Annotated in this window: 41 protein-coding genes (1 of these 41 running past the window's edge); 38 read left to right on the top strand and 3 right to left on the bottom strand. The window is 57.9% G+C overall.

Annotated elements, in window-relative coordinates; translation table 11 throughout:
- The 5 genes from atpA to ACLBWT_RS10275 form a co-directional block, all read left to right on the top strand.
- A protein-coding gene (gene atpA, locus ACLBWT_RS10295) for a F0F1 ATP synthase subunit alpha (protein WP_447662973.1) crosses the window boundary here: on the top strand, positions 1–12 show its end. It extends 1,503 nt beyond the left edge of the window; 12 of the gene's 1,515 nt are visible here — the last part of the coding sequence; its start codon lies beyond the left edge, outside the window; it ends in the stop codon at positions 10–12.
- A gap of 74 nt (positions 13–86) precedes the next feature.
- Positions 87–947, top strand: a complete 861-nt coding sequence (gene atpG, locus ACLBWT_RS10290; RefSeq protein WP_447662971.1) for an ATP synthase F1 subunit gamma — start codon at positions 87–89, stop codon at positions 945–947.
- Positions 948–1,022: 75 nt separating this feature from the next.
- On the top strand, positions 1,023–2,441 hold the full coding sequence (gene atpD / locus ACLBWT_RS10285; RefSeq protein ID WP_447662970.1) for a F0F1 ATP synthase subunit beta: 1,419 nt from the start codon (positions 1,023–1,025) through the stop codon (positions 2,439–2,441).
- Between the two features lie 24 nt (positions 2,442–2,465).
- Entirely contained in the window at positions 2,466–2,864 is a 399-nt protein-coding gene (locus tag ACLBWT_RS10280; RefSeq protein ID WP_447662969.1) for a F0F1 ATP synthase subunit epsilon, read from the top strand.
- A 398-nt stretch (positions 2,865–3,262) separates the two neighbouring features.
- A complete protein-coding gene (locus ACLBWT_RS10275; protein ID WP_447662968.1) occupies positions 3,263–4,063 on the top strand; it encodes a tyrosine-protein phosphatase in 801 nt (266 codons plus the stop codon).
- Between the two features lie 242 nt (positions 4,064–4,305).
- Here ACLBWT_RS10275 and ACLBWT_RS10270 read toward each other — a convergent pair whose 3' ends face one another.
- Together ACLBWT_RS10270 and ACLBWT_RS10265 are read right to left on the bottom strand one after the other, a co-directional pair.
- Positions 4,306–4,656, bottom strand: coding sequence for a hypothetical protein (locus ACLBWT_RS10270; protein WP_447662966.1), 351 nt, complete (start codon positions 4,654–4,656; stop codon positions 4,306–4,308).
- A gap of 215 nt (positions 4,657–4,871) precedes the next feature.
- Positions 4,872–5,666, bottom strand: a complete 795-nt coding sequence (locus ACLBWT_RS10265; protein ID WP_447662965.1) for a YheC/YheD family protein — start codon at positions 5,664–5,666, stop codon at positions 4,872–4,874.
- 209 nt (positions 5,667–5,875) lie between these two features.
- Between ACLBWT_RS10265 and ACLBWT_RS10260 the strand changes: the two genes are divergently transcribed.
- From ACLBWT_RS10260 to ACLBWT_RS10185, 16 genes are all read left to right on the top strand, one after another.
- Positions 5,876–6,349 (top strand): Dps family protein, encoded by a 474-nt coding sequence (locus ACLBWT_RS10260; RefSeq protein ID WP_447662964.1) that lies wholly within the window; start codon positions 5,876–5,878, stop codon positions 6,347–6,349.
- A 252-nt stretch (positions 6,350–6,601) separates the two neighbouring features.
- Positions 6,602–8,374, top strand: a complete 1,773-nt coding sequence (locus ACLBWT_RS10255) for a S8 family serine peptidase (RefSeq protein WP_447662963.1) — start codon at positions 6,602–6,604, stop codon at positions 8,372–8,374.
- Between the two features lie 249 nt (positions 8,375–8,623).
- Positions 8,624–8,869 (top strand): DUF1146 family protein, encoded by a 246-nt coding sequence (locus ACLBWT_RS10250; protein WP_447662962.1) that lies wholly within the window; start codon positions 8,624–8,626, stop codon positions 8,867–8,869.
- 355 nt (positions 8,870–9,224) lie between these two features.
- On the top strand, positions 9,225–10,655 hold the full coding sequence (gene murA / locus ACLBWT_RS10245) for a UDP-N-acetylglucosamine 1-carboxyvinyltransferase (RefSeq protein ID WP_447662961.1): 1,431 nt from the start codon (positions 9,225–9,227) through the stop codon (positions 10,653–10,655).
- A gap of 212 nt (positions 10,656–10,867) precedes the next feature.
- Positions 10,868–12,268 (top strand): efflux RND transporter periplasmic adaptor subunit, encoded by a 1,401-nt coding sequence (locus ACLBWT_RS10240; protein ID WP_447662960.1) that lies wholly within the window; start codon positions 10,868–10,870, stop codon positions 12,266–12,268.
- Positions 12,265–13,092 (top strand): ABC transporter ATP-binding protein, encoded by an 828-nt coding sequence (locus ACLBWT_RS10235; protein ID WP_447662959.1) that lies wholly within the window; start codon positions 12,265–12,267, stop codon positions 13,090–13,092. The genes ACLBWT_RS10240 and ACLBWT_RS10235 overlap by 4 nt, the downstream gene beginning before the upstream one ends.
- On the top strand, positions 13,043–14,227 hold the full coding sequence (locus tag ACLBWT_RS10230; protein ID WP_447662958.1) for an ABC transporter permease: 1,185 nt from the start codon (positions 13,043–13,045) through the stop codon (positions 14,225–14,227). The genes ACLBWT_RS10235 and ACLBWT_RS10230 overlap by 50 nt, the downstream gene beginning before the upstream one ends.
- A gap of 50 nt (positions 14,228–14,277) precedes the next feature.
- Entirely contained in the window at positions 14,278–14,958 is a 681-nt protein-coding gene (locus ACLBWT_RS10225; RefSeq protein WP_447662957.1) for a response regulator transcription factor, read from the top strand.
- Positions 14,955–16,484 carry an ATP-binding protein gene (locus ACLBWT_RS10220; RefSeq protein WP_447662956.1) on the top strand — a complete coding sequence of 510 codons (1,530 nt, stop codon included), beginning with the start codon at positions 14,955–14,957 and terminating at the stop codon, positions 16,482–16,484. Before ACLBWT_RS10225 ends, ACLBWT_RS10220 begins: the two co-directional genes overlap by 4 nt.
- A 363-nt stretch (positions 16,485–16,847) precedes the next feature.
- Positions 16,848–18,050 carry a stage II sporulation protein D gene (gene spoIID, locus ACLBWT_RS10215; RefSeq protein WP_447662955.1) on the top strand — a complete coding sequence of 401 codons (1,203 nt, stop codon included), beginning with the start codon at positions 16,848–16,850 and terminating at the stop codon, positions 18,048–18,050.
- 92 nt (positions 18,051–18,142) lie between these two features.
- On the top strand, positions 18,143–18,916 hold the full coding sequence (locus ACLBWT_RS10210) for a peptidoglycan DD-metalloendopeptidase family protein (RefSeq protein WP_447662953.1): 774 nt from the start codon (positions 18,143–18,145) through the stop codon (positions 18,914–18,916).
- A gap of 276 nt (positions 18,917–19,192) precedes the next feature.
- Complete coding sequence (gene spoIIID / locus ACLBWT_RS10205; RefSeq protein WP_447662951.1) at positions 19,193–19,477, top strand: sporulation transcriptional regulator SpoIIID; 285 nt, start codon at positions 19,193–19,195, stop codon at positions 19,475–19,477.
- 138 nt (positions 19,478–19,615) lie between these two features.
- Positions 19,616–20,620 (top strand): rod shape-determining protein MreB, encoded by a 1,005-nt coding sequence (gene mreB / locus ACLBWT_RS10200; protein ID WP_447662950.1) that lies wholly within the window; start codon positions 19,616–19,618, stop codon positions 20,618–20,620.
- 158 nt (positions 20,621–20,778) lie between these two features.
- Positions 20,779–21,639, top strand: coding sequence for a flagellar hook-basal body protein (locus ACLBWT_RS10195; RefSeq protein WP_447662949.1), 861 nt, complete (start codon positions 20,779–20,781; stop codon positions 21,637–21,639).
- A gap of 13 nt (positions 21,640–21,652) precedes the next feature.
- Positions 21,653–22,480 carry a flagellar hook-basal body protein gene (locus ACLBWT_RS10190; protein ID WP_447662948.1) on the top strand — a complete coding sequence of 276 codons (828 nt, stop codon included), beginning with the start codon at positions 21,653–21,655 and terminating at the stop codon, positions 22,478–22,480.
- Positions 22,481–22,561: 81 nt separating this feature from the next.
- A complete protein-coding gene (locus ACLBWT_RS10185) occupies positions 22,562–22,921 on the top strand; it encodes a DNA-directed RNA polymerase subunit beta (protein ID WP_447662947.1) in 360 nt (119 codons plus the stop codon).
- Between the two features lie 119 nt (positions 22,922–23,040).
- Here ACLBWT_RS10185 and ACLBWT_RS10180 read toward each other — a convergent pair whose 3' ends face one another.
- The gene (locus ACLBWT_RS10180) at positions 23,041–25,200 is read right to left on the bottom strand and encodes an Ig-like domain-containing protein (RefSeq protein WP_447662946.1); all 2,160 of its coding nucleotides are present in this window, start codon (positions 25,198–25,200) and stop codon (positions 23,041–23,043) included.
- Positions 25,201–25,557: 357 nt separating this feature from the next.
- Between ACLBWT_RS10180 and fabZ the strand changes: the two genes are divergently transcribed.
- From fabZ to ACLBWT_RS10095, 17 genes are all read left to right on the top strand, one after another.
- Positions 25,558–25,989 (top strand): 3-hydroxyacyl-ACP dehydratase FabZ, encoded by a 432-nt coding sequence (fabZ, locus tag ACLBWT_RS10175; RefSeq protein ID WP_048746095.1) that lies wholly within the window; start codon positions 25,558–25,560, stop codon positions 25,987–25,989.
- A gap of 140 nt (positions 25,990–26,129) precedes the next feature.
- The gene (locus tag ACLBWT_RS10170) at positions 26,130–27,839 is read left to right on the top strand and encodes a phospho-sugar mutase (RefSeq protein WP_447662945.1); all 1,710 of its coding nucleotides are present in this window, start codon (positions 26,130–26,132) and stop codon (positions 27,837–27,839) included.
- A 204-nt stretch (positions 27,840–28,043) separates the two neighbouring features.
- Entirely contained in the window at positions 28,044–30,191 is a 2,148-nt protein-coding gene (locus ACLBWT_RS10165; RefSeq protein ID WP_447662944.1) for a DUF5693 family protein, read from the top strand.
- Positions 30,184–31,344 (top strand): polysaccharide pyruvyl transferase CsaB, encoded by a 1,161-nt coding sequence (csaB, locus tag ACLBWT_RS10160; RefSeq protein ID WP_447662943.1) that lies wholly within the window; start codon positions 30,184–30,186, stop codon positions 31,342–31,344. The genes ACLBWT_RS10165 and csaB overlap by 8 nt, the downstream gene beginning before the upstream one ends.
- Positions 31,345–31,532: 188 nt before the next feature.
- Complete coding sequence (locus ACLBWT_RS10155; protein WP_447663110.1) at positions 31,533–32,234, top strand: WecB/TagA/CpsF family glycosyltransferase; 702 nt, start codon at positions 31,533–31,535, stop codon at positions 32,232–32,234.
- A 123-nt stretch (positions 32,235–32,357) separates the two neighbouring features.
- Positions 32,358–33,479 carry a glycosyltransferase family 4 protein gene (locus tag ACLBWT_RS10150; protein ID WP_048745211.1) on the top strand — a complete coding sequence of 374 codons (1,122 nt, stop codon included), beginning with the start codon at positions 32,358–32,360 and terminating at the stop codon, positions 33,477–33,479.
- 183 nt (positions 33,480–33,662) lie between these two features.
- On the top strand, positions 33,663–37,715 hold the full coding sequence (locus ACLBWT_RS10145; RefSeq protein WP_447662942.1) for an S-layer homology domain-containing protein: 4,053 nt from the start codon (positions 33,663–33,665) through the stop codon (positions 37,713–37,715).
- Between the two features lie 560 nt (positions 37,716–38,275).
- The gene (locus tag ACLBWT_RS10140; RefSeq protein WP_447662941.1) at positions 38,276–41,143 is read left to right on the top strand and encodes an S-layer homology domain-containing protein; all 2,868 of its coding nucleotides are present in this window, start codon (positions 38,276–38,278) and stop codon (positions 41,141–41,143) included.
- Between the two features lie 184 nt (positions 41,144–41,327).
- Positions 41,328–43,862 carry a hypothetical protein gene (locus tag ACLBWT_RS10135; RefSeq protein WP_447662940.1) on the top strand — a complete coding sequence of 845 codons (2,535 nt, stop codon included), beginning with the start codon at positions 41,328–41,330 and terminating at the stop codon, positions 43,860–43,862.
- Positions 43,863–44,060: 198 nt separating this feature from the next.
- Entirely contained in the window at positions 44,061–44,705 is a 645-nt protein-coding gene (locus ACLBWT_RS10130) for a hypothetical protein (RefSeq protein WP_447662939.1), read from the top strand.
- A gap of 286 nt (positions 44,706–44,991) precedes the next feature.
- Positions 44,992–45,261 (top strand): small, acid-soluble spore protein, alpha/beta type, encoded by a 270-nt coding sequence (locus tag ACLBWT_RS10125; RefSeq protein ID WP_447662938.1) that lies wholly within the window; start codon positions 44,992–44,994, stop codon positions 45,259–45,261.
- A gap of 190 nt (positions 45,262–45,451) precedes the next feature.
- On the top strand, positions 45,452–46,657 hold the full coding sequence (gene metK, locus ACLBWT_RS10120) for a methionine adenosyltransferase (RefSeq protein ID WP_447662937.1): 1,206 nt from the start codon (positions 45,452–45,454) through the stop codon (positions 46,655–46,657).
- A 222-nt stretch (positions 46,658–46,879) separates the two neighbouring features.
- Positions 46,880–51,238, top strand: a complete 4,359-nt coding sequence (locus tag ACLBWT_RS10115; RefSeq protein WP_447662936.1) for an Ig-like domain-containing protein — start codon at positions 46,880–46,882, stop codon at positions 51,236–51,238.
- Positions 51,239–51,545: 307 nt separating this feature from the next.
- Positions 51,546–54,308 (top strand): stalk domain-containing protein, encoded by a 2,763-nt coding sequence (locus tag ACLBWT_RS10110; protein WP_447662935.1) that lies wholly within the window; start codon positions 51,546–51,548, stop codon positions 54,306–54,308.
- A 195-nt stretch (positions 54,309–54,503) separates the two neighbouring features.
- Positions 54,504–55,670 carry a sensor histidine kinase gene (locus tag ACLBWT_RS10105; RefSeq protein WP_447663109.1) on the top strand — a complete coding sequence of 389 codons (1,167 nt, stop codon included), beginning with the start codon at positions 54,504–54,506 and terminating at the stop codon, positions 55,668–55,670.
- Positions 55,671–55,678: 8 nt separating this feature from the next.
- Positions 55,679–56,407, top strand: coding sequence for a response regulator (locus ACLBWT_RS10100; protein ID WP_447662934.1), 729 nt, complete (start codon positions 55,679–55,681; stop codon positions 56,405–56,407).
- Between the two features lie 536 nt (positions 56,408–56,943).
- Positions 56,944–57,669 carry a hypothetical protein gene (locus tag ACLBWT_RS10095; protein WP_447662933.1) on the top strand — a complete coding sequence of 242 codons (726 nt, stop codon included), beginning with the start codon at positions 56,944–56,946 and terminating at the stop codon, positions 57,667–57,669.
- Positions 57,670–57,671 lie beyond the last annotated feature (2 nt).

Here is a 57,671-nt window from a genome sequence, read left to right as displayed (position 1 = left end):
CGTTCGGTTTAATAGCAAGGAACGATGATGCCGGTCCCCGTGCCTGATTATGGGCATGGGGCCGATAAGTAAGGTGGTGAGTACTAATGGCAAAAGGCATGCGGGAGATCAAGCGCTCGCTCAAGAGCAAGCAGAATATGAAGCAGATCACCAAAGCGATGGAAATGGTCGCTGCGGCGAAGCTTCGCCGCGCGCAGGAGGCGGCATTGTCGGCCCGTCCTTACACGGACAAGATCCGCGAAGTCGTCTCCAGCATCGCCGCCGGTGCAGGCAGCATTCGTCATCCTATGCTGCAGTCGCGCGAGGTGAAGCGCACAGCTTACCTGATCGTGACGTCGGACCGCGGACTCGCTGGCGGTTACAACATCAACGTACTGCGCAAGCTGACCAATACGATCGCCGAGAAGCACCGGTCCAAGGACGAGTACGAAATCCTCGTTGTCGGCCGCAAGGGCAGCGCCTACTTGACGCGCCGCAGCATGAACATCGCCGAGGAAGTGACGGGAATCTCCGACTCCCCGAAATACGGCGATATCAAGCCGGTTGCCTACAAAGCCGTTCAAGGCTTCGAGGAAGGCCGTTATGACGAGGTCTATATCGTCTACAACCGCTTCATCAATGCCATTTCCCAGATTCCGACGATGAAGAAGCTGCTGCCGCTGAGCTCCGATGAGTTCACCGGTTCTGCGGCGCAGTACGAGTACGAGCCGGATGCGGAATCCGTGCTCAGCGTCCTGCTGCCCAAGTATGCCGAGACGGTCGTGTACAGCGCGATTCTCGAAGGCAAGGCGAGCGAATTCGGCGCCCGGATGACGGCAATGGGCAATGCTACGAAGAATGCGACAAAGCTCATCGGCGAGCTTACGCTCTCTTACAACCGCGCGCGTCAGGCCGCGATCACCCAAGAAATCGCGGAGATCGTCGGCGGAGCAAGCGCCCAGCAATAATCACAAGCAGAAGAGCAGGCTGCGGCCTGCTTCATAGATGCACGTGCAACTATCTTTACTACAGGAGGGACCCCCATGAGCAACGGTCGCGTTGTCCAGGTACTGGGACCGGTTGTCGACGTTGAATTCGACAACGGCCATCTGCCAGAAATCCTGAACGCAATTAAGATTGAACAAAAGGCCCAGAACTCTTCCGAAAAAGACGTGAAGCTGACTCTCGAAGTGGCCACCCACCTCGGAAACAACACAGTTCGCTGCGTCGCGATGTCCTCCACGGACGGCCTCGTGCGCGGTACGGCTGCTGTTGATACCGGCGCGCCAATCACCGTGCCGGTCGGACCGGCTACGCTCGGCCGCGTATTCAGCGTTGTCGGCGATCCGATCGACAACAACGGAGACGTAGACCGCAGCATCACGCTGCCGATCCACCGTCAAGCTCCGGTATTCGAGGATCTGTCCACGCAGCAGGAAGTTCTGGAAACCGGCATCAAGGTCATCGACCTGATGGCTCCGTACGCCAAGGGCGGCAAAGTCGGCCTGTTCGGCGGCGCCGGCGTAGGCAAAACGGTAACGATGCAGGAGCTTATCCACAACATCGCTTCCGAGCACGGCGGTATTTCCGTATTCGCCGGCGTAGGCGAGCGTACTCGTGAAGGCAACGACCTTTACCACGAGATGAGCGAATCCGGCGTTATCGAGAAAACGGCCATGGTATTCGGCCAGATGAACGAGCCTCCAGGCGCGCGCCTTCGCGTAGCCCTGACCGGTCTGACGATGGCGGAATACTTCCGCGATCAAGAAAACCGCGACGTGCTTCTGTTTGTCGACAACATCTTCCGCTTCACGCAGGCGGGCTCCGAAGTATCCGCGCTGCTCGGCCGCATGCCGTCCGCGGTAGGTTACCAGCCGACGCTGGCAACCGAGATGGGCCAGCTGCAAGAGCGCATCACTTCCACCAAGAACGGCTCGGTTACGTCGATCCAGGCGATCTACGTTCCTGCCGATGACTACACCGACCCGGCTCCTGCCACGGCGTTTGCCCACTTGGACTCCACGACCAACCTGGAGCGTAACATCGCCGCTATGGGTATTTTCCCGGCTGTCGACCCGCTGGCATCGTCCTCGCGCGTCCTGACTCCGGAAATCGTCGGCGAAGAGCACTATCAAGTGGCTCAAAGCGTGAAGAAGCTTCTTCAGCGCTACAAAGAGCTGCTCGATATCATCGCCATCCTCGGCATGGACGAACTGTCCGAGGAAGACAAGCTCGTCGTGCTTCGCGCACGCCGCGTCCAGCTGTTCCTGTCGCAGCCGCTTCACGTTGCAGCAGCGTTCAACGGCATGCCTGGCCTGTCCGTACGGATCAAGGATACGGTTCGGGGCTTCAAGGAAATTCTTGAAGGCAAGCATGATGATCTTCCGGAACCAGCATTCCATAACGTCGGAACGATTGAAGACGCCGTTGCCAAAGCGAAGAAGCTCGCTCAAGAGGTTTAATCCTCGGCGGATGGAGGTTATCGTATGAGCACCTTACTGCTTGAAATCGTTACGCCGGAGCGTACCGTATATTCCAAAGATGTGAACATGGTCATCATCCGCGGAGTAGAGGGCGAGATGGGCATCCTGCCTAATCACGTTCCTACGGTTACGCCTCTGAAGATATCCGCCGTTACGGCGAAAATCGGCAGCAATTATGAAAACATCGCGGTGAGCGGAGGCTTTGCCGAAGTTCGTCACGAGAAAGTCGTCATTCTGGCCGAAAGCGCCGAGCTTCCGGGCGAAATCGATGTGGACCGTGCAGAGCTGGCCAAGAAGCGCGCTGAAGAGCGCATTCGCAACCGCAACAAGGAAACCATCGATCATCATCGTGCGGAGCTTGCGCTTCAACGTGCGCTCAACCGTCTGAACACCAGAGGTTGATCCCGTCATCAGAAGCCCCTCCCCGTTATCTAGCGATAACGGGGAGGGGCTTTTTTGCTTGGCTGAAATGGAGTATAGCGGGACTTAAATGGAATCCGACTCCGTTCATGGCTAGATTGTTCATCCTGACCGGTATGTGGACCGGTATGTGGACCGGGATATTCAGCCTTCTTAAGAATGATGCCAATTGAGATAACAAGAGAATTGAGGATTGCCGCAAGTGATGTATGACCGAAAGTCGGATGACAATGAAGCCCAGGGTGGATGACGATCGTCTCTGTAATCAAGTATGATAATGACATAAGCAGCAGCTTTATTCCATGCACCGAGCACCAATTGCCTATATCACGAACAGCTTACATTCTTTACATCATGACAGCGGGGAGAGTGCTCAAGGAATGATTGATATCCATACCCACATCCTTCCCGGCATCGACGATGGGGCCAGGAACGAGGAGCAAGTGCTCGCCTTGGCGAGAGCTGCGCAGCTTGAAGGCATCACCGATATCGTCGCTACCCCTCATCACGCCAACGGAGCTTATTGGAATACGGCAGCCGACGTGCGAGAGCTGACGCGGCGGACCGGAGAGCTGCTGCAGCAGCATGGCATTCCGATTGCTTTGCATCCGGGCCAAGAGATCCGTGTCCATGCGGAGCTGCTCGACAATTGGGAGAAGCGGGAGCTGCTGACGCTTGCGGATACCCCCTATATGCTGCTTGAAATGCCGACCGCGGAAATTCCTTCCGGAATGGCCGAATTGGTCTATGAGCTGACGCTTCAAGGGGTGCGGCCTGTCATTGCCCATCCCGAACGCAATGAGCAGGCCATGCGCGAGCCTGCTCTTCTGGAAGAGCTCATCTCGCTGGGGGCTTGGGGACAAGTGACGACGCATTCGCTGCTGGGACTGTACGGAAGATCGATCGAGAAAGCTTCCTGGTCAATGATGCGTTCCGGTCTCATCCACCTCGTCTCCTCGGATGCGCATCATGCGGAGCGCCGCGGATTTCGCTTGGCGGCGGCCTATGCCGCCATCGCCGAACGGCTCGGGGAAGACTGGAAAGCTTATTTCATGCAAAATGCTGCCTGCCTGCTCGCAGGAGACGACCTGCTTGGGGCGGAGCAGCTGCAGGCGGCGGAGGCTTCGGGCGGAAGGCCCCGAGGATTGCTGCGAAGCTTGTTCAGCCGGCGGGGCCGCTGAATGGAAAGTTCGATTTTGCATGAAACGAACCTTAGATTCGAATAGCAGCCTGCTGGCCAAGCTGGTCGGCGTAGACGGGGTGCTTGTCGCTGCGGGCTCACTCGCCGTGTCTGTCGATCTCTCAATATGCCGTGCCTGAGAAGACAAGCCGGGCGGGCAGCGGGAATGGAAGGCAAAGCGGGCACAGCCCTTTGAATAGGCAAAAAGCTTTGGGCCGCCAGCAGCCCAAAGCTTTTTGTGGTTCAGTCGGCCGAAACGGACGGCTGGATGGAATAGGTAGCCCGCTTCGTCTGCACCCGGATTTCTCCGTCCTGTTCAATGAGGGAATCATCCGCTTGGAGTGGAATTTCATAGGAGTCGCCCGGCACGGGCTCGCGGCCCTTGTCGGTGACGATGCTGGCGGAACCGTGCAGCAGCAGGATGGTTCCCGACACATAATCATCCGGAGAAGGATTATGCAGCAGCTCCGCTCCGCTGAACGTCATGCGGACCTTATCCCAATCTCCGTCTTCCTGCTTGACGATATCGACATCCTCGCCCTTGCGGGCTTCCAGCAGCTCCAGCAGCCGGCTGACATTCATGGCATCCGACATGGACCATCTCCACCTTTCTGGTGAAATGTACGGCTGGGACATCCTGCGATCGGCTGCATGACGCGCCGCAGATCGCCGAGTCTGACAACAAGCCGCCTGATTGCGGTTTATTCGTAGAGGCTCTTCTGTTCTTTATTTACAGCAAATGCCTTGAAATGAAGCAGCCGAACGACCGTCAGGGCAGGCGCGGGCACGCGGATAGCGGACTGGCGCACTCAGTCGTCCTTGCGTCCATAGCTGCGGGCGAAGCTTTTCATCCGGTTGTAGACGGCTCGGTCGATCTTTTTGAAAGCCCCGTACTGGGGATGGTTCGTATTGACCTCCAGCACCCACAGCCTTTTGCGCCGATCGATCGCGAAATCGATTCCCATCTCGCGCATGCCGCCGTAACGGCGGGACAGCGACTTGGATATCGTCAGTGCCGACTCCTCGATGAACTCGTTTTTGGCGCGGGCACGGGCGGCTCCCATTCCTTGCATTTCCCAGAGTCTGGACAGCGAGTGAAGCTTGGCACCCTGATGGGCGTTGGTCACGATGCGATGGGGCAAGGCCACTTTGGCTATCAGAGCCGTGCAGGTCCAGGGTCCTTTGGGCTTGCGCTGCACCATGGCGCGGATATCGTAGGGCTTACCGCCGACTTGATCGAGCTGAATGCCGCGCTGGATGATCAGCTTTCCGGATTTTCGGGTTTTCCGGATATGTTCGTACACTTGGTCGAGATTCCTGAACAAGCGGGAAATCTGCTTGCGGGAAATCACCGAGGTGAGCTTATACCCTCCCCGTTTGCGGCGGAGCTTATGGATTCCGATGCCCAGAGAGCCTATATTCGGCTTGATATACAGAATTTCATAGCGCGAAGCCATTTTTTTCAGCTGCTTGCGGGAAAAGGCGGCCGTCCGGGGAACAAAGTGCGCCGTAGCCGGATCTTTGCGCAGCATCCGGCACACTCGAAGTTTTCCCCAAAGGGTACGGGAATTATAGGTTTTGACGTACTTTTTTATTGTTGGCATACTGCTTGATCACCTCTCCCCCTACCTTATGCCTGCAGGCTTGGACGGACGTGTGCGGATGACATGCTCCTGGCTCAAAAGGCGGATAAGGAACAGGCATGCTGCGCAAGCTGATTTCAGGCGGGCCTGTTTGTCCCGGCCCGGATCGGGTAATGAGAAGACATGAAGCCTGATTTTAAGGAAATGAAATTTGGAAGGGGAATGTAAAAATGGCAACTCAAACCGCCAGCCGCGGCAAAGCGGCAAAGAATACGAAGACGCAGGATGCGCTGAACCGTCAAGTAGCTTCGATGGGCGTGCTGTACATGAAGCTCCATTCCTTCCACTGGAATGTGGCCGGCCCTAATTTCTATACTCTCCACGTCAAGTTCGAGGAGTTCTATAATGCGGTCACGCTCATGTTCGACGAAGCGGCGGAGCGCCTGATCGGAATCGGCGGCAAGCCGGTATCCACAATGAAGGGCATGCTGGATTTGTCTTCGATTAAGGAGGCGACGGAAAAAGAAGATGCCGAAACGATGGTGCGGAATCTGATCGACGACTTCAATACCCTTGCCGAGGACATGAAGGTAGCTGCCGAAACGGCCGAAGAAGAAGACGATGCGGCGACGGGCGATATTCTGACCGGCATGGTGGAGCAGCTGGACCAGCACCGCTGGATGCTGGAGAAGTTTTTGGCGTAGCCGCCGCGCCGTACGGAATGCGAGCATGTGCAAGTAGGCCCTTCGGATTTCCGGAGGGCCTGTTGTTGTATCCATTTTGTGAACGATACAGGAATAACGCCTTCCGGCCCGAATTGTTGATAGAATGGATAAGCGAGTTAATTCCTTCTGCACATCATGCGCTTCGCGCTGCCCCCTCAATCAACTGCAGAAAAGCAGGGATAGATGCGCGCGGGCGTCATAGGATAGATACGAGCAAAGGATTTGAGACTTATGAAAGCAAGGATTCAAGCTCACGCCGCCCATAGCCGCGCGCTCAGATGCGGCCATGCCGCGGCTCTTCTTGCGGCCGTCACCCTGGCAGCAGCCCCGTCCCTTCCGCCCGGCAGTGCGAGCGGCATGGCGGCGAAGCTGGACGGCGAGGCCCGGATCCAGCAAGAAGGGCCGGGAGCTCCCAAGGCGAACGATCCTGGCTTGGCGAAGCAAGCTTTCCTCAATCAGATCGGAGCCAACAAGGCCTGGAAGCTGGTTACGGAGCAGACATCCATTACGATCGCGGTCGTAGACACAGGCGTTGATCTGGATCATCCCGATCTTCAGCCCAATCTGCTTCCGGGCATCAATCTGCTGAGGCCGGATGAGCCTCCGCGGGACGACAACGGCCACGGCACGAGCGTCGCGGGCGTCGTTGCGGCAGCGGGCAACAACGGCAAGGGAGTGGCGGGAGTCATCTGGAAAGCCCGCATTCTTCCGATCAAGGCTCTCGACCATAACGGCTATGGCGACGAACGCCAGCTTGGCGAAGGCATCCGCAAGGCGATCTCGGAAGGAGCCCGCATCGTCGTATTGTCCGTAGGTCTATACCATTCATCGCCATACATGAGGGATATCGCCGCCCTGGCCGAACAGAAGGGCGTGCTTCTTGTTGCAGCCGCAGGCAATGACGGCCGCCGCTTCGGCAGCCGCGCCGCCGTGAAGTATCCGGCTGCCTACCCGACTGTGCTGGCCGTAGGAGGAGTCGGTCCCGACGGGCTTCCGGACCCGCGCTCCAACCAGGGGCCGGAGCTGGACATCGCTGCTCCGTGGAAGGTGTATACGACGGCTGCGGGCGGCGGATACCATTACGTGGAGGGCACCTCCATGGCTGCTCCCCAGGCGGCCGCAGCAGCAGCGCTGCTATGGGCGAAATATCCGTCGCTCAAGCCTTATCAGATTCGTTCCATGCTGCGGCAGACGGCCAAAGACGAGGGAGGAAAGGGATTCGACTATGGAGCCGGTTACGGCCTTCTGAGAATCGATTCCGCTCTTGCTGGGCGCTATAAGGATGATCCCCATGAGCCGGACGACTCGGCCAAGGCAGCCGCGGTGCTTCCTCTGGGCAAGCAGCTGTCGGGACAGCTTTCTGGATCCGGGGATCAGGATTGGTACCGTCTGGAATGCCCGTACGACGGCATCGTCAGCCTGGACTATACCCAGCTCACATCTCCCGGCGCCAGTGCGGCCGCCGTCCGGATCGAGCTGGAGGAAGCGGGGAGCGTCAAGAAAATGCCGCTGAAGCTCCGCAACCATAGGCTTGAATGGCACGTCAGAAAAGGAACGAACCGGCTGATGCTGCGACTCAAGCCAGGAAGCGGTGCGAAGCAGGTGCCCTATTTGCTCTCGACGCGACTGCGCATGCTGCCCGACAAGGGAGAGAGCAATGATGCGGCAAGCAAAGCCTATCCTTTGGCAGACCGTTCCCTCGAGTTTCAAGGAACCTTCCATCAAGCGGCGGATGTGGACTGGTATTCAATCCGGGTAGCCAAGAAAGGCACGATGAGGCTGCAGGTGGAAGCAGGCACGATGCGGATGGATCCGGCCTTCGCCTACCGCAGGGCCGGAGGAGAAGCTCTGGCTGTGGACAGCAACGGGGAAGGCGTAGCGGAAACAAGTCCGCTCATTCCAGTCATCCCGGGCACCTACGAAATCAAGGTTTGGGATGCGGGGGAAGACGCGGCAGCGCCGGCAACGGGCTACTATACGCTCAAGGTGACGCGCGGCGGCTGAACATGCCGCTTACGGCGGCAAAAGAGGAAAGCCGCGAATACATAGACGGAAGAGCAAGGGACTTTTAATGGAGCGCTCCGTTTCCGATGGATAAAGGAGATGCATTTCCACCGAATTCCTTTCCCGAACGATCGATTAGGTCCGCTTCCGTCGCATGAAGGCGAAAAATGGCGAAAGATACATTGCAATGCCGATAGAATCGCGCCGAAGAATTTATTGTCGTTTACGGGCAAAGAAAGGGGGTTATTAATGAACAGTAATCAAGTATGGTCATCGCTTGGATGGAACGGGCTGTTCTCCATTGTCGTGACGATCGGGAGCATCTTGCTTGCATGGTACCTGCTGCAGGAGCTCAAGCTTGATACTTGGTTCAAGCAGCCGAGAAGCCCGAGAGCGCGCGTTCTTATTGCGGTTCTCGCCGTTGTGGTCGGGCACTCGTTCGCCCGCTTCATCCTGGATTACTGGTCCTGGACATCCATGCTGAAGCTGCTCTAAGCCATCCAGTCGAATAACGAATCGGACATTTGCAGACAATAACGCATAAGACGGAACCAATCCGGAGACATGCTGCGAATGATATCCTATGAGCGATCATGCACGAGGGAAGAGACCCGGGCTAAAGTCCCTTTATTTTGACGAATAATCGGGATAAAAATAACGCTTGTCGATTTCTGTAGACGAGTGTTAATATGGTCTGTGGTAATCTGGCTTATTCCTGCCTTATTCACCTTTTTTGACCTTTCACACTTTTCAAGCCATCCATGCCAGACACTCGTTGCCGTCAGATATGATCCTTACCAAATACATGATATGCGCAAATGAAATTGCAGCGTCCGGAGGGAACGGAATTATGAGTAAAATTGTCGTTCGCGGAGGCCGCAGACTGGAAGGAACCGTGCGTGTGCACGGGGCGAAAAACGCCGTTCTTCCCATTCTGGCCGCTTCGCTACTCGCAACGGAAGGAGAAAGCGTCATTAACGACGTTCCCCTCCTAGATGACGTCCTTATCATTCGCCAACTGCTGGAGACGCTCGGAGCCAAGCTGGACCTCTCCGGCGAAACCATGACGATCTCGGCGGAGAACCTGACATCCTACGAAGCTCCTTACGAATGGGTCAGCAAGATGCGGGCATCGATCCAAGTCATGGGTCCGCTGCTTGCCCGACTGGGCCGTGTACGCATTTCCCTTCCAGGAGGCTGCGCCATCGGCACCCGCCCGATCGAGCAGCATCTCAAGGGATTCGAGGCGATGGGCGCCGAGATCACGATGGGCCAAGGCTTCATCGAAGCCGTTGCCCCAGGCCGGCTCAAAGGCGCGAAGATCTATCTGGACGTCGCCAGCGTAGGCGCGACGGAGAACATCATCGCGGCCGCGGCGCTCGCCGAAGGAACGACTACCCTTGAGAACGCGGCCAAAGAGCCCGAGATCGTCGATCTCGCGAATTATCTCAACGCCATGGGCGCCCGCATCCGCGGAGCCGGTACGGGAGTCATCCGGATCGAAGGCGTCGAGAAGCTGACCGGCGCCCAGCATACGGTCATTCCCGATCGCATCGAAGCTGGCACGTTCCTGATCGCCGGCGCGATTACCGGAGGCAATGTATTCGTGGAAGGCGCCATCGGCGACCACCTCGGACCCGTAATAGCCAAGCTGCAGGAGATGGGCGTCCAAATCATCGAAGAGGACAACGGCATCCGCGTCCGTGCGGATCGTCCGCTGAAGGGCGCCGACATCAAGACGCTGCCTCACCCGGGCTTCCCGACCGACGTGCAGTCCCAGATGATGGCTCTGCTGCTTGTCACGGAAGGAACTTCTGTCGTGACCGAGACGGTGTTCGAGAACCGCTTCATGCATGTGGAGGAATTCCGCAAGATGAACGCCAGCATCAAAGTGGATGGCCGTACGGCCATCATCACTGGCGGAGTGCCGCTGTCGGGCGCCAAAGTGACGGCGACGGACCTTCGTGCCGGAGCTGCGCTGATCTGTGCCGGCCTCGTAGCCGACGGAGAGACCGAGGTCGGCGGATTGCATCATGTCGACCGCGGCTATGTGGACATCGCGGGCAAGCTCGCCGCCTTGGGCGCCGACATCTACCGGACGTCTGAGGAAGAAGCCGCCGAGGAAGTGCTGGAGCCGGTCGTGCTCGCTTCCATCCGCAAGACCGCGGAGCGCGAAGTCGAAGAGGTCCAGGTGGCAGCTGCCGCCGCATCCGAGGACGAGGACAGCTACAGCAGCAAGCGGCAGGTTCAGGTCGAGGACGTCGAGGCGACCATGGCCTGAGATTTAATCGGCAACATCGGGAGGGCTTGCCTCAGCAGCCGTCCCGAATAGAGACAGGGAGTGGAGCGCCGGCTATCGGGGCTCTTTTTTTATTTTGCCGGTCCTTGGCGGATCAGCAGCTCGGCCTTCTCCGAGAAGACGTTCATTCTGGGTTCATTCTGGAATGCTAAGATTCGGATGGAAAATGATCCGGAGGAGAGGCGAGGGGAACAATGAGGAAGTGGCTGCTCATATTGGGATTCATGGTCATTGCCGGCGGCGGAGCGGTATATTATTTCCTGCAGTCGAAGGGAGCCGTAAGCACGGCATCCGCTGCGGAAGCCCGCAGCGTGCAAGCTTCGCAGGGGAATCTGGAAGTGAAGGTGTCGGGGACGGGAACGGTAGCCGCAGCCGATACGGCGACCGTGAAAGCCGGCTATCAGGGAACGGTAAGCAAAGTGCTGGTCTCGGTCGGCGACGTCGTGAAGAAAGGACAAGTGCTGGCTCAGTTCGAGACGATCGATAATTCGTTGGAGATCCGGCAAAAGCAGCTGGACAAGCAGAAGCAGGAGCTGCAGATCCAGAACCTGAAGGAGCAGTATTGGAGCGAAAGCGACGAATCGAAGCAGGCGCAGACGAAGCTTGATCTCGACTCGGCCAGGCTGAGCCTGCAGCAGACGGAGAACGAGATCGCCGATCTCCAGAAAGCGGATGCCGAGAACCATGATATCCAGGCGCCGATCGGCGGAACCGTCACCACCGTATCGCTGACGGCAGGGGACAACACGAATGCCGGCGCAGATGCGGCTGTCATTACGGATTACTCGCAGCTGACTTTCGCGGTGAACGCCGACGAGCTGGACGTTCCGAAGCTGAAGGTCGGGCAAACCGCCGAAATTACGCTCAATGCCCTGACCGATAAAACCTTCACGGGGGAAATTACTTCCATTGCCAAAGAAGGCGTGAGCAGCAACGGAGTCGCTGCGTACCCGGTCACGCTGTCCATGACGGAGGCGGCTGGCGTGCTGGCCGGAATGTCCGGCTCGGCCGAGATCGTGACGGAATCCGCTGACAATGCCGTCTTGGTCCCGGTGGATGCGGTCGTCACCTTCGGAGGGAAATCCTATGTGCGTGTGCCTCAAGGAACGGAAGGGGCATTGGCGACAGGAGCCGGAACCGAAGGCGGCCAAGGCGCCGGGAGCGTTCCGGGCGGCCAGTCCGGGACAGGCGGAAGGAACGGCTCCGGCGGCCAATGGACGGCGGAAGGCGCCGGGCAGGGAGGCTGGTCGGGAACGGGCGCCGGAGCCCGTGCGGGAGCTGCTGCAGGAGTTGGCGTCGGAGCCGGCGCGGGTGCTGGAGCCGGTTCCGAATCCCGGATGAGCCGGATGACGCTGGGCGGCCAGCTGAAGGAAGTGGCGACCGGGCTTGCCAATGACACTTACGTGCAGATCAAGTCGGGACTGTCCGCAGGCGATACGGTGCTGATAGCGTTGCCGACCGGCACCGTCGGAGGATCCACCGGCCAGAGCAGCACGACCCGAGCCCGCGAGTTCAGCGGAATGGGAGCGGGCGGCTTCGGCGGCAATATGGGCGGAGCCGGAGCGACCCGTACCGGAGGAGGGGGAACCCGATGAAGCGGGACAAACGGAAGGCCGGAGACAGAGCCTTGGAGGAGCGGATAGGCGACGGCATCAGGGCCGAGGCCGCTTCGTCTGAACGGCATGAAGAGGCGCTCCTGTCCATCCGCGACGTCCGGAAATCCTACCGGATGGCCGGAGAGGAAGTGCAGATCTTGAATGGAGTGGATCTGCACATTCCCCGCGGAGACTTCGTCGCCATCATCGGCCCGTCCGGCTCCGGCAAGTCCACGCTCATGAACATGATCGGATGCCTCGATACGCCGACCTCCGGCAGCTACAGGCTGGACGGCATCGAGGTGAAGGGCTTGTCGGACAACCGGCTGGCGGAGGTGCGCAACCGCAAGATCGGCTTCATTTTCCAAAGCTTTCATCTCCTCCCGCGCCTCAGCGCGTTCGAGAACGTCGAGCTGCCGCTCGTATATCGCGGGCTCGCCGCGAAGGAGAGGAAGGCGGCGGCGGAGACGGCGCTGGCCAAGGTCGGCCTGCAGGACCGGATGCATCACCGGCCGAATCAGCTGTCCGGGGGCCAGATGCAGCGGGTGGCGATCGCCCGCGCGCTGGCGGGAGAGCCGCCGATCCTGCTTGCCGACGAGCCTACGGGAGCGCTGGATACGAAGACGGGCGCGGATGTGCTCGGCCTCATGGAGCAGCTCAACTCCCAGGGCCATACGATCGTCCTCATCACGCATGATCTCAATGTGGCTGCCAGGGCGAAGCGGACCGTGTTCATGAAGGACGGACTGCTGAGCGAGGAAAGGGGGGACGGACGTGAAGCTTTCGCAAGGAGTTCGCATGGCCTGGAAGAGCATACTGGCTAACAAGCTGCGCACCGTGCTGTCCATGCTCGGCATCCTGATCGGGGTCGCGACGGTCATCGCGCTCGTGGCGATGGGCCAGGGCTCGGCGAACGAGGTTAGCAGCCAGCTCAAGGGGCTCGGCACCAACATGCTGTCGGTCAACATTACCGGAAGGGGAAGCGACACGACCCTTTCCTTGCCGCAAGCCGAGACGCTCGGCGACGGCGTCAGCGGCATCGAAGGCTTGTCTCCGACCGTCAGCGGCAGCGTAACGGCCCGCTACGGCAGCAAGCAGACCGAGTCTGCGGTGACGGTCGAGGGCGTCACTCCCGATTATGAGGATGTGCAGAGCTTCCATCCCCAGAGCGGGCGCTTCATTGCCCCTATCGATCTGACGGCGTACAACAAGGTCGCCCTGCTCGGGGTCGATACCTCGGAAGAGCTGTTCGGAGCGGGAGTCAGCCCGGTCGGCGAGACGATCCTGCTGAATGGCGTGAAGTACAAGGTCGTGGGCTTGCTGGAGCCGAAGGGCACTTCCCTGACGGGCTCCAACGACGAGAAGATCATCATTCCGATTACGACGGCGCAGCGCATGTTCCAGTCTGCCGGTGTCCGCAACGTCTCCCTCAAGGTCGCCACGGTGGACCAGATGAGCGCCGTGACCGCGCAGCTGGAAACGAAGCTGACCGAGATCTTCCGCGGCAATACGAACGCCTACCGCGTGACGAATCAGGAGGATCTGAAGGAGACGGTCACCTCCGTGTCGAAGACGATGTCCACGATGATGGCGGGAGTCGCCTGCATATCACTCGTCGTCGGAGGCATCGGCATCATGAATATCATGCTCGTATCCGTCACCGAGCGGACGAGGGAGATCGGCATCCGCAAGTCCCTCGGCGCCAAGCGGCGCGACGTGCTGTTCCAGTTCCTCGTCGAAGCGGTGACCATCAGCAGCCTCGGAGGGCTGCTCGGCATCGCCTGCGCCTACGGAGCCTGCCTGATCATGACGGCCTATTTCGCTACCGCGACGCAGATCGAGCTTCAGGTCGTCCTCTACGCGTTTTTGTTCTCGGCGGCGGTCGGGGTGCTGTTCGGGCTGTTCCCGGCCAACAAAGCCGCGTCGCTGCGGCCGGTGGACGCGCTCCGGCATGATTGATTCATATTTCAACAGATAGACAGTCAGATTCCGCTCTCGGAGGTAGCCAGATGAAAATGCCTTATATCTTGATCATAGAAGACGATTCCCTGATCAGCGATCTGCTGGAGCTGTACTTGCAGCGATACGGCTTCCAGTACGCGACGGCGGGCGACGGCGCTGCCGGGCTCAGGAAGTTCTACGAGCAGATCCCCGATCTCGTCGTCCTGGATATCATGATGCCGGGCCGCGACGGCTGGAGCGTATGCGAGGAGATCCGGCAGACCAGCACGGTGCCGATCATTTTCCTGACAGGCAAAGGGGACGGCTACGACAAGCTGAAGGGCTTTTCCATGGGAGCGGACGATTACCTCGTCAAGCCGTTCGATCCGAAGGAGCTGCTGGCCCGGATCCGGGCCGTCCTGAAGCGGACGCATCCGACCTTGTACAAGGAACAGGCGGCTTTCCCGGATCTCGTCGTCGACGTGAACGAATACCGCGTGACGGTGCGCGGGCAGGATGTCGGGAGCGCTCCGAAGGAGGTCGAGCTGCTCTACTGCATGGCTTCCCGGCCGGGCAAGGTGTTCACCCGCGAGGAGCTGCTCCAGCAGATCTGGGGCATGGATTATTTCGGCGATTCCAATACGGTCGACGTGCATATCAAGCGCATCCGGGACAAGATCGGCGAGCATCGGTCCTGGCGCATCGCCACCGTGCGCGGCGTCGGCTACAAGTTCGAGGTCCAGCCATGAGCCGTCTGGCCGCTAGGCTCGGGCTCAATACGATATTCGCCAAAGTGCTGATCATCTCGCTCTCCATCCTCGGCGTGACGTTCCTCGTGTACAACCTCGTTTCGACGCAGCTGGTCCGGCGCGATATGTTCGACCGGCAGCAGGGCATGGAAGGGGCGGAGCTGCGGCGGACGGTCAAGCTGCTGGAAACGGCCGCATCCGAGAGATGGACCGAGAGCATGGTCAGCACGGCGCTCAAGGTCGTCGTGCCTCCGCAGATGAAGAGCATTCTCGTCATCGACAGCAGCGGCCGCTATATGCAGGTCGGAGACGTGCCGCTGCCCGGAAGCGAGATCAAGTCCATCATCAGCGAGGCCGATATCGGCTCCAGCGGCCAGTTCCGCTCCCAGATGATCGAGAACGAGTCCGGCAAATGGATCGTGAGCTCCCAGTACGTGCCTTCGATCGACCGCTATGTCGTCTCGCTCTCGACCGGCTTTCAGCGGGACTTCCGCCGCTGGCAGAATCTGAGCTGGCTGGCCATCGCCGTCGCGCTGGCCGTATCGGCGGTATTCTCCTGGCTGTTCTCCCGCTACATGACGACGCGGATCCGCAGCATGAGCCTCGGCGCGGAGCGCTTCGCCAAGGGAGACTTCGAGACGCCGATCCGCGATGCCTCCCCCGACGAGCTCGGCCGGTTGGCCGGCTCGCTCAACCGCATGGCGGAAGACCTCGGAGCGCTGGAACAGACCCGTCGCGACTTTCTCGCCAACGTCTCGCATGATCTCCGCTCTCCGCTGACGTCCATCCATGGTTATGTGGAGGCGATTCTGGACGGAACGATACCGGGGGAGAAGGCGGACCGCTATTTGCATATCACCCAGGAGCAGACCGTCCGGCTGATGAAGCTCGTGAACGATCTGCTCGACATGTCCAAGATCGAGTCCGGCCAATTCGACGTGCAGCCCGCGGAGTTCGATCTGGCCGAGACGGTGAGGCTGCTGCTGGCGCGGATGGAATCCACCTTCCGGCATCACGGAGTCCGGTACGAGATCAAGGGCCGGGTCGATTCCGAGTCTGGTCAGGCTGCGGAGGAATGGAGCAGGCAGGGAGTCGAGGAAGCCGGCGATGAGCTTGTCATCGGCAGCGGCAAGGTGATGGTCGTAGGCGACGCCCACCGCCTGGAGCAGGTGATGGTCAATCTGATCCAGAACGCCATGGCGTTCTCTCCGCAAGGGTCCACGGTCTATGTGACGCTTGACGCGCAGGAGGAGCAAGCCTGCCTGACGGTAAGGGATGAAGGAATCGGCATGTCGCCGGAGGAGACGGAGCGCATCTGGGAGCGGTTCTACAAGACGGATGAAGCCCGCTCCGGACGCGGCGGCACGGGCATCGGGCTGTCGATCGTCAAGCATATCCTGGATGCGCACGGATCCCGCATCGCGGTCAGCAGCGAGCAGGGTCGGGGCAGCTCCTTCTCCTTCTGCCTCCAGCGCGCGGCTGGCGGAAGGGTATATGCAGCGGCAACTACCGAGCCTAAGGATTGAAGCCTTGAGCCGGCAAGAGCAGGGCATTCCGTTATCTCTTCACCTGGAAGCCTTGATCTGCCGGCTGCATGTCAGCATGTCCAAGCGCCGTCAGGCCCGGCCCGGCAGCAGGGCTTTCCGCAGCGATGCCATCCGGCATCGCTTTTTCGTTTCTCGCGGGACGCCTCTCAAGCGGCCTATCGGCGGTTCTATTCTATGCTTCTCGGCTCATAGTCTTTAGAGACGGGTCATGAGCATTTGCCTTGGCAGGGAAATAGAGGAGGGAAACCATCAAGGATGAAGAAGCGCGCGATAGGAACGAGGAGGACGAATCTGCGAGGAAAGCCTTTCGGTAGAGGAACGGAAGGACAGGGGATGTCGGGAATGGCGCTGGCTTCGGTAAGCGTCCTTACGGCGGCGGCGATCCTGATTCCGGGACTTATCGTCGCCAAGTCGCATGATGGCCAGCCGAATGTCCGGCAGCAGGAGCAAGCATTGATTCCGGGGCCGGAAGCGGCCGGCCCGGAGCTGCCGGGCGGCAACGCTCCCGAGCAGCAGACCGGGCAGGCAGCCGCCGACGAAGCGGCTGGCGGTGCTGCGGGGTCGGCAGATGGGGGACAAGCACCCGGAATTGGCGCCGGCGGATCCGCTGGCGACGGTTCTCCGGCCCGAACGGAGCAATCGGCGCCGCAGCCTTCTTCCGGGCCGAAGAAGCTGACGGCGCTGGATCTGACCCAGGTGCGCGTCTATGTGACGAAGGAGAAGCGCATTGAGAAGGTGCCGATGGAGACGTATATCCGCGGCGTCATCGCCGGCGAGATGCCGATCTCCTTCGAGCCGGAAGCGCTCAAGGCGCAGGCGATCGCCGCCCGCACGTATATCGTCAGGCGGCTCGCTTCCGGCGATGATAGCGGCATGCCGGTGAAGGGGGCGGATGTCACGGACACGACCGCCCATCAGGTCTACGTTCCGATGAAGCAGCTGCTTGCCCGCTGGAGCGGCAAGGAGCGGGAGACGAATCTGACGAAGCTGAACGAAGCCGTCCAAGGGACGAGGGGGGAAATCGTCACCTATCAGGGAAGCCCGATTCAGGCTTTGTTCTTTTCCACCAGCAACGGTTATACCGAAAATTCAGAGGATTACTGGGATGCCAGCCTTCCCTATCTCCGCAGCGTGGCCAGCCCGTGGGACAAGTCCCTGTCTCCGGAGTACAAGGAGACGACGACGATGCCGCTGGCGTCCTTCTACCGGAAGCTCGGCCTCAGCGGCAGCACGCCGGCTCGCAGCTTGCGGGTGCTCGATACGACGGACGGCAGAAGGATCCGCGAGCTGGCAGCAGGAGACGCCACGTTCACGGGCCGCGAAGCCCGGGAGAAGCTGGGACTCGCATCCTCCCAATTCACCTGGAAGATCAGCGGCAAAAATATCGAGATCACGACTTATGGCTACGGGCATGGAGTCGGGATGAGCCAGTGGGGCGCCGACGGCATGGCGAAGAAGGGCAGCACCGCCTACCAGATTCTGTCCCACTACTATACCGGAACCGCGGTCGTGAGAGAGAACGATCTCCCCCGCATGAGCAGCTAGGAAGCGAATCTTCCTCGCTCCTCGCAAATTCTCTATCGCCCTACGTATAAACCTAGCTGATCCGGCAACAATGGCTAGTGAGGTGATAGAAAATGAATGAACAAGATCAAAAAAACCAAAAGCAAGAGCCTCCTAAACCAAATCTGGGAGGAAGAAACTCCGCTCCATCTTCAGCTTACAAGAAGACCCTGTCGCGCAAGTGGATCTCTCCGGCACTGTTCGTCGCCGCGGCAGCAATCATCGTAACCGTCATGTGGCTCTATCAGGGAGACGACAAGAAGGCTTCGACGGCCGAGACCCCCGATACGACTGCAGTGGCGCAAGGCGGAGAGCAGCAGCCGGAGCCGGTGACAGTGAAGCCGGTGCCTGGCGAGACGGCAAAATGGCCGGTAGCCAGCACGGCTGACGTCACGGTGAAGCGCGGCTACTTCGATGCCGCCGCGACTCCTGCCGAGCAGGATGCCGCGATGGTGGAGCAGGGCAACACGTTCTCCGCCAACACCGGCATCGATCTGGCCCGCAGCGATGACCAGCCGTTCGACGTGCAGGCCGTCCTGAGCGGCAAAGTGACGCTGGTGCAGGATCAGCCGACCAACGGCACGGTCGTGGAGATCACTCATTCGGGCGGATACGTCTCCGTCTACCAAAGCCTGACGGATGTGACGGTCAAGCAAGGCGACGACGTCAAGCAAAGCACGGTGATCGGCAAGGCAGGCAAGAACGAGCTGCAGAAAGATCTGGGCGTACACCTGCATTTCGCGCTCCTCAAGAACAACGAGCATGTCAATCCGAACTCGGTCCTGCCCGAGCTCGCTCCGGCAGCGAGTCAGGACAGCAGCGCCGCATCTGGCGACGATTCCGAATAAGCGGTTCCACATCCCTGAAGCCTCGGCTTCGGGGATTTTTTTGCTTGGAATAAAAAAAGACGGCTGCGACATCGTTTTTTTTCTCCGCAGCTCCTTTGTCCAGGCATTCTTCGCCATGCGGATGCCGGGGCTGTTTGCAAGGCTCGGGCTTCCCGCCGCGAGGTCATTTGCGAACAAATTGGACGGTTTTAGTACCTAGTGCTTGGCCACAAAGAATATCTACCCGCCCCTCTCATATAATGTACCAATCTTAAAACGAGTTAGGGAGGCGGGAACGTGCACGATTACATCAAAGAGCGGACCATCAAGATTGGCCGGTGCATCGTGGAGACCAGGCATACGGTGCGCACGATCGCCAAGGAGTTCGGGGTATCGAAGAGCACGGTGCACAAGGACCTCACCGAGCGGCTGCCGGAAATCAATCCCGATCTAGCCGATCAAGTGAAGCACATCCTGGAGTACCATAAGTCGATCCGCCATCTCAGGGGCGGCGAGGCGACCAAGATCAAGTACAAGAAAAGCACCAAGCGCCGCGAGGTGCTGGCCGCAGGAAAACGGTAAAAACGGCCGCATTCCGGCCTCCTCTTCCAAGGGAGGCCTTTTGGTAAAATTTTTTGACAAAATCAGAGGAAAAACGAGGTTATTAGCGAATAATGGGGGTATGAACTTCCACATTATTCGTTAGGGGACTTCGGACGTATGCTGAGCAAGGATATCGGAATCGATCTGGGCACCGCCAACGTGTCCATTCATGTAAAAGGCAGAGGCGTCGTGCTCGACGAGCCGTCCGTAGTCGCCGTTGAAACCGGCACCAAGCGGGTGCTGGCCGTCGGGGACGAGGCGTACCGGATGGTCGGCCGGACACCGGGAAATATCGTCGCCATCCGCCCGCTTCGGGATGGAGTCATCGCGGACTTCGAAATTACGGAAATGATGCTCAAGGCTTTCATTGACCGCATCGGCGGACGGAGCTGGTACAGCCGTCCGCGTATTCTCATTTGCGCTCCTACCAATATTACGTCGGTGGAGCAGAAGGCGATTCGGGAAGCGGCCGAGCGCTGCGGTGCCAAAGAAGTCTATATGGAAGAAGAACCCAAGGCGGCCGCGATCGGAGCTGGAATGGACATTTATCAGCCTAGCGGCAATATGGTCGTCGATATCGGCGGGGGCACGACGGATGTGGCCGTCCTGTCCATGGGCGATATCGTGACTTCCTCCTCGATCAAGGTAGCCGGCGATACGTTCGATTCCGATATCGCCCGCTACATCAAGGCGAAGTACAAGCTCCTGGTCGGAGAACGGACAAGCGAGAACATCAAAAAGCGCATCGGATCGGTATACGCAGGCGGACGCAGCGAGGCCATCGATATCCGGGGCCGCGATATGGTGACAGGGCTTCCGCGGACAATCTCCATCCACTCGGAGGAGGTCCGGGAAGCGCTGCACGATTCCGTCGCCTCCATCGTGGCTGCCGCCAAGTCCGTGCTGGAGCGCACGCCTCCCGAATTGTCGGCGGACATCATCGACCGCGGCGTCATTCTGACCGGCGGAGGCGCCCTGCTTGACGGGCTGGACCTGCTCATGGCGGACGAGCTCAAGGTGCCGGTGCTCGTCGCCGAAGATCCGATGCACTGCGTCGTGAAAGGCACCGGATTCATGCTGGACCATCTGGACCGGATGTCGCGCAAGAAGTCGCGCTTCTAGTGTCCGGCGACTGAAGGCCCGCCCCTCGCGAGCCGCTCCTCCCGGAGCTGCGGAGCGCGAAGGGCGGGCCGCTCTTCATGGATGGGCAGCTGCTGCCGATATAACAATAAGACTTTCATCCTTTCAATCTTTCATCATACAGGCAAGGGGAGAACCGGATGCTCAGAGGATTGTACACGGCAGCGGCAGGCATGGTAGCCCAGCAGCGCGTGCATGACACGGTAACGACGAATATCGCCAATCTCAACACGACGGGATATAAGCAGAGCAATGCGCTGAACCGTTCCTTTCCGGACATGCTGCTGTCCATGACCGGCAAGAACGATGAGCCGTCGCGCCGGATCGGACGCCTCAGCACCGGAGTGCTGGCAGAGGAAAGCATCGCGCTGCAGGTGCAGGGCGATCTCAACAAGACGGATCGGGCATCCGACTTCGCCATCGCCTCCAATATCGAGGTGGCAGGAACCGTGTTCGACGCCTCCGGCAAATCCGTTGCCGAAGACGGAACGGTGACGTACAGGCCGCAGGCCTACTTCACCGTGCAGGATGCGGACGGACAAACCCGATACACGAGAGGCGGACAATTCCACTTGGCGGCCGACGGTTCCCTGCTTACTGCGGACGGCTCGGCCGTGCTCGGCAAGAACAGCCGTCCGGTGACATTCCCGGCCGGTACTTCCATGGATTCTCTCAAGCTGAACGGCGCCTACGATTTCATGGATGCTGACGGAGCGGCTACAGGCAGATCGCTGCTGATTACGAGAGTCGACCGCGTCCAGGACCTGATCCGCGAAGGAGACGGCAAGTTCCGTCTTGACGGGCAGGGCGGCGCGGCTCCGGCGACGGCGGCGGACGGAGTGGAAGTCCGTCAGGGATATACGGAGCGGTCCAACGTCGACGCCACCCAGGCGATGGTGGATATGATGGGCGCTCTGAGGGCCTACGAGGCGAATCAGAAGGTCGTCCAGTATTACGACAAGAGCCTGGAGAAGGCCGTCAACGAAGTCGGCAAGGTGTGAGGAGGAACGGTAGATGAACGGATCGATAATCAATGCGTCGGTGACGATGAATGCTCTGCAGCAGCGGCTTGACCTGCTGGCCGAGAATATCGCCAACGTGAATACGGCAGGCTATAAACGCAAGCAAGGCACGTTCGAGGATCTGCTCACGAACGCCAAGCAGCAGCCCGAGGCGTTCCGCAAGGACGGCCGCATCGGACCGATGGGCTTCAACCAGGGCTGGGGCGCCCGTTTCCTGCAGCTTGGACCTGACATGACCCAAGGCTCGCTCAAGGAGACCGGCACCGCTACGGATCTGGCCATCGAAGGAAATGCGCTCTTCCAGGTGGAGGCGGACGGCAAAACGGCCTATACCCGCAGCGGCGCCTTCCAGTTGACGGTGAGAGGCAACGGTGATACGATACTGGCGACAGAAGCGGGGTATCCTGTTCTCGGCACTCGGGGAGGTGCAGGCCAGCCTGGACCGATCGTCGTTCCAGCCGGCGTCACGCTGCAGATCAGCGGCGAAGGCGTCGTGGAAGGCGTGCATGCAGATGGAACCCGCGAGAATCTCGGGCAGCTGAGCCTTGTATCTCCAGCTCGCCCCGAACTGCTTACCCCGGTGGAGGACAACCTATTTGTCGTCCCGGACGGACTTGCGGCAGGCGACGTGCTGACCGGCGCCGCAGCCGGTCCCGACAGCGGAATCGCTGTCCGCCAAGGGTATGTCGAGCAATCCAACGTCAACGTCGTGGATGAGATGACCGAGCTTCTTAACGTGCAGAGGGCTTATCAGCTGAGCGCCAGAGCGCTGACCTCCGCCGATTCGATGCTGGGCATGGCCAACAACATGCGCGGCTAGATTCCTGTTCCTCCATGCTGCGGCGCGGTGGGGATCTGCCGCGCAATAGATTACGGAAGGATTCTCTTCCGGAGGAATAGGATGATGACCATGGTGCAGAATGAATCCCAGACCCGAATGTCGGGAGGCGGGGCGGCGTCCCGTCCGGCAGAGAGTTCCCGTCCGAGCGGCAGCCAAGCTACGCGGGACCGGGAGACAGAACCCTCTTCGCCGGACGCTCCGGCAGCAGCCAAGACCAAATCCAAGGCAAAGCCGAAGCGGCGCAGCGGGTTCACCGCATGGTGGTTCGCCCGCAAGGTCATCGTGCTGGCGCTGTTCGTCGGCGCCTTGACAGGCGGCCTTTATCTGGGCTTCGTCGTCCTGGGCAAGGGAAGCATGGACGATGCATTCGACTTTGGCGTCTACAGGCATATTTACGACCTTATCTTCGCTGATTCCTAGATGTATCCGGCCTCCTTTCGGGGCCGGATTTTTTTATGGCCATCGATTCAAAGCCATGGCAAAAAAAGCCGGAGCAAAGGCAATTGCGTGCCTTCGCTCCGGCTTTCGTACATGCGGCTTTATTTTACGGTGACCCTTACGCTTACGGTCTTGCCTTCAAATGCGGCCTTGATCGTAGCCGTGCCTTTGGCGGTGGCGGTGACGGCTCCGCCTGTGGAAACGGTCGCCGCGGCTTCCTTGCTGGAAGTCCAGACAGCCCCCGCGGTGACTTCCGCCTGCGTGCCGTTGTCGTAGAATGCCTTGAGCTTCAGGGGCGCGGAAGCTCCGGGAGCAAGCTGCAAGGTTTTGTCCGACAGGACGAGGCTCTTCAGCTTCGGCTTGACTGCGATCGTCAAGGTGATGCTCTTGCCTTGATAGGTGCCGGTGAGCTTGGCCGTTCCGAGCTTGAGGCCTTTGATGGAACTGCCTTTGAAGCTCGCGATGTCGTCATTGTCGACGGTCCATGTCATTTTCGAGGCGAGCGAGCTCGTCGAGCCGCTTTTGAACGTGCCGGTGACTTTGACGGTCTTGCTTTTGCCGGGATTCAGCACGATCGAGGATTCCTCCGCCACGAGCTTGGTCAGCTCTTCTTCAATCACGACAGGCAGCGAGACGGTCTTGCCTTGGTACGAGGCGGTCAGCGACGTCCGCGCAGCGGTCAGTCCGCGCAGCGTCGTTCCTTTTACAAGCAAGGAGCTGCCGGTCGTTTTCCATTCAGCCTTGGCCGTGACGTCTTCTTCCGTTCCATCCGTATACGTTACGTTCAGAGACGGAATCGGAGTGTCCTTGCCGATGACGAGGCTGATCGTCTGCTGCTCCGGGAGAAGCGCCAGCGGCTTCAGGCTCACGACCATTTCCACTTCGGCCGAGAGGCCGCCGACCGCAGCCTTCAGAACGGCTTTGCCGGCTTTTTTGGCTGACCATTTGCCATCCTTGATTACAATGATATCGGAATCGCCGGATGTCCAGCTGACGAGCTTGTCGACAGCGATCGTGGAGTCGTCCAGCGTCTTTCCGGTGACCGTCGGCAACTGGCCGCTGTCGCCCGCAATGCTTGTCAGCGATTCGGAGCCGGCCTCGATCGAAAGGATCGTCGGGTAGACGGTGACGTTCAAGGTTCTGGAGAGGCCCTTGTACTCCACCTTGATGACGGAGGATCCGGCTGCCTTCGGCGTGACGAGTCCGTCAGCCACGGTAGCGGTGAAGACTTCGCTGGAGCTCCATTCGGCGGTCTTCGTCACATCGGCCGGCTCCTTGTTCGGATCGAGCGCCGACGCGGTTACTTGAAGCGGGTTGTCGGAGAGCAGCAGATTCAGCTCCGCCGAGGCGCTCAGCTTCAGCGCTTCGTGGGCTGCTCGCACGACGATTCTGACAGTGGCCGAGGATCCGTAGAGAGAAGCGGTGATCGTCGCGGTTCCGGGACCGACGGGCGTCACGACGCCTTTATCCACTTTGGCTACAGCTGCCGCCGAGGTCGTCCAGGAAGCATCCATGGTCACATCGACCGGCGTGCCGCCGCCTGCCGGCGAAGCTGTCGCGGTCAAGGACTTGGCCTCGTCGCCTGCCGTAAGATCAATGAGAGAATTTGGCGACAGAGCGAGCGATTGATAAGGGGAAGACACGGTTAACGAAATGGAGGCGGACACGCCTCTGTAGGAAGCCTTGATGACGGACGTGCCTGCCGCGACGAGGGTGACCTTGCCGTCCTCGACCGTAGCGGCTGCCGTGTTGGAGCTGCTCCAGGCGGCTTCGTCGGCGAGATCCTTGGATTCATTCCCGTTTTTGCCGACAACGCCGAATGTCAGGTCGTCCCCGAGCTGTACTTTGAGGGTGGATGGAGCGGCGCTGCCGTCCTCCGCCAGAAGCTGGAGCTTGGCATAGGGATAGGTGACCGTAACGGAGATCGATGCGGAATAGCCGCTGTACTTGCCGGTAATCGTCGCGGTTCCGGCTGCTGCAGGCGTCAGCACGCCGCCCGTGACCTTCAGGACGGATGAGCTGGAGGTCGACCATACGGCCGAAGCGCTGACATCCTTGGTCGCGGAAGAGCCCGAGTAGGACGCCCACAGCGCAAGCGCGTAAGGGTCGTCCCCGTACGTGAGGGAAAGCTTGGAGCCTTCGGTCAGCGCGACCGAGGTGACCGTATCTTCGGCATGCGCGGCAGGCGCGAGCAGCGCAAGCGCCAGGACGGCCGCGAGCAGCAGGGACAGCAGCGAACGATTGGTAACGCGGTAGGACAACGAAAGACACTCCTTTGCAAACCATGATATTTCCTTTAACGGCATATCGATGTGAAATATGTAGCAAATGGTGGAAAATAGGAAGGGCGGCGGTTTTTTTTTTGGCACTGCGGAGGTATAATAACGAAGATATACATAGGCATTTAGGTGCAGAAGGTGGAATTTTGACCCTTTTTTTGAGCAATAAAAAGGACAGTCGGCGGCGCTTCAGTCCGCTTCCTGCCCTCCTATCTCAACCTTTGCGACCTGCAGGCTCGCTCAGGACATGCATAGTGTAGCCCGCCGGCCCCGGTTCCATGCAGCCCGGGCTGCGATTGACGAACAAGGGCGCTTTCGCCCGCGGAAGGGGTATTTTTTTTGCTGGATATCAATGAAATCATGGAGATTATTCCTCACCGCCAGCCGTTTCTGCTGATCGACCGCATTCTTGAGGTCGAGGAAGGCGTACGGGCCGTCGGACTCAAGAACGTCACGATGAACGAGCCTTTCTTCGCCGGGCATTTCCCTGGATTCCCTGTCATGCCGGGCGTCCTGATCGTCGAGGCGCTGGCTCAGGTCGGCGCGGTCGCCATCCTCAAGGTAGAGGCGAACCGCGGCAAAATCGCCATGTTCGCCGGCATCGACGGCTTCCGCTTCCGCGGCCAGGTCGTGCCGGGAGATACGCTGACGCTTGAGGTGACCATCACCCGGCTGAAAGGCATCATCGGCAAAGGCCAGGCGACGGCGAAGGTAGGGGACAAGGTCGTGGCCGAAGGCGAGATCATGTTCGCGCTTACGGATCCGAAATAGGCTTCTATCGCTGAAAGCAAAATGCCAAAACAAAATGCCAAAACAAAATGCAGCCCGAATTCGTCAACAAAACGAAGATATTCGGACCGGGCCTGCCTTATTAAATGAGATCACGCAGAGATCAAGGGAGAGATGAGTCCATGTCCGTAACGATACTTGCGCAACAACGCTATCAGTCCTGGCTCGAGGATCCGACGATCGACGAGGCGACCAAAGAAGAGCTGAGGGGAATCGCGGGTGACGAAAAGGAGATTACCGACCGGTTCTATCGTGATCTCGAGTTCGGCACCGGCGGCCTTCGCGGCGTCATGGGAGCCGGCACGAACCGCCTCAACGCCTATACGGTAGGCAAGGCGACGCAGGGACTGGCGAACTGGCTGCTTGGGCAGACGGACAAGCCTTCGGTCGTGATCGCGCACGATTCCCGCAACAATTCTCCGGAATTCACGCTGGAGGCCGCGCTCGTCCTGGCCGGCAACGGCATCAAGACGTACTTGTTCCCTTCGCTGCGTCCGACCCCGCAGCTGAGCTTCGCGGTGCGCGCGCTGGGGGCGAGCGGCGGCGTCGTCATCACGGCCAGCCACAATCCTCCGGAGTACAACGGCTACAAGGCTTACGGGCCGGAAGGCTGCCAGCTCGTGCCGCATGAGGCCGAGCAGGCGATCGCGGCGATCCAGAAGGTGGCGAGCTTCGGCGAGATCAAGCGCATGGCCCGCGAAGACGCGGAGCAGGAAGGACTGCTCGTGTGGCTCGGCGAGGATGCGGACCGGGACTTCATCGAAGCTGTGGCGGCGCAGAGCCTGAACCGCGACCTGCTCAAGCGCGGCGCAGGACGCGACATCAAGGTGATCTACACGCCTCTGCACGGAAGCGGCAACCATCCGGTCCGCGGCGCGCTCAAGGAGATCGGCATCGAGTCGGTCGCCGTCGTGCCGTCGCAGGAGCAGCCGGACGGCTACTTCAGCACGGTGAAGAGTCCGAATCCGGAGGAGCGCGAGGCGTTCGCGCTGGCGATCAAGCAGGCGCAGGAGCAAGGCGCGGACATCATCATCGGCACCGACCCGGACGCCGACCGGATGGGCGCGGTCGTGAAGAACAACGAAGGCGAATACGTCGTTCTCTCCGGCAACCAGTCCGGCGCGATCATGGTCCACTACGTGCTCAGCCAGCTGAGGGAAAGAGGCGAACTGCCTGCCAACGGGGCCGTCATCAAGACGATCGTGACGAGCGAGATGGGCTCGGACATCGCCAAGGCCAACGGCGCAGAGGTCATCAATACGCTGACCGGCTTCAAATACATCGGCGAGAAAATGACCGAATTCGAACGGACGGGCTCGTATACGTTCCTGTTCGGCTACGAGGAAAGCTACGGGTACCTGACGGGCACCTACGCCAGGGACAAGGATGCCGTCGTGGCGGCGATGCTGATCGCCGAAGCGGCTGCCTTCTACAAGCAGCAGGGCAAGACGCTGTATGACGTGCTGCTCGAGCTGTACGGCGAGTACGGCTATTATCTGGAGGGTCTGGAGTCCCGCACGCTCAAGGGACTGGACGGCGTCCAGAAGATCGGGGCCATCATGGACAGCTTCCGTTCGGAAGCCCCGGCCGAAGCCGGCGGCATCAAGGTGTCGAAGGTGCTCGATTACAGCCTCGGCCTGGACGGCCTGCCGCAGGAGAACGTGCTCAAGTACATTCTTGAGGACGGCTCCTGGTTCACGCTGCGTCCATCCGGCACGGAGCCTAAGATCAAAGTTTACTTCGCGGTCCGCGGGGACTCCCTGCAGTCTGCGGAGGATGCGCTGAACGCGCTGCGCAGCTCCGTCATGCAGCGAGTGGACGCGATGGCCTGACCTGAACGGTCTCCAGCAGGCGTCAGGGATGGGAGAGGCGGGGCGGAATTGACGACGCATCCGCACAGAGTATAGGGATTGAGCGAGGAGCCGCGCCCCGCAGGGAGCCGGCTCGGAAAGTTCAGTGAAGGGCCGCAGGGCGGGTGATGTCTACCCGCCCTGCCCGGCTTTTCAAGTATGAGTGGATAAGGGGCGAACTTGAACGTGTTGAAGTGGCAGCAGTGGAACCGCGCGGCCCGCAGGATCATGTGGGCGCTGGCGCTGATCGGCGTCATCGCGGCAATACCCATCGGGGCTAACCGGTGGCAGATGGAGAAGACCTCCAAGCAGGTCGAGTACGTGTTCGACTATTCGGATCTCGTGCTGGTGGCGTCCTATCAAAGTCGTCCGGTCGACTATATCAAAAGCGAGCTTCAGAAGCTGAAGTCTCACGGAGTCGGTACGCTTTCGGTGTTCGAGAGCCGGCTGGACGAGCTCGAGAACGCGGGAAGGCTGGGCTTGTACAGCGAGGCGGAGGCGGCTCTGCTGCAGGGCAAGCCTTCGCCTGCCGGACAGAACTATACGTACCTGCTGTTTGAAGGAGTCAGGGAGCAGGCGGCTCTGGAGCCGATGATCCGCGAACGCTTCGAAAGCGACGGCATCGCCGTGCGTCCGTGGGAGCTGGAAGGCAAGCGCGGCCTCGTGCTGGAGACGCCGATGGCCGGGGCGGTGCTGAAATCGATGGCTCCCGATCCGCTGGCGCTGACGGAGCTGCATGACGCCGGCTTCCGCCTGCTGCCGCGGCTTTCGGACCGGATTCCTTACAATCCGGAGCGCGTGGATGCGCTGCTTGCCGAGTTCAAGAATCTCGGCGTCACCCGTATCCTGTTCGACGGCGGTGCTGTCACCGGCTTCGCCGATCAGGCGGCCGACAAGACTTTGACTCATTTTGCCCAGAAGCTGAATGAGTACGGAATCGGAATCACCGCCATCGAAAATCTCAAAAAACCCCAGTCGGGCCTGAATACGCTGGCCTATCTGACGCACTATAACGTTACGCGGCTTTACTCCCTCTCGGACAAAGACGCTGCCGCCCTGAAGCCGGACGTCATCGCCGACCGCTTCCTGCTTGCGGCCAAAGACCGCAACATCCGCATGTTCTATCTGAATGCGGCTCCTTCCGCCAACCTGGACAAAGGGGCTGTCACCGATCCGATGGACAATCTATACAAGTCCCTTGACGGGCCTGACGGAGCAATCGCCAAGCTGGATTCGTTCGGATTCCCTTCCGGCGAAGCCCATGCGTTCGAGCGTTCCTATCCAAGCTGGATGAAAGCCCTCAAAGCGGTCGTCGCCCTCGGGGCGGTCAGCCTGATCGCGCTGCTTGCCGGAGCCTTCTTCAACAGCCTGGCCTTGATCGTCTTCCTGCTCGGCCTCGCCGGCAGCGCCGGACTTTACGTCCTGAACAGCTCGCTCATGGAGCAGGGATTGGCGCTCGGCGCCGCGATCAGCGCTCCGACGCTGGCGATGATCTGGGCGATCAACCGGATCCGCTCCCATACGGAAGGGCAGCGGCGTCCGGTCGGAGGCGAATGGGCTTCCGCGGCCGGCGAAGGCACGGATCGCTCGTTCCAGGCGTCGCCTTGGAGCGGCATGCTGGGAGGGATCGGGCAAGCCGGCACGCGCTGGGTGTTCCATGGTCTCTCGGCCGGCCGGCGCCTGACGATGGCGCTGAGCATCCTGGCCGTGACCTCGCTGATCAGCATGCTGGCCATCCCGATCGTGATCGGGCTGCTCAACAGCATGACGTACAGCCTCGTGCTGGAGCAGTTCCGCGGCGTAAGCCTGCTCCATCTGGCGCCGATCGGCTTGACCGCCGTCTACCTGTTCCTGTTCACAGGCCAATCGGCCTGGCTCAGCCTGCGGCGGGTGCTCGGGCTGCAGATCACGATTCTGTGGTGCGTCGCGGTCGCCGTCATCGGCGCGGCTGGGCTGTACTATCTGTCGCGCACGGGCAATGCCGGAACGGCTTCTTCGCTGGAGCTGATGTTCCGCAACGTGCTGGAGACGACGTTCGGCGTTCGTCCGCGCACAAAGGAGTTTCTCCTCGCGCACCCGCTCATGCTGCTGGGTTTGTTCCTGGCGCTTCGCTACCGCGCCGCCTGGGTATTGCTAATTGTAGGTTCCATGGGCCAGCTGTCCATGGTCGACACGTTCGCGCATATCCATACGCCTATCCACATTTCCTTGATCCGCATCCTGCTCGGCCTCGGCATCGGAGTCGTCATCGGCCTGATCCTGATCGGCGTATGGCAGATCGGGGAATGGCTCGTACGAAAATTCTGGCCGCGGGAGAGAGCTGCCAATGGCTAACACCGGAGGTTCTCTCCCCCCGATCCGCAAGAAGATCGTCATCTCCGGCTACTACGGCTTCCGCAACAGCGGCGACGAAGCGGTTCTGAAGTCGATCCTGCTCGCTCTTCGCGCCGAGGGGGAAGCCCAGGGCGTGGAGATCGATCCTGTCGTGCTCTCCGGAGACCCGGCCTGGACGACGGAGATGTACGGCGTCAAGGCCGCGCATCGCATGAAGCCGCTTGAGCTGATGAAGGTCATCGCCAGCTGCGACGGCCTCATCAGCGGCGGCGGCAGCCTGCTGCAGGACGTGACGGGCGGCAAGACGATTCCCTACTATACGGGAATCGTCAAGCTGGCCCAGCTGCTCGGCAAGCCGGTATTCATCTACGCGCAGGGCATCGGCCCTGTGCTGAACCGCCGGATGGACGGCCTCATCCGGCATGTAATGACCCGCAGCGTGTACGTATCCGTGCGCGACGACGAATCCGCGGCGCTGCTAGCGCGGATGGGCGTGCCGCATGAGCGGATCGATGTCGTGCCCGATCCGGTCATGGGCCTGCCGCTGCCGCAAGGCTTGCAGGCAGCGGCAGGCGGCGGCTCCGCCGCTGCGGCGGGCGCGCCGGTCGTCGGCGTCTCCTTGCGCCATTGGCGCAAGGACGGAGCCGACCTGGACCGCGCCGCCGAGGCGCTGGCGGAGCTCGCCCGGCGCCGGCCCGTGCGCCTGCGCTTCCTCCCGTTCCACACCCCGGCGGATGCGGAGGCATCCCGCCAGGTCATGGAACGGCTCGGGACGCTCGGCGCCGGCAGCTCCGCCGAGCTCGCCGCCCCGGGCGACGACCCCCAGGCGATGCTGCTGGAGGTCAGCCGCTGCGACATGCTGCTCGGCATGCGCCTGCACGCTCTCATCTACGCGGCCGGCCGCCGCGTGCCGATGCTCGGCCTCAGCTATGATCCGAAGATCGACCAGTTTCTGGCCCGCCTCGGCGATCGCCCGATCGCTACGACGGAAGCCATGGATGCCGCCGCCTTCGCAGATGCTGCCGAGCGGCTTCTGGACCGCGGAGACGGCTGGAGAGCGGAGAAGGCGGCTGCGATCGACAAGCTTCAGCAGGAGGCCCGCAAGCCGGCGCAACATATTGTCCAGTACCTGCGTCAGGAAACGAAGAGGTGACCGTTCGACCCATGTCGACTACAAAAAACTTTATAGACCCGTCCAAGCAAGCGGCCGAGGCAGCGAATGCGCCGGAAGATGCCGCCGAAGCGCTGGCGGACGCGATCGGGGACGCCTCCGAGGCTTCCGCCTGGCTGGAGGCGCGGACCGTTCCGAAGGTTTCGATTTATGGAGTTCCATTTTCCCGCATGGATATGGACGAAACCGTGGAGTACCTTACGAACATTATTGAAAGAGGGCAGCCTTGCCAGGTTGTCACGGCGAATCCGATCATGGTCATGATGGGGCTCGAGGATCCCGCCTTCCATCGGATGCTGCGGGAAGCCGAGCTTGTCGTTCCGGACGGCGCGGGCGTCGTCTGGGCCGCCGGGTATGTCGGGCAGCCGGTTCGGGAAAGGGTGCCGGGCTTCGATCTGATGCACCGCCTGTTCCTGGAAGGCGAGGAGCGCGGCTGGTCTGCCTACCTGCTCGGTACGACGCAGGAAGTCATTGACGAGGCCGCAGCACGCCTGAAGGCGCAATATCCGGGCGTGACCATCGCGGGAACGCATCATGGCTATTTCGGGGAGCAGGAGGACGCGGAGGTCATCGCCCGAATCAAGGCGCTTTCTCCGGATATGCTGTACGTGGCCCGTTCCGCCTCTACCCAGGAGCCCTGGATCGCCCGCTACAAGCAGGAGCTTGGAGTTCCTCTCATCATGGGAGTCGGAGGAAGCTTCGATATTATCGCCGGCCGTTTGAAGAGAGCTCCGGTATTCATGCAAAAGCTGCGCCTGGAATGGTTTTACCGCCTTCTGCAGCAGCCTTCGCGGTTCCGGAGAATGCTCGTTCTGCCGCAATTCGCTCTGAGAGTGATTCGGGAGAAGGAAAAGGTGACAAAACCTTACTAGAAGCGTCAATTCGCCGTAATTTGCGCGAAATGCCCTGATATTGGGGTTGGAGTTTCTTTTTCGAACGAGTTATAATTCATTCCGGTGTAATGAAGGGGAGTTGAATTTCCAGTGAATGCCACAATGACTTATATCGTCGGTTTCGCAGTCGCTCTGATCCTGGCCGTCTCGCTGACGCCGCTCGTCAAGCGCTTCGCGTTCAAGATCGGCGCCATCGACAAGCCGAATGCCCGCAAGGTCCATACGCGCATCATGCCGCGGCTGGGAGGCCTGGCGATCTATCTCGCCTTTATCGGTTCGTTCTTCCTGCTGCTTCCGTTCATTCCGGAAGGGCTGCTGAGCGCCTACGATACGAATCTGATTCGCGCGATGCTGGCGGGCGGCACGATCATCGTGCTGACCGGCGCTCTCGACGACCGGTTCGAGCTGTCGGCCAAGGTGAAGCTGATGTTCCAGCTCGTGGCGGCTTGCGTCGTCGTCTTCGGCTTCGACGTGAAGATCGACCTGCTGAACATTCCGTTCGGCCAGGATATGCAGGAGATCTCCTCCTGGCTCAGCATCCCGCTGACGATCTTCTGGATCGTCGGCGTGACCAATGCAATCAACCTGATCGACGGCTTGGACGGTCTGGCGGCGGGAGTATCGGGCATCGCGATCGGCACGATCCTCATCATGGCCTGCTTCCTCGGCTTCGAGCCGATCATCCTGATGAGCAGCCTGCTGCTCGGAGGCATCCTGGGCTTCCTGGTGTTCAACTTCCATCCGGCTAAAATATTCATGGGCGACTCCGGCTCGCTGTTCCTCGGCTTCAGCCTGGCGACGCTCTCCATGATCGGCTTCAAGCAAGTCACGATCGTATCCTTCGTGACGCCGCTCCTGATCATCGGGGTGCCGATGGCGGACACATTCTTCGCCATCATCCGCCGCTGGGTCAACAAGCGGCCGATCTTCGCTCCCGACAAGGGGCATCTGCACCACTGCCTGCGGGAGCTTGGCTTCAGCCACCGCAAAACGGTGCTGATCATTTACGGCGTAGCGGCTTTCTTCGGCGCCTGCGCGATCGTGCAGTCCATCGTGGTGCAGTCCCACGCAGCCAACTGGGTCACCTTCGTTGTCATCAGCCTGCTGGTGTTCGCGATGCAGATCGGCGCCGAGCTGATCGGCATCGTCGACAAGACGAAGCGGCCGCTGCTCAACCTGCTGGCGCGCATGCGCATGAAGCCGCATCACGAGCGCGGCAAATAAAGACTCCACAATCAAAGAGCTTGTCCTTCTCCGGAAGGACAAGCTCTTTTTTATTTGCCAAAAATTTATCTACATTATAATAATACTTTTCCGTGAGGGCTCAATATCCTAACAATTTACCAGCTTTCTTCCGATAAACTACCTACACCAACTAACACCGAAAGAGTATGGAGGAGGCTTCCCGTGTTAAAACGATTCAGCGCAATGTTCCTGCTGCTGGCCCTGGTCCTGCAGCTGATGCCGGCTCTTCCCGCGCAGACGGCCAGCGCCGCCGCGACGGGGTACTTCACGTTTGCAAAGGAAAGCAGCAGTCCCAAATCCCCCCGCATCACGACGAACGGCAAGATCAGCCTGGAAGGCTCGATCAGCAACATCGATCCTTCCAGCATTACGTACAGCGTCATTCAAGTCGTCAACTTCAAAGGCACCGACGACCCGACGGACGATGATACGGGCGCCAAGACCGAAGGAGTAAAGGGCGGCATCTACCTGTCCGGCTACAACCTTACGGTGAACAATGTGCAGCTCTACTCCGGGCTGAACCGGATTACATTCAAAGGCCTCCAGGGCGGCGCCGAGGTTTCGACGTCCATCTATGTCATGTACCATGACGGTCCGGTCTTCTATAACCTTACCGCCCGCTTGGATGGCAGCACTTTCCCGATGAAAGAGAACGGAACGACCGTCGTTCAATCCGGCGCTTCACGCGGCAGAACTTCCGCTGACATCGCGATTACAGGCAACGCGCCGAATGCATCCAAAGTGACGATCGAGGTCAACGGCTCCAGCCGGACTTATAATGTGTCAGCTTCCAACAACTACGAATTCACGATATCTCCTTTGACGATCAAAAAAGGAAAAAACCTGGCTACCATCAAGGTGACGAACAACAACCAGACGATCGAGACGACACGCGAGATCGCGTTCTACAACGGAGATGTGACGTTCTACGACGTCAACCTGAAGGATGGCAAGAGCAGCGCGGCTCTGGAGTATTCTCCGAACTTCTCCACAACCAATGCAGACCTTCCAAACGCCACCATTACAGGTACGCTCATCGTTCCGAACAACAAAAAGATCGTGGACGGCAAAACCGTTCCCAATCCGAATCCATCGGAAGCAATTAAGATTTTCCCGAGTCTGGACGGAGCGAAGCTTCCTGCAGGCGGCTTTGATGCCACTCCTACGGTAACGAAAGACGCTTATTCTCCAGAAGATGCGTTCTACACTTATACCTTCAGCATCGGCCTGGACAAGCTGAAGTCCGGTGATTACTCGTTCGACCGCGCCTACAATCTCAATCTGGAAGCCATGAATACGGTGGCGGGAGAGACGCAGGGCGTCTACAACCTGAAGTTCACGCTTCGGAATGCCACAGCCCCGTTTATCAGCGAATTCAACTATATTCCGGGATATAAAACGACGGCCGACCTCAACCTCGCGAGCAAGCCGCTCTCGGGAGCGAGCCTGTACGACACTCCTGTCGCCATGGAATTGCTGATCGGCAACTATTCGCAGGAATCCTTGACTATCGCTAAAGTGCTTGATATCAATGGAAAAGAAGGCACAATCAACCCCGCTGAGATGAATATAGTCGACAGCTCCACGGTGACCCGCACGATCGGTGGCGTGAACAAAACCTTTACCCGCATCGTACTCGCGGTCAAGAAGCTGCCTTTCGAAGGCACTCAGACGCTGTTTTTCAAGCTGGGTGGCAACGACGCGGGCTCGGTCACCTTTAATATGCTTTTTGGACCGTACCTGCAATACTCGAGCATTTACGATACGATGGATATTCCCTATGACACGACCAAGTCCACCCAATTGGACGATATCATCCAGAATAAACTCAAAAACTTCGATGCGACGTTGAGCAATCTGAACGACATGTCGGAGATACGATATAGTCCGGTAGACGGCAAAGCTCAAACGATGTTCCTGTATATCAACAATACGCCAATCGAAATCGCTAAAAATGCTAGCGACAACAATTTCGTTGCTACCCAAAACGGCATCGCGACAGCCGCATCCGTTATGAAGGCGGGAGGGGCGTTCACGCTTCGCTTTGTATACAAGGGCGGCAAAAACAACTATGAGAATTCCATCACCATTTTATTGAGACAAATCAATTTGCCGAAGATTCCTTACTCTCCGGACAGCATCTATCCATACAGCAGCGAGTTGGTTTCGCCGCTTGTGAATGACCCGAATTTCCCCAAACAAGGCAGCGTCTACACGACCAAGGAACCGTACATGAACATTTACGGCACCTTTGACTTTATTGATTTGGGGACAACGATCTACGAAGCCGAAAGCAATCTTGAAAACATTGTTAAAGACAACACCAGCTCCAACTATATTTTGAAGATTGACGGCAGTACGCTGTCCAAGCCGATTGTCTGGACGCTCAGCAACGAGCTGCGAGTCGTCAACGATGCGACATTGCCGAAGGACCAGCAGACGGTGAGCGTCCTCAACGAAAACAAGACGATCGGGGCCATCGACAAGCAAGGGGACAAGCAGCCGAAGCTTACCGTCACCTATGACTTGAAGACGCAGAGCCTTTCATGGGTTCTGACCGACCAATATCTCAGCAAGGACGGCACATCGAGCGTCTACAACTTCTATGTCTACAACAACGGCGAAGCCGGCGCTCGCGCCAGCTACCGCCTGGAGGTAGACCCTACGGCTCTGCCGTACAAGATTCTGCGTCCGCTCACGTCCAAGCGCATCGTCAACCAGAACTACGTGGAGATCGTCATCGACGCTCCTAATGCCAAGACCGTAACGGTAGGCAAGCAGGTCGCCGAAAAGATCGCCTTCGACGCCGACAATGACGGGACCATCGATTATACGACCGCATATCGGGTCATGGTGTCCGGACTCAAGGCTGGCGATAACAAGCTCAAGTTCACGATCGCCAACGACAACGATACGACTAGCGATACAATCGTGGTGACTTATGCTCCGACCAATATTCCGGGCGCCGGCTATATGGAAGAAATGAAGAGCTCCCACAAAGTATTCGAAGGCGAACTGACGCTTGCCTTCCCTAAATCGACGACGCTCATCCGCCGCGACTACAACGTGCCGGCGAAGCTCAAGAACCAAGTATTCACCGGGCACCGCCTGCTGTTCGGCATCGCCAATCCAACCGACGGCGTCATCGATAGGCATGAATTCGAGCAGGCTCCAGCCAATTTCGACCTGATCCTGGAGAGCCTGGGCAACATGTTCGACAATACCTTCTCCCCCAACTTCAACAAAGCGGGCAAGGTATTCTGGATCGATGCGGGACTTGCGGACAATCCGCAGACCGACAACGTCTATGATCCTCTTAAGTACGGCATCGACCCGTACCAGTATCCGACCGCCGACGTGCCTTCCTACACGGACCGTCCTGCGAACCGCGAGCTGGTTACATCCAAGGAAGCGACGCTGACTCTGAGCTATGATTCCAACATAGTAGACGCCAACGGAACGTTCATTACGGTCTTCCACTTTGATCCGAAGAAGCCGGAATGGGTGAACCTCGGCGGCGTCGTCGACACCAAGAAGCACACGGTCACCGTGCCGTTCTCGGAGTTCGGCTATTACGTGGTCGGACAGATGAAATATTCCTATCTGGACGTTACGTCCCATCCGTATGCGCGCAACTATATGGAAGCGATGTATGCCAAAGGCTTCATTAATGCCGCCGGCAACGACGAGTTCGGAGCCAGCCTGTACACGTCGCGCGGCGAATTCGCTACGATGATGGTGAAGGCGATGTCCATCCGTCTGAACTACAATACAGATCCAAGCAAGCGGCTCTTCAATGACGTGGGAGTCGAGAGCACCGCACTGTGGGATTACCGCTATATCGAAACGGCCTTCAACGAAGGCTATATCCGCGGCAAGGCGCCGAAGGTATTCGAGCCTACGGGGAATCTGACGCGCGAGGACGCCTCGGTTATCCTCGCCCGTGCGCTCAAGCTCAAGCTGGAGACGGATCCGGCAAAAATCGAGAAAGCACTCCAAAAGGCTTTCAAGGATTACAGCAAGATCGACTACTACGCCCGAGCTTCGGTTCTGGCTATTTACCAGAAAGGCTATATCCAGGGCTCGCCGGTCGATTCCAGCGATCCGAAGAAAGGCAGCGTATTCGAACCGCAAGCGAATCTGCTTCGTTCCGATTCCTCCATTATTCTGGGTAAAGTATTGGTCAGCCTGAAACGTCTTCCAAAGATCAATTGATCTTCAATGAAATTGGATGGAATGTGCCTGGAAATGTGGAGTTTCCAGGCACTTCTGTCATAAATGACAGACTTATCCGAATTCGACAAAAATCGAGAGATGGAAAAAGTTTCGAGTCGACGACGAGGGGTTATCCAAGTTATACTAGGCTTGCAGCCAAAACTTACGAACAAAGGCAATACATAACAGCAAGACAAGGTTATTTTCAAAAAATTTCCCGGAAGTCGCAACTTTTGCGAAAGCCCTGCGTTTAAGTATCTGGAGTCGCAAAGAGCAAAGGCGTGTGACCTGGATCGACACAGTGATGCTGGATCGACACAGTGATGCTGGATATATCCAATGCCGAATGGTTTCTATTGATATGGAAACATATTCACATGTTTCTCTTTACTGGTTCTATCAGGCCATTGTATAATGATTTAGTGGTTTGACAGCTTTCCATTTTTTTCTACTTGTTTTTACGAGTTTCTGCGGCATGTTCCTACACGTGTCTATACATGAAGCAGACCTTTTTCTATATTATATGGCTCCCACACTCTGGGAAGGGGGTGACACAACAGATGAGTAAGAAGAGCACTCATAGTTCCACAGAACACTCTCATTTACTTAAGCAAGTTAGAGGAGGAGAACAAAAGGTTATGAAGAAAAGTTTATCTCTGGTCGTTACAGGCGCACTCGTAACTTCCGTATTCGCAAGCTCCGCATTCGCGGCTGAACTGACGACGCAACAGAAGTTCGACGCACTCAAAGCAGCAGGTATCGTTGAAGGCTACCCAGGCGGTTCCGCTGGCCTCGACAAAAACATCACGCGTGCAGAAATTTCCAAAGTCGTAGCGCTGCTTCAAGGCCTTGGCCAAGACGCTGCTTCCTCGAAATACAAAGACGTAGCTACCAACTACTGGGCTAAAGGCTACATCGGCGCTGTAACGAAAGCCGGCATCTTCAACGGTCTCGGCAACAACCTGTTCGGCCCTACGCAAAACGTAACGGTTGAGCAAGTTGCTAAAATCATCGTTGAATCCGCTGGCCTGACTGCTAAAGCCGACGCTGCCGTATCCGGCGCCGTAAGCGCATGGGCAAAAGGCTACGTGGCAGCAGCTATCGAAGCTGGTCTGATCGACCAACAAGCTTCTTACAAAGTAGCAGCTACCCGCGGCCAAGTATTCGAAGCAGCTTATGAACTCTCCAACGCATCCGCTGTTTCCGTTAAATCCGCTGTTGCTGTCGACGAGAAGAACATCGAGGTTACTTTCTCCGACGGTCAAGTGGTAAAACAAGCTCTGACGACTGCACTCGTAGCTGGTCAAGCGACGAAAGTAGACGTTACGTACAACGGCAAAACTTACTCCGTAGAAGTTACGCTTCAAGCTGTTAAAGCTACTGAAGCAGCTCAATCCGGCGCTAAAGCGATCACGGTTAAATTCAACCGCGCTCTGTCCGCTACGGAAAAAACGTACCTGGACGGCGGATTCAGCGTGAAATCGACTCTGACTTCTTATCCTGTTACGGCTAAATTCGCAGATGACAACAAATCCGTTGTCCTGTCCGCTGTATACCTGCCAGCTGGCGACTACACCGTAACGGTCAAAGGTACGGATGCTCCGTTCACCGTTAAAGTCGCTGCAAGCGTAGCTTCCAAAATCGACATCACAACTCCAGCTCTTCAACTGGCCGATAATGTCGATCTCGGCGTGAAAGTCCTCAATCAATTCAACGAAGACATCACGGCTACTTCCGGTACGTACAACTACATCACGGCTGTGAATAGCACCCGCGGTACGGTTTACAACGTTGCCAACGGCAAAATCAACCTCGTCACCGACGGCCAGGCTGCAGGCAGCCTGACGAAAACGCAAGAGGGCGACACGATCAACGTATCGGCTGTCTACCCAGCTGGCGGCCTGACAACGACGAAAGCTCTGAAAGTCGTAACGGGCAGCTCCGCTACGAGCATCGAGCTCGGCGAAGTTCAACCGCTTAAAGACAAAACCCGCATCTCCGCTGGAGACAAAGGTCTTGTGCTTCCTCTGACGCTGAAAGACGCAACTGGTCAAACGATCAAGCTGACGGCTGGCACGGTCAACCTGAAACCAGTTGAAGCAACTGCTGGCGTTTACAGCAACTACGTTGTAAAAGACGGCCTGTTCATCTCCATTAGCGACTACCGCATCATCGACTCGCTGATCGTTGACAAAGACGGCGTCATCAAGTTCAACGCTGGCGTTGCTGGCACGGCTACGATCGTTATCAGCAACCCTAAAGCTGGCGTATCCAAATCCATCAACGTTGTCGTTAATGGTGCAGGCTCCATCAAGAGCTTCCAAATCGGAGCTTCCGCTAGCATCGTTCAAGCTGGCAAAGCAGCAGTCTTCCCGTTCGTAGCCGCTGATCAATTCGGCAACGAAATCAAAGGCACTGACCTTCAAAAATACCTGGATAACGGATCCCTGAACATCTCTTCCAACATCCCGGTTACGAAAAACATCAACGCTAAAGGCGATCTGGAGCTTACCTTCGCATCGGAAGGCTATGCTTACGTTGTAAGCAGCATTCCTAACGTAGCTGTCGCTCCTACGACCCTGAACGTTCAAGTTGTGAAAGCAGCTTCGACGGTCGGCGTTAACGGCATCAAAGACGTAGTAACGACGCTTGAAGATGATGCAGCCGTTACTTTCAATGGCGACAACATCGTTCTCGTTGACAGCTACGGCGGTACGGACACGGCTGCTGCCAACACGTACGGCGTAGAAGTTACGGATGGCAATGACGTTGTGAAATACGAAGGCGGCAAGCTGGTAGCTCTGGCTCCAGGATCCGCTACTGTAAAAGTAACGTCCAAGACGGCTGGCGCAGAAGCCTACAGCTTCACGGTTAATGTCGTAGAATCCTCCGACATCAGCTCGTACAGCATCAAATCCGTAGGTACTGTATATGCAGCTAAAGCGGTTGGCGCGTACACGAAAGGCGTTAAACTGGTCGGCAAAACTTCCGGCGGCGTAGAAGTAGCCCTGAAATCCGACGCAGCTCCATTCGTATCGAGCTCTGATCCAACGGTTCTGTCGGTATCCAGCGACAACCAAGTAACGGGTCAAAAAGCTGGTAAAGTAACGCTGACGGCTTACAACGCCAACAGCAAATCCATCGCTACTCAAGAAGTAACGGTTTCCGAGGAAGCTCCAGTTGCGAAAACGGCTGAGTTCAAGAAATCCGAGTACTCCGTAGCGATCGGTGGCGACGTACAGGTTGCCCTGACGGTTAAAGACCAATATGGCGTTGAAGTTTCTCCTTCCGCTAAAATCGGTTCCAGCAACGAGAAAATTGCTACGGTATCCGGAACTACGGTTCATGGCGTAGCAAAAGGTTCTGTAACGATCACTTACGTTAACTCCGCAGGTGTTATGGCAACTGCAACAGTTCTCGTAGGATAATTGAAGCTTAACCATAAAGAGCAAGCAGGAATTCCTGCTTGCTCTTTTTTTTTATATTTTTCCTTTAGCCTTTGCGAATTAGACGAAACAATAGATGCAGTGTCTGCGTCTAAAACCATATATGGCAATAGGAGGAATGAAAGTGCGGCGTTCGATATGGATCAAGTCAGGGGTCGCCAGCGTTATGGCAGCCGGGCTGATGCTGCAAGGCGGGGAAAGTATATTCATGGTTCATCAAGCTCAAGCGGCTGCGGCTAAATCCGTCACACTGTCTGGACAAGCTGTATCCTTGAACTCTACCAGTCGGTTAAGTATACGGGATGCTCATTTTCTTATGCAGGATAAAGGGAAGGTACTTGCTTACACCATTATGATTACGAATACAGCCTCCAAGTCTCTGGATCTTTCCGATTATTGGCTGAGAGTAAAGAGCAAATCAGGAAAATCGTTCAAATCCACAGTTATTGAAGGCGATAAGGAGAAAACCTCCGTCCCGGCCAACACGAGCCAGTACATAACTTATTATGCTGTCATCGATTCAGCAACCAAGCTGAATGACTTGGTGTTTGAGGTCGTAAAGTGGGATTTCTCTGCAGCTAATTACGAACGCAATTTGGGCAAGATTTCCTACCCGGCCCAAGCTTCGGATCAAATCACCGCATACCAGCCAGGAACGATGCTTTATGGCAGCGGTAAATTGAAAGGTGCCGTCAAGCAGGCTTTTATTACCAAGGATAAAGAAAATGGATATGTGACGATAAACTATCTTCTGGAAAACGTTGGTCAGCAGGTCATTGATTTATCAAAGACGGTATTCAACCTCCAAACCCAGAGCCTTTCCGTGTACAATGTTTCAGCAGTAGGGATGGAAGGCTTGACTATTCAGCCGAGAGAGCGGAAGGTTATCACGCTTCGATCCACAATCCCGGCTTCAGTTGTATCCAAACCGCTGTCGATGGTCGTGTCCATAAATGATGAGGCCAGCAAAGTCAGCCTGCCCACAGGAGTATTTTCCCTGCCGTCCCTAAAGACGCAAGCTCCGTCCGAAGCAGGACAGCCTCGTGTCGTCTACATGGATGGACAACCGGTGACAACAACAGCTGGTCAAGCGTTTCTAAATCAAAGCTCGGGAGGCCAAGCTTTATCCATTGACTTCAGCTTAACCAATACCGGGACCTCTTCGGCTGCCGCGGGCGCCTTCGATTTCTTTCTTGTGACGAAGACAGGAGCCAGTTACGCTCTGACGTATACAAAAGAAGAAAATGCATCGTTGCTGCCAGGGATATCCAAAACACTTAGCCTAAGTGGAAATGTCCCCTCCAGTGTAACAATAGCCGACTCGCAGCTTCTAATGAAATCGACCGCAACGGAAAAAATAAAGTCCTATGTTATCGGTGCTTATTCGCTGCAGGCAGCATCGCAAGAGGGAGGATTGGGTTCGGCCTTCAGCTACAACGACTATAGTGTCCAACTTAAGAGCATCAACCGGATGCCGAACCAGGATAACGATATGCTCGTAGCGAACATGAGCATTACCAACACCAGCAGCGTGGCGAAACAGATTCCGGCGCTCGGGGGTTACTTCATGGTCAACGGTGTCCGCATCGGAACGGAACAAAAGGCGGTTTCGCTTGATCAGAGCGTTACGTTGGCTCCAGGAGCTACATTTGAAGCAATCGTATCTGCCGAAATTCCGTACAGCACGACCATTCAGCAGATCTCCTTCGTGAGCACGGAGCCTGCTGCAGACAAGCCAGGCAAAATGCTTTATCAGTTCACTGGCCAGCAGCTGTCGGAGATCAAGACCAGCACGATTGGAACGCCTTATGTTATTGACGGAACAGGGCAGAAATCATCGATTACCATTAAGAGGACAGCAATCTACAAATCCGATGCCGCCCAGACTTTTTACACGGAGCTGGAGGCCGTCAATAAGGAAGCGAGATCGGCGCAAATCGCATCTGTAGGCGGTTACCTGGTGGATAAGAATGGACTGTCAGTACCTATTCAGTTCGCAGAGTTGAAGGATCGGATCAGTCCAGAAGGAAAAGCGCTTCTCGCAGCATGGGCGCAGCTCCCGCGTGCGTTCAGCGGCGATTCCTATCAACTTGTTCTCGGACAAACGGTAGGCTCTGCCGGATCTGTGGCCCCGCCATCGACTGAGCAGCCTTCAAGCGGGGGCAACTCGGGTTCGACCGGAACAGCAAATCCTTCGACACCGACAACTGCTACCGTCCTGGCCAAACCGACAGCATATACTTTTATAGGCTCTGCGGGGGATGAAACGGCAAGTTCATTGAAGGAGCTTAAAATAGGCGGGTATACTCTGTCGTTGACAAAGACTGCTCTCTTCCTCAATGCAAAGGATTTGTACACGGTAGACGGACTTAGACTACAAACGATGTACAGCCTTCAGCGTGATTCTCAATATGAAGCGATTGCGGGAACCCATAAGCTAGTGGTTGAGGTTGTCAATCAAGACAACAACAAAACTACGGTCAGCAAAACCTTCCAGATTGGTGCCGGAGTGCAAGGTTCAACGGACGATATTCTGAAGGAGGGGCAAGATATCGACTTCAAGATTTTCTTCAGCGATCCGGATATTCAGTCTAAGCTTCAATCCAACAGCAAATACAGACTTAACATATACGATGTATTTCAGGGCTCTCAGATTCGCATTGCTTCAAAAGAATATCCTTGGTTCATTATTAGCGAATAGAAGTATTTAGGCCGTACCGGCAAAATGCGGTACGGCTGTTCTCTTTGATTGTGAGGAACGTCTAGAGCTCTCTGCAGAGTGGAGCAATTCTGGACATGAAAGTAGAAGTATAGTAGAGTGGTAGATTATTGAAGGGGTCTTGCACGAAGGCGAACGACTACATATAAAAAAGAAGAGATGGAAGGAGACAAAACAGGCATGGGCAACAAAGGGACGAAAGGCTTGAAGTGGACAACGCTGACTTTGACGCTTGCGGCCGGCGTATGGACGGGGACGCACTGGACCACCTTGGCCAACTCACTCGGAGGAGACGCATCTGCGGCCGCATCGACCAGTGCAGCCGGTTCGTCTGCAGCAGCAGTTCCCGGTACGGCTGAAGATCCGGTCGTCACGAAGAGTTATGTGGACCAAAGGCTGGCCGAGCTGGGTCTCGCCTCCGGAGGAAGCACGCCTACGGCAACGCCTGCCCCGACAGCAACGCCAGCCGCAACGGCGACAGCGGCTCCGAAGCCGACGGCGACACCAAGCGGAGGCAGCACGGATGGCGGCACGGAGGACGATGGCGCGATCAAGGTCATCAACGTGCCGGTAGGCAAAACGCTGATCGCCGCCGATGGAGCAGAAGTGGTGGTGCGGGCAGGCAAGGCGGTCGCCTACAGCCCGGACAGCAACGGCATCGCGGACGTAACGGACGGCATCGACATCAAATCGGGGGCTGCTGTGCCGCAAAACCACTTGATCCTCTTCCCGCGGGGAGGTAGAGGCGTTTCGAGCGCTCCGGGCATGAAGACGGGCCTTACGGTCATGGTCAAAGGCAGTTATGAAATCAAGATGCAGCCGTAGCCATATTCAAAATGGATGAATTAGGATTATGAGCGGATCAGCTGAAAAGATAGGCTTAACCCACCTATTTGAATTAGATTGAACAATTGCTTAATTTTAGAAATTCGATAGAATTGAAATCCAATTCGAATCGATAGTAATCTCCGATTTTCCCTTAACTATTTGCGGCTTTTCGCAAATAGTTATTTTTTTCCCGTGGTGACAATATGTTCGACGCTTAGCGTCTCCAGGCCGGAGGCAACCTATATGCACATCCTTATCCAAACCTACTGGAGGTGCTTAGATCATGGCTAGATCCAACCGTGTTGTCGTGCCTGCAAGCAAGGAACTTCTTAATCAGATGAAATACGAAATTGCCGGAGAGCTTGGCTTGTACTCCGCCCCCGCTCCCGGAGCAGGGGATACAGAGTTCGCCGGAGAGCTTGGAGAGGCAGGGCACAGCTCGCAGCCGACGGTGCATTGGTCTTCCCTGGCAACACGCCAGGCGGGATCGGTGGGAGGCGAGATTACGAAGCGTCTCGTCGCCAAGGCCGAGCAATCCCTCTATGGTCTCTAAACTTCACATGAGGACGCAGTCCAAAGGAGATTCTCCAAAAACTTCCAAGGAATGCCGTCCATTGACACTATGCGACAGTTCCGCTATTATAGTGTCCTAGAAGAGTTGTCTAACGACCTTTTCCAATGGGAAAAGGTTGATTTTTTGTTCAGGACTTTTCTCATTATATGGTTCTAGGAGGTCGATCAGCTTGTCCCTTAAAGGAAGACACCTGTTTACTTCGGAATCCGTAACGGAAGGCCATCCCGATAAAATATGCGACCAGATTTCTGACGCAGTTCTCGACGCTTTCCTTGAAGTGGATCCCTATGCCCGCGTTGCCTGTGAAGTATCCGTAGCGACTGGCCTTGTGCTCGTCATCGGCGAAATCAGCAGCCGCGCCGACTACGTGGATATCTCCGCAATCGCGCGCCGCACCATCAAGGAAATTGGATATACGCGCGCCAAGTACGGCTTTGACTCCAGCACCTGCGCGGTTCTGACTTCTCTCAACGAGCAGTCGGCCGATATCGCCCAAGGCGTCAACGCCGCGATCGAAACCCGCGAAGGCAAAGACATCCAGCAGGAAAACGAAGACATCGGAGCAGGCGACCAAGGCCTCATGTTCGGTTTTGCAACGAATGAAACGCCTGAGCTGATGCCGCTTCCGATCGCGCTGTCCCACCGCATTGCCCGCCGCCTGGCGGAAGTGCGCAAGAACGGCACGCTGGAATACCTTCGTCCTGACGGCAAAACGCAAGTAACGATCGAATACCAGGACGGCAAGCCGGTCCGCGTAGATACGATCGTGGTCTCGACGCAGCATGACGAAGCGATCTCCCTGGAGCAGATCCAAAAGGATATCCGCGAGCATGTCATCGCTCCGGTCGTTCCTCAAGAACTGATCGATGGAGATACGAAATATTTCATCAACCCGACGGGCCGCTTCGTTATCGGCGGACCTCAAGGCGATGCAGGCCTCACAGGCCGCAAAATCATCGTCGACACCTACGGCGGCTACGCCCGCCATGGCGGCGGCGCGTTCTCCGGCAAGGATCCGACGAAAGTCGACCGTTCCGCGGCATACGCGGCCCGTTACGTGGCGAAGAACATCGTCGCTGCCGGCCTGGCCGACAAATGCGAGATCCAGCTTGCTTACGCTATCGGCGTAGCCAATCCGGTCTCCATCAACGTGGACACGTACGGCACCGGCAAGGTGGAAGAGGAAAAGCTCGTCGAGCTGATCCGCTCCAACTTCGACCTGCGTCCTGCAGGCATCATCAAGATGCTCGACCTGCGCCGTCCGATCTACGGAAAGACGGCTGCATACGGCCACTTCGGCCGTACGGACATCGATCTGCCTTGGGAGCGCGTCGACAAAGCCGCTCTGCTTCAGCAGGAAGCTGCTCTTGTATAATCGTGTTTCCGACCACCTCCGCTCAGCCTGAGCGGGGGTTTTTTGCGTTTCAGTATTGGTTCAGTTCTCGATGAGCAACCTACTTGATCCACGCAGGCACCTGAATATGGACGTAGAAGATGGTTGCCCGTAGCATGCCAACTTCCAGTGAATTCTAAACATTCCTTATTTGGATACCGACAAAGAAACTACAATGGGTTACAAATCGGGGAGTGAATTCAGTTGGCTGGAAGAAAAAGCAGAACGATCATGATTGGCGCAGTGACCTTGCTCATGCTTGCGAATGCCTGCCTGCCTGCAGGCGGATGGCTGAGGCTAGCCTCTGCCGCGGCGGGGGGACCGCTGCTGTCGGCCAAGCTGCCGGCGGACGACGCGGTACGGGTGCCTGCCAACTCCAGATTGCTGATGACCTTCGACGAGGCGGTCGTGAAAGGAAGCGGCAGCGCGGGCATAAGCATCCGCAAAGTATCCGACAACACGGAATGGGCAAGGTTCAACGCCGACGACGGAAGAGTCCAGGTGGAAGGATCCCGGGTATCGATCCAGCCGGATAAGCCGTTCGCTTCAGGCGAATCCTATTATGTGCTGCTGGATGCAGGGGTATTTTCGAATGCGTCGAACGGAGCTCCTTTCGCTGGGATTTCGAGCGCCTCGGAATGGAACTTCAGCGCGGCGGAGCCGGATACAATTCCGCCCGACGTTGCGGCCGCAGCTCCGCAGGGCGGAAGCGTGCCGGTATTCTCTTCCCTGCAGCTGAACTACGGGGAAATCGTCTTTCCATCGGAAGGCTCGCTGCAGTTGGTCAACCGGACGACAGGCGATGCCTTGTCCGTCAGCGCTGTGTCCCCATCCGTTACGGGCGGCGGAAGCCAGTCGCTGACGATTGTTCCCCCTTCCGTCCTCGTTCCCGGACAAGAATACCGGATCGATGTTCCCGCAGGCTGGGTGCAGGATGCCGCAGGCAACAAGAGTGCTGCCTACTCGTGGAGCTTCACGACGGGAAGCTCTCCGGTCGGCATCGTGGAGAAGCAGCCTTCGCCAGGATCCGCAGGCATTGCGCTGGATACGGGCCTGAGACTGAAATTCGACAAGACGGTAACGTCAGGAAGCACGCCGAATGCTCCGAAATACGTGACGGTGAAACGCGTCGCGGACAACGTAACCGTCACGAGCCTGAATACGTCGGGAATGACATACAAGCCGGACGGAACGGTCGAAACAGGTTTGGACAGGCAGCTGGCTGGAAGCACGGCATACTATGTGCTTGTCGATCCGGGAGCCTTCCGCAGCGGAGACATGCTGTTCGCAGGCATCGGCAGCGCGGCGGAATGGACGTTCACAACCCGTCCGTCTATAGGGCAGCCGCCTGCCATGGCCAAGCTTGAGCCGGCCTCTGGAGGCGTCCTCGGCGCGCTGGACGGCAAGCTGCGGATTACATTCGACAAAAACGTATTCCCGGGAACCGGCTATGTGACGATAAGGAATGCGGGAAGCGGCGCGGCAGCGGCTACGATCCCGGTTACCTCGGAGCTGCTGTCCGGGTTCGGAAGCAACGTCATCACGATCAATCCGGGCTTCACGTTTTCCGAAGGAACCAAATATTATGTCGAGATCGGCAACCAAGCCTTCCTGGACGAGAGCGGCAACCGATATGCGGGACTGAGCGGAAGCAGCGCTTGGCCTTTCACAGTCAACAGGGATTCGACGCCGCCGTCCATCGTATCCATGCTTCCGGTGAGCGGAGCAACGTCCGTGTCGACGGTCTCACCGCTCAGGCTCGTATTCAACGAAGCCATCCGGCTGGCGCCGGGCGCCAAAGCCTTGCTTCACCGGAGCGGAAGCTCCACCCAGACTTATCCGGTTTCCCTGTCCATCGCAACAGATAATGCCAATGCTCTTCTCATTAAACCGGATGCCGCGCTTCCAGGATCAACGCAACTGTATGTGGAGCTCGGCGTGAACAGCGTGACCGACTTGGCCGGCAACGGCTTCAGCGGCATTCTGAACGAATACCAGTGGAAGTTCACGACGATGGCGAGCGGCAGCGGCACGCCTTCGCTTAGCAGCTTGGCAGCCGCCAGCTCGACCAGAATTCAACTGATCTTCAGCATGGAGCTTGACAGCGGTTCGATTCCTTACCCGGCAAGCTTTTATGTCACGGTCAACGATTCGCCAGCGGCCCGTGAGCTGGCAGGAGTCGAAGTAAGCGGCAGCACGGCAACGCTTATTTTGCGGTCCCCGGTGCTCAGCGGCCAGAAAATAACGGTCTCTTATTCGATCCCGGGAGAAGGCATGCCCGCGCTCCGGAGCCTGTCGGGTGTCCGCGCATCGGGCTTTACCGGCAAGGAGATCCAATATGACGAGACTTCCTCGCTCCCCAAGGTGACAAGCGGCGTTCTGAACGGAAGCTACGTCACCCTCCAGCTCAGCAAGCCGGTTCAGGCCCTGCAGACTGGAGCCTTGTCCCAGTTCGTCCTATACGTCAACGGCTCCTATGTCCAGCTGACGGAGGCGGCAGCGTCGGGCTCGACCCTTCTGCTTCGCTTGAGCAGCCCGTCCACGAGCGGGGGGAGCGCATACGTCAACTACTCTCCGGGCACGGCTCCCGTTGTCGACCAAGCGGGCAATCCGCTTGGGGCATTCAGCACCTATTATGTCCAGAACATGCTGGATACGACGAAGCCGGTGCTCAGCAGCATCATCGCGGGAGGGAATACCGTTACGCTGAATTACTACGAAGGCCTCCACACGGCGAAGATGCCTTCATCCAGCCGCTTCACCGTCATGAACGGGACGTCTTCCATCGGAGTCACAGGAGTAAGCATCGAAGGCAGCAAGGTGACGCTCAAGCTGAGCGGCAGCCTGAATGCATCCGTCGGCCTTACCGTCAGCTATACCAAGGGCAGTCCAGCCTTGGCGGATCTGGCTGGAAACGAAGCGGACTCGTTCAGCGGTGTGCCGGCATCAATGTTCACGGCAAGCACGACGCCTACCTATCTTTCCGGCAGGGCGGACGGGGACACGCTGACGCTGGTATATTCCGGAATTCTGGACCCGGCATCCGCGCCGGCTCCAAGCCAATATTCCATTCGTGCGGACGGCGTGCTCATCCCTGTCAACAGCGTCGGCATTGCCGGTTCCTCGGTCATTCTGAAGCTGAGCCGTGCGGTGGCTTCGGGACAGGCAGTTACCGTGACCTACACGCCCCCAACCTACAACCCGTTGCGACAGGTAGGAGGGGACAGCGCCGCATCGCTATTGTTGGCATCCGCAACCAATGCTACAGGTCAGCAAGAAGGCTCTTCGTCCGGCGGCTCGCAGCCGGCAGCGGTCGGCCAGCTGACCTTGGCGGACGTAACCGTCAATCAGGACGTATCCCCGGCCGGAAGGGCGGCCAGCCGTTATTCGGTTCTGAGCGACAGTCTGATTCTCGCTTACCAGAAAGCTCGCAGCGCGGGTTCGGGTACGGATAAAGTCATCTTCAAGGTGCCGGACGGCCAAAAGGCAGGCATGGTCGCCTTGCCGGTCTTAGCACTGCAGCAGGTGCTCGCCGCCTCGGCGACAGCCTCCTTCGAGCTTCAGTACAATGGCATCTCCACGGTGATTCCTCTCCAAGGAATCGACTTCGCCAAAACGGCCTCCCTGCTCCATGCAGGAGGTCCGACCGGCTATCTCTTGCTGTCGATCGACGACAATCCGGCGACTCTGGCGGGGGGCTTGCAGAATGCCGTCACGAAGGGCGGCCTGCAGGCAGCCTCCAGCGTCATCGGCCTCGACATATCGGTCATCGGCACGTCGGCGACGTCGGTCGACCGGAAGAAGCTGAGCGGTCTCAGCCGTTATGCTTCCACCACCTTGCAGACGGCATCAAGTCTGGTGCCGGCATCTGCGTCCACGGTGTTCCTCGACGATGAGACGGCCATGCTCAGCTATGTGCCGACCCGGATCAGCGGGCTGTCCGTGACGTTCAAGCATAAGTCCGGCGGCGTCTTCGTCGTCGTGAGAGGCACGCCCGTGCTCAGCGACGTGAACGGACATTGGGCGAAGAACGATATCGTCGCTCTGGCATCCAAATCGATCGTCAGGGGCAGAAGCGCCAATTCCTTCATGCCCAAAGCCGACATCACCAGGGCGGAATTCGCGGAGTACATCGCAAGGGCCCTTGGCCTCAAAGGCGACCGCGCATCGGCATCGGCCTATAGCGACATAACGTCAGGGTCGGCGACCGCTTCTTATATCGGAGCGGCTTCGGCGGCCGGCATCGTGCAGGGAAGCGGAGGGCAATTCCGTCCGAATGCGGCCATCTCCCGCCAGGAGATGGCGGCGATGATGGTCCGCGCCATCGAAGCCTCCGAGATGAAAATCATTCCGGCCAAGGATAATGCCTCTTACCTGGCGAATTTCAAGGATAAGGGCAAGATCAGCGCCTGGGCACAGCCGTATGCGGCCAAAGCGGTCTTTGCGGGCATCGCGAACGGCCAAACCGCCACCGCGTTCGCTCCGCTGGGTCAGGCTACCCGCGCAGAGGCGGCCGTCATGCTGAAGAGGATGCTGCTGTATCTCGGCATGATCGACATATAAATAGAACGGAAGCTGTCCTGCCGGCATCATCGATGCGGCGGGGCGGCTTCTTTTTCTTATGATGGGGCATGGTCCTTTTTTCAGGCAAAGATTCTTGATCGCAGGTCGGTCACGGTATTTCCTTCCTTCAATTCTAAGAGATTATTAACATAGAAAAAGTCAATCATTGTCGAATGGTTGAAAGGACTATTCTATCAGACCCTCTTTGGTCGTAACTTTTTTCCATTCTGGAAGTCTATTTATTCGTAATGACAGAGTTTCAGACTCGCAGAATGAGTGCCATCCAGATAGGAGAGTTGCAATCTTTATGTCCAATGAAAAGAACCAAACGGCTGTCCATGCCCCTTCGGCCCCTACATATAAGCATCCTCGCCCGCTCGGCGGCGGCCGCAGGGTGCTCGTTACCGTGCTTGGCGCTGCCCTCATCGTGCAGCCGCTGCTGGCGATTGCGCCTGCGCTGCCAGGCGCTCCGTCCATTCTGTCTCCATCCGTCGCTCATGCGGCCGAGAGCGCTCCGAAGCTGACGGTCACGAATCAGGAGATGGTCACCTCCGGCGCCCAGCGCATCGACTATCTGTGGAAGGGCACGCGCAGCGGCAAGGCCGCGCAGGCCAATATCCACGTCATCAAGGTCGATCTGACCAATCCAAACGTCAAGCTGAACGCCATCAACAATACGCAGGGCATCGTCACCGACCGCGGCAGCGTCATGAGCATGGCCAAGAATTCCGGCGCCGTTGCCGGCGTCAACGCCGATTACTTCCAGACCTCTTCCACGGACGGCGCTCCAATGGGCGCGGAGATTCTCGGCGGCAGCCTGCTGACAAGCCCGATGCAGCTGACGGGCATGTACATGTTCGGCGTCACGAAGGACAAGAAGCCGGTCATCGACCGCTACCAGTTCCAAGGAAGCGTCACAGCCGCCGACGGCTCCACGTTCACGCTGGCGGGACTCAACCAGTCCTCTTACACGACGGAATATCCGGCCAAGACGAATTCCCACTCCGATTCGCTGTTCATGTATACGAGCGCCTGGATGGATGCGGACCGCCCGGCTGGAGCGAGCTATGCGACGCCTACGGAAGTGCTCGTCCAGAACGGAGTCGTGCAGCAAATATCGGAAGGCGCAGCCTTCTCCTCCAAGCCTCCGGCTGACGGATATATTTTGCGGGCGCATGGCAAGGCGGCCGCATTCGTGCGCGATCATCTGCAGCCGGGAACGGCTGTGAATGCGAACAGCTCCCTTCAGTCCCTGACGACCCAGCAGCAAGCCGACCCGGCCAGCTTCGAGATGATGGTCGGCGGGCATACGATTCTCGTGGATGGCGGCAAGGCGGCGACGTTCTCGCGAAGCGTCTCGTCGATCAGCGGCACTACTGCGCGTTCCCGTACGGCGGTTGGTTATTCCGCCGATGGAAAATCCGTCTTCATCATCACGTCGGAGACGAACGGCAGCAGCTCGGGCTTGACGCTTGCGGAGCTCCAGCAGGCCATGGTCAGCATCGGCGTCTACAAAGGGGTCAACCTGGACGGCGGCGGCTCGACGACAATGGTCGCGCGTCCGCTCGGCGACTTCGGCCTGCAGCTTGCCCATCCGACGGAGTACGGCACGACGATGCGGCAGGTTTCCAACGGGCTCGGCGTCTTCAGCATCGCGCCTCAAGGCGCGATCAAGGGCATCAAGGCAAGCGGCTCCGGGGTGCTCTTCCTGGGCCAGTCCAGCACCTATTCGCTTAAAGCCTATGATCAGTACTACAACCCGTTGGAGCCGGGCGGCCTCAGCGCCAAGTGGAGCTCTTCCAAAATCGGCGGCAGCTGGAACGGCAACGCCTTCACCCCGACGAAGGCGGGACTAGGCAGCATTACCGTGAAGTCGGGCTCGGCTGAGGATACGCTTCCCGTTACGGTGGTGGGAGCGGAAGAGATCGCCGCTATGAGCATCGGCAGCGCCCAGGCCTCGCTGGAAGCCGGCGCGACGGTATCCGTGCCCGTGACGGCTACGCTGCGCAGCGGGCAGCAGTATACCGTTCCGCCAGAATCCGTGAAATGGGAATTCCAAGGGCTTACGGCAGCCCGCGACGGCGAGAAGCTGACCGTTCAGTCCGTCGCCGACGAGGCTGCCATCGGATACGCCATCGCCCGCTACGACGGCTTCTCCGCCGTGCTTCCCTTCGCGAAAAGCGGCGGCAGCAGCGTAGTCGCCGACTTCGATGCGGCTTCACCGGCGGCATCGTTCTCCTCTACGGCAGGCGTAACCGGCAGCACGTCCCTCCTGAGCGGACTTGATGCCTCCAATGCCACCAACGCGCTGTCCTTGTCCTATGATTTCACCGCAGGAACGACGGATACGAGAGCCGCATACGCGATGATGGGCAGCGGCGGCGTTCCGATCTCCGGCACGCCTTCGGGCATCAGCGTCGACGTCTATGGCGACGCGAGTCTCAACTGGGCGAGGGCGGAGCTGACGGATGCCGCAGGAGCGACTCATCTGCTCACGCTGGCCAAAACGGTCGACTGGAGCGGCTGGAGAACGTTGAAGGTGAATCTCGCGGATTCCGGAAAAGCCGTCAAATATCCGGTCAAGCTGACGCGCTTGTATATCGCAAGCCTGAAGGAAGGCGCCGACGAGCGCGCCGCAAGCGGACAGATGGCTTTCGACAACGTGAAGGTGGATGCTCCGGCAGCCTTGCCGGCTCCCGCCTCCGTGAAGATCGAGATGAAAGCCGGCAGCAAGACCGCCATGGTGGACGGCAAAACGACCGCTCTGGATTCCGCTCCTTATATCAAGGATGGCACCACGTATCTGCCGCTCCGCTTTGTCGCCAGCTCGCTCGGCAGCACGGTGAACTACGAAGCGGCCGCTAAACGAGTATCCGTGCTGCGGGGAGGCCAGCTGCTGGAAATGGTGATCGGCAGCAAAGAACTCGTCTCGAGCGGCAAGCGAGTGGCCGTTGATACCGCGCCGATTGAACAGAATGGCAGGACTTTAGTCCCTATCCGCCTCGTATCTGAGCAGATGGGCCTAACGGTAAAATGGGACGGAACAACCAAAAGGATTACCGTCGAATGATACAAATCTGTGCACGCCTGCTGTGGTATGATAGAGGGGACCTGTCCCTTTCATAATCAGAGAAGGAAGGTATCTCTTACGGATACCTTCTTCTCGTTTCTCCGCACTCGTTCACCGTCTTTTCGAGGCGATGGACCCTTGCGGCTTGAAACTTGTGGAGCGGCAGGAATCTCCAGCATCAGAAAGGCAGCCGTGATGACTGTGGATCACCGGATTGTGGACATCGACCGCGTTATCAAAAACGCGATTCAAGTCATGGAAGAAAGCAAATACCAAATCTATGAAATCTGCGAATCCGCGCGCAAGGAACTGGTCACGCTCGAACAGGAGCTGAATCAGGTGCTCCAGGAAACGATCCAGACGATCGACAAGGTCGACAAGCTGGAGATGGAGTACCGCCTTGCGCGCATTCGGCTTACGGAGGTAAGCCGGGATTTCGTTCGCTATAAGGAAGAAGATATCAAGAACGCCTATGAGAAGGCTACCAGTCTGCAGCTTGAGCTGATGGTGTTCCGCGAGAAGGAGACCTATCTCAAGGCGCGCAGAGACGATCTGCAGAAGCGCGTCAAGAACGTCGAGAATTCGGTGGAGAGAGCGGAGACGATCCATTCGCAGATCAATGTCGTGCTCGAATACCTTGCCGGCGATCTGACGCAAGTGACACGTATTTTGGAATCGGCGAAAAACCGCCAGCTGATCGGGCTCAAAATCATTTTGGCCCAGGAGGAGGAGCGCAAGCGGATCGCGCGCGAGATCCACGACGGTCCTGCGCAGTCGCTCGCCAATCTAGTGCTTAGGACGGAAATTGCAGAAAGAATGCTCGCCAAGCAGGAATTCCAAATGGTCCAGCACGAATTAATAGACTTAAAGGCACAGGTACGCTCCGGATTGGAAGAAATTCGGAAGATAATATTCAATTTGCGACCTATGGCATTAGATGATCTAGGACTTGTTCCCACTTTGCGTAAGTATGTGCAGGATTTTGAGGAAAAAACACGAATTCATACGGTATTCGAGACAATCGGCCGCGAAATCCGGCTTCCCTCCGCCATGGAGGCAGGCATCTACCGCTTGGTCCAGGAGGCGTTCACGAATGCGCTGAAGCATGCTGGCGCGAGCTTCGTCTCGCTGGAGCTGACCTATCAGTCGCAAATGGTGAAAATCTCGGTACAGGACAACGGGAGCGGATTCGACACGGAGCTGATTCAATCGAGGGCCAAGATCAACCAGCATTTCGGACTTATGGGAATGCGGGAGCGAGTGGAGCTGCTTGAGGGAAGAATGGAGCTTGAGTCCGCCAGCGGGCAAGGCACCAGGATTACGATTCATATCCCTACAGGCGTGGATCAAAGAAAGGAGTAACATAGCGTATGGACCTGAAGGCAGCAGGAGGCAAGCGCAAGATCAAATTGCTGATTGCCGACGATCACCAGCTTTTCCGGGAAGGCTTGAAGCGCATCCTGAACATGGAAGAGGACCTGGAAGTGATCGGGGAATGCAGCGACGGAATTCAGGTTCTGGAGTTCTGCAATCAACAACAGCCGGAAGTCGTGCTCATGGACATCAATATGCCGATCGAGAACGGGGTTGTGGCAACGGAGCGGCTCCGGGACATGTTTCCGCATATCAAGGTCATCATTCTCTCGCTTCATGACGACGAGAGCTACGTGTTCGAAACCCTGCGCAAGGGCGCGTCGGGGTATCTTCTGAAGGACATGGAGGCGGAGTCGCTGATCAATGCGATCCGCTCGGTGGTGCAGGGACACGCTTACATCCATCCGAAGGTGACAGGCAAGCTGATCAACCAGCTGCGGCGCATGACTTACCTCGATGAGATGGGCGCCAACTCCGGAGCGGCGGCAAGCCGCGAGACGGGCGTGAAGTTCGTCGCCGGCGAGAACAATCCGCTTACGCGCCGCGAAGCGGAAGTGCTTCGCCTCATGGCGGAGGGCAAGAGCAACAAGATGATCGGAGAATTCCTGTTCATCAGCGAAAAGACGGTCAAAAACCATGTATCCAGCATTCTGCAGAAGATGGAAGTGGACGATCGCACCCAGGCTGTCATCAACTCCATCAAATACGGATGGGTGACTCTCTAAAGCTTGCGAAGCCGCCTGAGCCCGCAGCTTGACCTGGACGGTACATAATAATAATAAGCCAAACCCCCCGGAGATGTCTCTCCGGGGGGTTTGGCTTTGCCGCTTTGCAGGCGGACGACGGTGCTTCGCGGGAGCGGAGAGAGGGCTGGGGAAAGTGGAAAAGACAAAAGACAAAAGACAAAAGACAAAAGATAAAGACAAAAGACAAAAGACAAAAGACAAAAGACAAAAGACAAAAGACTAGATGACAAGGTCTCATTAAGACGGAACGAGTTTCATCCGTAACCTCGTCATGTAGGAACGAATAACATCCATAACCCCGCTAAGTAGAACGAACTCGCCCCCGCCTATTCTCCGAATTTCTTTTTATCACAGATGCATCCCGGCCGCCGTAACGCCCAGAGCGAAAAAGGCATATGGTACAGTATCCGTCACGGCATTCCCCCTTCGAGCCGTTCCGCGGGAGCGGCCACGGCCAGGACTCAAGGCCAGCCGGGTTCGAGGGATTCGATGCCGCGTGAGAGGAGAAGCGGCCCATGATAGATATTTTGCTCGGCGTCATTGGTTGTTACGGTGTTGCGGCGGCGGCAGTGCACATGGCTTCTTACGTCATGGCCAAGGTTCCCCATGCCGACAAGCATTACATTCTGATGACCCGGAACGATGAATTGCGATTGGAAGGATGCATCCGTTCGCTTCACCGGTTCTCCAAGCTGACGGGGACGTCTGTCCGGATCACCGTATGGGATCGAGGCTCGACAGACGATACCGCCTTTATCGCTACGCGCTTCGGAGACGGGATTCGGCTGGTGACCGTTTCCGACATGGACAGCGGGAACAATCGTGAGAGAACGGAAGAACAGCCGGAATCCGATTCGGAGAGAAGCCGGATGGGAACGGTCGGAAGCGAAGCGGGTGAGCTTGGAGCTGCATGGACCGGAAGCGAAGCAAGTGAGCTTGGAGCTGCATGGACCGAAAACGAAGCGAGTGAGCATGGAGCGGCATGGATCGGAAGCAAAGAAACGGGTAAGCCTGGATCGGCATGGACGGGAAGCGACGATGGTGAGCTTAGAGCGGAATGGACGGGAAGCGACGAGGCTTCGGCCTCCTCGAAGCGGCAATCCCTCGGGAGCTCCAAAAAAGGTGGACGCGATGATAGGCTGTTGTGGAGCCTGCGCAGCCATGGAATCGTGAGGGAGCAGGACCAGCCGGTGCTGGTGGATCTGGATCTTCCGGAGGATTGGTTCAAGCTGCCGTTCTGAGA

Source organism: Paenibacillus sp. D51F, assembly GCF_053345695.1.
This window is presented reverse-complemented; position numbering and strand designations above follow the sequence as displayed.

Bases quoted from the DNA above. Each gene is read 5' to 3' on its own strand.
- ACLBWT_RS10260 (WP_447662964.1), top strand. From the start codon at position 5,876: ATGGCAACTCAAACCGCCAGCCGCGGCAAAGCGGCAAAGAATACGAAG.
- atpG (WP_447662971.1), top strand. From the start codon at position 87: ATGGCAAAAGGCATGCGGGAGATCAAGCGCTCGCTCAAGAGCAAGCAG.
- ACLBWT_RS10110 (WP_447662935.1), top strand. From the start codon at position 51,546: ATGTCCAATGAAAAGAACCAAACGGCTGTCCATGCCCCTTCGGCCCCT.
- ACLBWT_RS10135 (WP_447662940.1), top strand. From the start codon at position 41,328: ATGGCAGCCGGGCTGATGCTGCAAGGCGGGGAAAGTATATTCATGGTT.
- ACLBWT_RS10210 (WP_447662953.1), top strand. From the start codon at position 18,143: ATGAATGAACAAGATCAAAAAAACCAAAAGCAAGAGCCTCCTAAACCA.
- ACLBWT_RS10190 (WP_447662948.1), top strand. From the start codon at position 21,653: ATGAACGGATCGATAATCAATGCGTCGGTGACGATGAATGCTCTGCAG.
- ACLBWT_RS10275 (WP_447662968.1), top strand. From the start codon at position 3,263: ATGATTGATATCCATACCCACATCCTTCCCGGCATCGACGATGGGGCC.
- csaB (WP_447662943.1), top strand. From the start codon at position 30,184: ATGGCTAACACCGGAGGTTCTCTCCCCCCGATCCGCAAGAAGATCGTC.
- ACLBWT_RS10095 (WP_447662933.1), top strand. From the start codon at position 56,944: ATGATAGATATTTTGCTCGGCGTCATTGGTTGTTACGGTGTTGCGGCG.
- ACLBWT_RS10240 (WP_447662960.1), top strand. From the start codon at position 10,868: ATGAGGAAGTGGCTGCTCATATTGGGATTCATGGTCATTGCCGGCGGC.
- ACLBWT_RS10270 (WP_447662966.1), bottom strand. From the start codon at position 4,656: ATGTCGGATGCCATGAATGTCAGCCGGCTGCTGGAGCTGCTGGAAGCC.
- ACLBWT_RS10280 (WP_447662969.1), top strand. From the start codon at position 2,466: ATGAGCACCTTACTGCTTGAAATCGTTACGCCGGAGCGTACCGTATAT.
- mreB (WP_447662950.1), top strand. From the start codon at position 19,616: ATGCTGAGCAAGGATATCGGAATCGATCTGGGCACCGCCAACGTGTCC.
- ACLBWT_RS10105 (WP_447663109.1), top strand. From the start codon at position 54,504: ATGACTGTGGATCACCGGATTGTGGACATCGACCGCGTTATCAAAAAC.
- spoIID (WP_447662955.1), top strand. From the start codon at position 16,848: ATGGCGCTGGCTTCGGTAAGCGTCCTTACGGCGGCGGCGATCCTGATT.
- ACLBWT_RS10250 (WP_447662962.1), top strand. From the start codon at position 8,624: ATGAACAGTAATCAAGTATGGTCATCGCTTGGATGGAACGGGCTGTTC.
- ACLBWT_RS10130 (WP_447662939.1), top strand. From the start codon at position 44,061: ATGGGCAACAAAGGGACGAAAGGCTTGAAGTGGACAACGCTGACTTTG.
- ACLBWT_RS10170 (WP_447662945.1), top strand. From the start codon at position 26,130: ATGTCCGTAACGATACTTGCGCAACAACGCTATCAGTCCTGGCTCGAG.
- murA (WP_447662961.1), top strand. From the start codon at position 9,225: ATGAGTAAAATTGTCGTTCGCGGAGGCCGCAGACTGGAAGGAACCGTG.
- atpD (WP_447662970.1), top strand. From the start codon at position 1,023: ATGAGCAACGGTCGCGTTGTCCAGGTACTGGGACCGGTTGTCGACGTT.
- ACLBWT_RS10140 (WP_447662941.1), top strand. From the start codon at position 38,276: ATGAGTAAGAAGAGCACTCATAGTTCCACAGAACACTCTCATTTACTT.
- ACLBWT_RS10150 (WP_048745211.1), top strand. From the start codon at position 32,358: ATGACTTATATCGTCGGTTTCGCAGTCGCTCTGATCCTGGCCGTCTCG.
- ACLBWT_RS10100 (WP_447662934.1), top strand. From the start codon at position 55,679: ATGGACCTGAAGGCAGCAGGAGGCAAGCGCAAGATCAAATTGCTGATT.
- ACLBWT_RS10235 (WP_447662959.1), top strand. From the start codon at position 12,265: ATGAAGCGGGACAAACGGAAGGCCGGAGACAGAGCCTTGGAGGAGCGG.
- ACLBWT_RS10265 (WP_447662965.1), bottom strand. From the start codon at position 5,666: ATGCCAACAATAAAAAAGTACGTCAAAACCTATAATTCCCGTACCCTT.
- ACLBWT_RS10155 (WP_447663110.1), top strand. From the start codon at position 31,533: ATGGATATGGACGAAACCGTGGAGTACCTTACGAACATTATTGAAAGA.
- ACLBWT_RS10185 (WP_447662947.1), top strand. From the start codon at position 22,562: ATGATGACCATGGTGCAGAATGAATCCCAGACCCGAATGTCGGGAGGC.
- ACLBWT_RS10220 (WP_447662956.1), top strand. From the start codon at position 14,955: ATGAGCCGTCTGGCCGCTAGGCTCGGGCTCAATACGATATTCGCCAAA.
- ACLBWT_RS10225 (WP_447662957.1), top strand. From the start codon at position 14,278: ATGAAAATGCCTTATATCTTGATCATAGAAGACGATTCCCTGATCAGC.
- ACLBWT_RS10195 (WP_447662949.1), top strand. From the start codon at position 20,779: ATGCTCAGAGGATTGTACACGGCAGCGGCAGGCATGGTAGCCCAGCAG.
- ACLBWT_RS10125 (WP_447662938.1), top strand. From the start codon at position 44,992: ATGGCTAGATCCAACCGTGTTGTCGTGCCTGCAAGCAAGGAACTTCTT.
- ACLBWT_RS10255 (WP_447662963.1), top strand. From the start codon at position 6,602: ATGAAAGCAAGGATTCAAGCTCACGCCGCCCATAGCCGCGCGCTCAGA.